51 protein-coding genes and 1 riboswitch (1 of these 52 running past the window's edge) are annotated in these 57671 nt (G+C 45.2%); of the genes, 27 read left to right on the top strand and 24 right to left on the bottom strand.

Translation table 11 applies throughout. The features are described 5' to 3' along the window. On the top strand, nucleotides 1–492 hold the end of the coding sequence (locus L990_RS08215) for a glycoside hydrolase family 5 protein (RefSeq protein WP_052180850.1). The gene continues 591 nt to the left of window position 1, outside the view; 492 of the gene's 1083 nt are visible here — the last part of the coding sequence; the start codon falls outside the window, past its left edge; its stop codon occupies nucleotides 490–492. 113 nt (nucleotides 493–605) lie between these two features. On the opposite strand, the gene L990_RS08210 is transcribed toward L990_RS08215, so the two are convergent. Then, complete coding sequence (locus tag L990_RS08210) at nucleotides 606–1148, bottom strand: YbhB/YbcL family Raf kinase inhibitor-like protein (protein ID WP_047447544.1); 543 nt, start codon at nucleotides 1146–1148, stop codon at nucleotides 606–608. A 77-nt stretch (nucleotides 1149–1225) separates the two neighbouring features. After that, nucleotides 1226–2053: a helix-turn-helix domain-containing protein gene (locus L990_RS08205; protein ID WP_047447542.1), complete on the bottom strand. Its 828-nt coding sequence runs from the start codon at nucleotides 2051–2053 to the stop codon at nucleotides 1226–1228. A gap of 390 nt (nucleotides 2054–2443) precedes the next feature. On the opposite strand from L990_RS08205, the gene L990_RS08200 reads away from it, so the two are divergent. The 3 genes from L990_RS08200 to proC all read left to right on the top strand — a co-directional run bounded on the left by L990_RS08200 (nucleotide 2444) and on the right by proC (nucleotide 5247). After that, the gene (locus L990_RS08200; protein ID WP_047447540.1) at nucleotides 2444–3121 is read left to right on the top strand and encodes a YggS family pyridoxal phosphate-dependent enzyme; all 678 of its coding nucleotides are present in this window, start codon (nucleotides 2444–2446) and stop codon (nucleotides 3119–3121) included. Between the two features lie 129 nt (nucleotides 3122–3250). After that, nucleotides 3251–4228 (top strand): dihydroorotate dehydrogenase-like protein, encoded by a 978-nt coding sequence (locus L990_RS08195; protein WP_047447538.1) that lies wholly within the window; start codon nucleotides 3251–3253, stop codon nucleotides 4226–4228. 218 nt (nucleotides 4229–4446) lie between these two features. Continuing rightward, nucleotides 4447–5247 carry a pyrroline-5-carboxylate reductase gene (gene proC, locus L990_RS08190; protein ID WP_047447536.1) on the top strand — a complete coding sequence of 267 codons (801 nt, stop codon included), beginning with the start codon at nucleotides 4447–4449 and terminating at the stop codon, nucleotides 5245–5247. A gap of 95 nt (nucleotides 5248–5342) precedes the next feature. Here proC and yiaA read toward each other — a convergent pair whose 3' ends face one another. The 8 genes from yiaA to L990_RS08150 all read right to left on the bottom strand — a co-directional run bounded on the left by yiaA (nucleotide 5343) and on the right by L990_RS08150 (nucleotide 12383). Continuing rightward, on the bottom strand, nucleotides 5343–5747 hold the full coding sequence (gene yiaA, locus L990_RS08185) for an inner membrane protein YiaA (protein WP_047447534.1): 405 nt from the start codon (nucleotides 5745–5747) through the stop codon (nucleotides 5343–5345). A 106-nt stretch (nucleotides 5748–5853) separates the two neighbouring features. Then, a complete protein-coding gene (locus L990_RS08180; RefSeq protein ID WP_231562264.1) occupies nucleotides 5854–7446 on the bottom strand; it encodes a sulfatase in 1593 nt (530 codons plus the stop codon). A 306-nt stretch (nucleotides 7447–7752) separates the two neighbouring features. Next, nucleotides 7753–8331: a type 1 glutamine amidotransferase family protein gene (locus tag L990_RS08175; RefSeq protein ID WP_047447532.1), complete on the bottom strand. Its 579-nt coding sequence runs from the start codon at nucleotides 8329–8331 to the stop codon at nucleotides 7753–7755. Between the two features lie 93 nt (nucleotides 8332–8424). Further along, nucleotides 8425–9162, bottom strand: coding sequence for a CPBP family intramembrane glutamic endopeptidase (locus L990_RS08170; RefSeq protein ID WP_047447530.1), 738 nt, complete (start codon nucleotides 9160–9162; stop codon nucleotides 8425–8427). A 155-nt stretch (nucleotides 9163–9317) separates the two neighbouring features. Next, nucleotides 9318–10172, bottom strand: a complete 855-nt coding sequence (locus L990_RS08165; protein ID WP_047447528.1) for a GNAT family N-acetyltransferase — start codon at nucleotides 10170–10172, stop codon at nucleotides 9318–9320. Nucleotides 10173–10223: 51 nt separating this feature from the next. After that, a complete protein-coding gene (locus L990_RS08160; protein WP_047447526.1) occupies nucleotides 10224–11096 on the bottom strand; it encodes a hypothetical protein in 873 nt (290 codons plus the stop codon). Between the two features lie 33 nt (nucleotides 11097–11129). Beyond that, nucleotides 11130–11672: a DUF2867 domain-containing protein gene (locus L990_RS08155; protein WP_047447564.1), complete on the bottom strand. Its 543-nt coding sequence runs from the start codon at nucleotides 11670–11672 to the stop codon at nucleotides 11130–11132. A 270-nt stretch (nucleotides 11673–11942) separates the two neighbouring features. Next, nucleotides 11943–12383 carry an OsmC family protein gene (locus tag L990_RS08150; RefSeq protein WP_047447525.1) on the bottom strand — a complete coding sequence of 147 codons (441 nt, stop codon included), beginning with the start codon at nucleotides 12381–12383 and terminating at the stop codon, nucleotides 11943–11945. 141 nt (nucleotides 12384–12524) lie between these two features. Here L990_RS08150 and L990_RS08145 point away from each other — a divergent pair, with 141 nt between their 5' ends. Then, nucleotides 12525–13190, top strand: coding sequence for a Crp/Fnr family transcriptional regulator (locus L990_RS08145; RefSeq protein ID WP_047447522.1), 666 nt, complete (start codon nucleotides 12525–12527; stop codon nucleotides 13188–13190). Nucleotides 13191–13258: 68 nt separating this feature from the next. On the opposite strand, the gene L990_RS08140 is transcribed toward L990_RS08145, so the two are convergent. Then, nucleotides 13259–14647: an alpha-amylase gene (locus L990_RS08140; protein ID WP_047447521.1), complete on the bottom strand. Its 1389-nt coding sequence runs from the start codon at nucleotides 14645–14647 to the stop codon at nucleotides 13259–13261. A gap of 359 nt (nucleotides 14648–15006) precedes the next feature. Here L990_RS08140 and L990_RS08135 point away from each other — a divergent pair, with 359 nt between their 5' ends. Then, nucleotides 15007–15546: a hypothetical protein gene (locus L990_RS08135; protein WP_052180848.1), complete on the top strand. Its 540-nt coding sequence runs from the start codon at nucleotides 15007–15009 to the stop codon at nucleotides 15544–15546. 514 nt (nucleotides 15547–16060) lie between these two features. Here the strand turns inward: L990_RS08135 and L990_RS08125 are convergent. From L990_RS08125 to L990_RS08100, 6 genes are all read right to left on the bottom strand, one after another. Beyond that, nucleotides 16061–16633 carry a hypothetical protein gene (locus L990_RS08125; RefSeq protein WP_047447516.1) on the bottom strand — a complete coding sequence of 191 codons (573 nt, stop codon included), beginning with the start codon at nucleotides 16631–16633 and terminating at the stop codon, nucleotides 16061–16063. A 375-nt stretch (nucleotides 16634–17008) separates the two neighbouring features. Next, nucleotides 17009–18613, bottom strand: coding sequence for a dipeptidase (locus tag L990_RS08120; RefSeq protein ID WP_047447514.1), 1605 nt, complete (start codon nucleotides 18611–18613; stop codon nucleotides 17009–17011). Between the two features lie 393 nt (nucleotides 18614–19006). Then, complete coding sequence (locus L990_RS08115; protein WP_052180847.1) at nucleotides 19007–19360, bottom strand: hypothetical protein; 354 nt, start codon at nucleotides 19358–19360, stop codon at nucleotides 19007–19009. A gap of 390 nt (nucleotides 19361–19750) precedes the next feature. Further along, nucleotides 19751–20563 (bottom strand): hypothetical protein, encoded by an 813-nt coding sequence (locus L990_RS08110; RefSeq protein ID WP_156121442.1) that lies wholly within the window; start codon nucleotides 20561–20563, stop codon nucleotides 19751–19753. Nucleotides 20564–20625: 62 nt separating this feature from the next. Beyond that, nucleotides 20626–23091, bottom strand: coding sequence for a TonB-dependent receptor (locus tag L990_RS08105; RefSeq protein ID WP_047447558.1), 2466 nt, complete (start codon nucleotides 23089–23091; stop codon nucleotides 20626–20628). A gap of 198 nt (nucleotides 23092–23289) precedes the next feature. After that, nucleotides 23290–23745, bottom strand: coding sequence for a hypothetical protein (locus L990_RS08100; RefSeq protein WP_156121440.1), 456 nt, complete (start codon nucleotides 23743–23745; stop codon nucleotides 23290–23292). 216 nt (nucleotides 23746–23961) lie between these two features. Beyond that, a riboswitch (SAM riboswitch) is annotated at nucleotides 23962–24065 on the top strand. Between the two features lie 277 nt (nucleotides 24066–24342). Here L990_RS08100 and L990_RS08095 point away from each other — a divergent pair. From L990_RS08095 to L990_RS08070, 6 genes are all read left to right on the top strand, one after another. Beyond that, nucleotides 24343–25674 (top strand): O-acetylhomoserine aminocarboxypropyltransferase/cysteine synthase family protein, encoded by a 1332-nt coding sequence (locus L990_RS08095; RefSeq protein ID WP_047447508.1) that lies wholly within the window; start codon nucleotides 24343–24345, stop codon nucleotides 25672–25674. 3 nt (nucleotides 25675–25677) lie between these two features. Then, nucleotides 25678–26721 carry a homoserine O-acetyltransferase MetX gene (metX, locus tag L990_RS08090; RefSeq protein ID WP_047447506.1) on the top strand — a complete coding sequence of 348 codons (1044 nt, stop codon included), beginning with the start codon at nucleotides 25678–25680 and terminating at the stop codon, nucleotides 26719–26721. Nucleotides 26722–26733: 12 nt separating this feature from the next. Then, on the top strand, nucleotides 26734–27963 hold the full coding sequence (locus tag L990_RS08085) for a homoserine dehydrogenase (RefSeq protein WP_052180845.1): 1230 nt from the start codon (nucleotides 26734–26736) through the stop codon (nucleotides 27961–27963). Between the two features lie 237 nt (nucleotides 27964–28200). Beyond that, nucleotides 28201–28404 carry a DUF1858 domain-containing protein gene (locus tag L990_RS08080; protein ID WP_047447504.1) on the top strand — a complete coding sequence of 68 codons (204 nt, stop codon included), beginning with the start codon at nucleotides 28201–28203 and terminating at the stop codon, nucleotides 28402–28404. 115 nt (nucleotides 28405–28519) lie between these two features. Further along, nucleotides 28520–29866: a phosphomannomutase/phosphoglucomutase gene (locus tag L990_RS08075; protein ID WP_047447501.1), complete on the top strand. Its 1347-nt coding sequence runs from the start codon at nucleotides 28520–28522 to the stop codon at nucleotides 29864–29866. Nucleotides 29867–30026: 160 nt separating this feature from the next. Beyond that, the gene (locus L990_RS08070) at nucleotides 30027–31181 is read left to right on the top strand and encodes a membrane protein (protein ID WP_047447498.1); all 1155 of its coding nucleotides are present in this window, start codon (nucleotides 30027–30029) and stop codon (nucleotides 31179–31181) included. Between the two features lie 32 nt (nucleotides 31182–31213). Here the strand turns inward: L990_RS08070 and L990_RS08065 are convergent, their stop codons facing one another. Then, nucleotides 31214–31948, bottom strand: a complete 735-nt coding sequence (locus tag L990_RS08065) for a GIN domain-containing protein (RefSeq protein WP_081981650.1) — start codon at nucleotides 31946–31948, stop codon at nucleotides 31214–31216. Next, the gene (locus L990_RS08060) at nucleotides 31945–32895 is read right to left on the bottom strand and encodes an acyloxyacyl hydrolase (RefSeq protein WP_231562263.1); all 951 of its coding nucleotides are present in this window, start codon (nucleotides 32893–32895) and stop codon (nucleotides 31945–31947) included. The genes L990_RS08065 and L990_RS08060 overlap by 4 nt, the downstream gene beginning before the upstream one ends. A gap of 414 nt (nucleotides 32896–33309) precedes the next feature. On the opposite strand from L990_RS08060, the gene fbaA reads away from it, so the two are divergent. The 3 genes from fbaA (at nucleotide 33310) to L990_RS08045 (ending at nucleotide 38593) form a co-directional block, all read left to right on the top strand. Then, the gene (gene fbaA / locus L990_RS08055; RefSeq protein ID WP_047447491.1) at nucleotides 33310–34383 is read left to right on the top strand and encodes a class II fructose-bisphosphate aldolase; all 1074 of its coding nucleotides are present in this window, start codon (nucleotides 33310–33312) and stop codon (nucleotides 34381–34383) included. A gap of 201 nt (nucleotides 34384–34584) precedes the next feature. Continuing rightward, nucleotides 34585–36423, top strand: a complete 1839-nt coding sequence (gene glmS, locus L990_RS08050; RefSeq protein ID WP_047447488.1) for a glutamine--fructose-6-phosphate transaminase (isomerizing) — start codon at nucleotides 34585–34587, stop codon at nucleotides 36421–36423. Nucleotide 36424: 1 nt separating this feature from the next. Then, a complete protein-coding gene (locus tag L990_RS08045) occupies nucleotides 36425–38593 on the top strand; it encodes a DUF4954 family protein (RefSeq protein ID WP_047447486.1) in 2169 nt (722 codons plus the stop codon). A gap of 97 nt (nucleotides 38594–38690) precedes the next feature. Here L990_RS08045 and L990_RS08040 read toward each other — a convergent pair whose 3' ends face one another. Further along, nucleotides 38691–39785 (bottom strand): 6-phosphofructokinase, encoded by a 1095-nt coding sequence (locus L990_RS08040; RefSeq protein ID WP_197057258.1) that lies wholly within the window; start codon nucleotides 39783–39785, stop codon nucleotides 38691–38693. A gap of 347 nt (nucleotides 39786–40132) precedes the next feature. Between L990_RS08040 and L990_RS08035 the strand changes: the two genes are divergently transcribed. From L990_RS08035 to L990_RS08025, 3 genes are all read left to right on the top strand, one after another. After that, the gene (locus L990_RS08035; RefSeq protein ID WP_047447484.1) at nucleotides 40133–41320 is read left to right on the top strand and encodes an FprA family A-type flavoprotein; all 1188 of its coding nucleotides are present in this window, start codon (nucleotides 40133–40135) and stop codon (nucleotides 41318–41320) included. Nucleotides 41321–41399: 79 nt separating this feature from the next. Beyond that, complete coding sequence (locus L990_RS08030; RefSeq protein ID WP_047447482.1) at nucleotides 41400–41789, top strand: thioesterase family protein; 390 nt, start codon at nucleotides 41400–41402, stop codon at nucleotides 41787–41789. A gap of 4 nt (nucleotides 41790–41793) precedes the next feature. Then, nucleotides 41794–43305 (top strand): DUF4301 family protein, encoded by a 1512-nt coding sequence (locus tag L990_RS08025; protein ID WP_047447479.1) that lies wholly within the window; start codon nucleotides 41794–41796, stop codon nucleotides 43303–43305. 198 nt (nucleotides 43306–43503) lie between these two features. Here the strand turns inward: L990_RS08025 and L990_RS08020 are convergent, their stop codons facing one another. Both L990_RS08020 and L990_RS08015 read right to left on the bottom strand, forming a co-directional pair. Further along, on the bottom strand, nucleotides 43504–43971 hold the full coding sequence (locus L990_RS08020) for a MaoC family dehydratase (protein ID WP_047447477.1): 468 nt from the start codon (nucleotides 43969–43971) through the stop codon (nucleotides 43504–43506). A gap of 108 nt (nucleotides 43972–44079) precedes the next feature. After that, the gene (locus L990_RS08015; RefSeq protein ID WP_052180844.1) at nucleotides 44080–47001 is read right to left on the bottom strand and encodes an FAD-binding and (Fe-S)-binding domain-containing protein; all 2922 of its coding nucleotides are present in this window, start codon (nucleotides 46999–47001) and stop codon (nucleotides 44080–44082) included. A gap of 244 nt (nucleotides 47002–47245) precedes the next feature. Here L990_RS08015 and pta point away from each other — a divergent pair, with 244 nt between their 5' ends. The 9 genes from pta to rnk all read left to right on the top strand — a co-directional run bounded on the left by pta (nucleotide 47246) and on the right by rnk (nucleotide 55322). After that, the gene (pta, locus tag L990_RS08010) at nucleotides 47246–48247 is read left to right on the top strand and encodes a phosphate acetyltransferase (RefSeq protein ID WP_047447475.1); all 1002 of its coding nucleotides are present in this window, start codon (nucleotides 47246–47248) and stop codon (nucleotides 48245–48247) included. 30 nt (nucleotides 48248–48277) lie between these two features. After that, nucleotides 48278–49489 carry an acetate kinase gene (locus tag L990_RS08005; RefSeq protein WP_047447473.1) on the top strand — a complete coding sequence of 404 codons (1212 nt, stop codon included), beginning with the start codon at nucleotides 48278–48280 and terminating at the stop codon, nucleotides 49487–49489. Between the two features lie 229 nt (nucleotides 49490–49718). Then, a complete protein-coding gene (locus L990_RS08000) occupies nucleotides 49719–50624 on the top strand; it encodes a phosphate acyltransferase (RefSeq protein WP_047447471.1) in 906 nt (301 codons plus the stop codon). 17 nt (nucleotides 50625–50641) lie between these two features. Further along, complete coding sequence (locus L990_RS07995) at nucleotides 50642–51562, top strand: phosphate acyltransferase (RefSeq protein ID WP_047447469.1); 921 nt, start codon at nucleotides 50642–50644, stop codon at nucleotides 51560–51562. Nucleotides 51563–51608: 46 nt separating this feature from the next. Next, nucleotides 51609–52682 (top strand): butyrate kinase, encoded by a 1074-nt coding sequence (gene buk, locus L990_RS07990; RefSeq protein ID WP_047447468.1) that lies wholly within the window; start codon nucleotides 51609–51611, stop codon nucleotides 52680–52682. Between the two features lie 173 nt (nucleotides 52683–52855). Continuing rightward, nucleotides 52856–53650 (top strand): energy transducer TonB, encoded by a 795-nt coding sequence (locus L990_RS07985; RefSeq protein ID WP_047447466.1) that lies wholly within the window; start codon nucleotides 52856–52858, stop codon nucleotides 53648–53650. Nucleotides 53651–53701: 51 nt separating this feature from the next. Further along, nucleotides 53702–54070 (top strand): hypothetical protein, encoded by a 369-nt coding sequence (locus tag L990_RS07980; protein ID WP_047447463.1) that lies wholly within the window; start codon nucleotides 53702–53704, stop codon nucleotides 54068–54070. Between the two features lie 266 nt (nucleotides 54071–54336). Beyond that, the gene (locus L990_RS07975; RefSeq protein ID WP_047447460.1) at nucleotides 54337–54810 is read left to right on the top strand and encodes a hypothetical protein; all 474 of its coding nucleotides are present in this window, start codon (nucleotides 54337–54339) and stop codon (nucleotides 54808–54810) included. Between the two features lie 101 nt (nucleotides 54811–54911). Then, entirely contained in the window at nucleotides 54912–55322 is a 411-nt protein-coding gene (gene rnk, locus L990_RS07970; RefSeq protein ID WP_047447456.1) for a nucleoside diphosphate kinase regulator, read from the top strand. Nucleotides 55323–56358: 1036 nt separating this feature from the next. On the opposite strand, the gene L990_RS07965 is transcribed toward rnk, so the two are convergent. Further along, nucleotides 56359–57099 carry a DUF6261 family protein gene (locus tag L990_RS07965; RefSeq protein ID WP_047447453.1) on the bottom strand — a complete coding sequence of 247 codons (741 nt, stop codon included), beginning with the start codon at nucleotides 57097–57099 and terminating at the stop codon, nucleotides 56359–56361. Between the two features lie 367 nt (nucleotides 57100–57466). Next, nucleotides 57467–57671 (bottom strand): hypothetical protein (locus tag L990_RS20205; protein WP_047447450.1); only part of this gene is annotated, 205 nt, incomplete at its 5' end.

The raw sequence follows: 57671 nt of genomic DNA, 5'->3' as shown, positions 1-57671 counted from the left end.
TTGAATAGGCTATATGAAAAGGCTGTTGCCGAGATTCGTGTTGCTAATCCATACCGCATAATATTCATATCGCCCATTGTACGCTCCGATCCCGAAAACTTAAATGCCCTTGTGATTCCCTCTAAAGCCAACGGCTACCTAATGGCGGAGTGGCATTTTTACGCGTCGGGTCCGTCCAAAAGCAATCCTAAGAAGCTGTGGACAACGGGCACCGAGGAGGAAAAGGAACTTATTCGGCAGAAAATTCGTTATGCGGTTGCCTGGCAGCAGAAAACGGGAATTCCCACATGGGTTGGGGCTTGGATGGCCGGAAACTATAACGATGGCAATGAGTATACGGTATTGGAGCAGGTTGCTTTTGCTACATTCGTAAAGGACGAGCTGGATAGGAGTAAGATACCGTTTGCCATAAACTCTGATACCCATTTTTACAATAGATCAACAGGTAGCTGGATCGAGGAGATGCTTCCTATCTTAAAGGCATTATTTTAGTAGCCATCATTCTTATAGAGCATACTAGCAGGCAGCCCGATCTTGATATAGATCGGGCTGCCCTATTTAAGCTGTGCGCTTTGTATTCGTATTTGGTAGATAGCTGTTACTCCCTAGCGCTTAAAGTAGGCAATAATGGATGCTTTAGCAATGGCGTTAGCGTTAAGGTTAAAGCCAACCATTGCAGGGCTAGCCTTCTCGTCGAGACCTAGGTTGTCTGTCTTTAGCGCATAAACGGTAATGATGTACTGGTGAAATCCATCTCCAACTGGTGGACAAGGGCCGCCATATCCGGGTTGTCCGAAGTCGGTACGGCTCTGAATGGAGCCTGCTGGCATCAGCTGTAGGCTGGGGGTGCCGGCACCCGTCTTTAGCTCCGTTACGTTTGCAGGGATGTTGAAAACCACCCAGTGCCACCATCCGCTGCCGGTTGGCGCATCCGGATCGTACATGGTTATGGCAAAGCTCTTGGTTCCTTCTGGCACGTTAACCCACGCTAGGTGCGGAGAGGTGTTGCTGCCCGTACATCCAAAGCCATTAAAGGTTTGATTTTTGGTAACCTGTCCGCCTAGGTCGTTACTTTTTAGGGTGAATGTTTGGGCGTAGCTGCCTGTCAATGCGAGGCAGAGCATAAGTAGGAGTGTTAATCTTTTCATGATATTGGTATTTTGTTTCTGCTGCAAATTAATGGCGAAAAGCGTTTAGGAAAAGGTCAAATAGCGCTCCTAAAAGGTCAATCTTGCGCCTGATGGGGCTGGATGCCAAAGTAGGATTTATAGGCCTTTGCAAAGCTGGAGAGGGTTTGGTAGCCAACTTTCCCGTAGATGGACGCGGGTCGCTCTCCATGCTCCATAAGCTGCTTGGCCAGCAGCATCCTCTTGGATAGGATGTATCTCTTGGGGCTGGTTCCGTAGTGGTGCTGAAAGTACCTTTTGAACGTGGATAGGCTCATGTTGCATAGGAACGCCAGCTCTTCGAGGGTAACTTGGTGGAAGAGGTTATTCTCGACGGTAGCCCTAAGCTTTATCTCCGATTCGATATGGAGGTTGTTGAATAGGCTAACCACCCTTTCGGGGTAGCGCTTTAGCAGGTATAGCATTATTTCGTTAAACTTGACACCAACAAGCTCCGTATCGGTTGCCCCACCGCTATCGATAAGCAGCATTAATGACCGCCGAAAGGTATTGCTATAGGTATCGTAGGGGAAGGTTTGCACGTCGAAGGTGCCTTCTCCTTCTGCTTTGATCTTTGATATTAGGTCGTGATAGCGAAGCTGAAATGCCTTGAGCGCTTCGTTGCTAAAGAAGAGCAGCACGCTGTTATATGCCCTTTCCTCCAGCCTTCTTTTCTCCGTCATTAGGCAGCACGACGAGGTTACTAGGGCAAATTCGTTTCCCGTTATGAATTTGGGTGTTTGCGCGTATATCTCCTTGTAGCCTTCCACCAAAAAGCTGAAGACATTTTGCGTAAAGCTGATCCGGCTCTTTATTGTTTCGGCTGGGTTTTCGTAAAAAACTAGCGAGAAATCGGTGGGGGTATCTTGCTGTGGTAGCGTTATCATTTTATTTGTAGCTATAGTATTTGGGGGATATCGGTAGCCTTAAAGGAAGGCCGCTTGCAACCAAATGTAGTAAAAAATTGGTACTGTTAGGCTGTGTTGTCGCTTGAAGCACACCCATCAGCAGTTTTTTTCATTTTCAGGAGTTCTGAAGCCGACACCCATCAGCTGTTTTCTATTTCTAGGAGTTCGGAGGTGAACACCCATCAGCTGTTTTCTATTTTTAGGAGCTCGGAGGTGGACACCCATCAGCTGTCGTCCATTTTTAGGGCCTCATAAGGCGGGCATCAACCCATTGTTGGCAATAAATAGGAGCCAGATATAACGTATATCGAATAATATTTTACTTTTTTCGATGGCTTTGATACCTTTGGGTTCAGAAATTGTAGAGTGATGAGCATCATAGAAAATTTAAACCTAGTACGTAAGGGAATTCCCAACGAGGTTAAGCTGGTAGCCGTATCGAAGACCAAGCCCAACGAGGCCATCGAGGAGGCTTACCGTGCCGGACAGCGCGTGTTTGGCGAGAATAAGCCGCAGGAGCTGACTCAGAAGTGGAACGATCTGCCCAAGGATATCGAGTGGCATATGATTGGCCACCTGCAAACCAACAAGGTGAAGTATATTGCCCCCTTTGTGTCGCTAATCCATTCGGTAGACTCGCCTAAGCTGCTGGCGGTAATCGACAAGGAGGCGGCCAAAAACGGACGGGTAGTAGACTGCCTCTTCCAAATGCACATTGCCGAGGAGGAGACTAAGTTTGGCTTTGACTATGCTGATTTGTCGGAGTTCTTGGAATCGGGAGCGCTAGCCGAGTTGCGTAACGTACGCATGGTGGGGGTAATGGGCATGGCCACCTTTACCGATAATCAGGAGCAGGTAAGCTACGAGTTCCGCCATCTGAAGGAAATATTTACCAAGATTAAGCAGCGCTACTTTGCCGGTGATGCGCACTTTAAGGAGATATCGATGGGTATGTCCGACGACTATTCGCTGGCTATTGCCGAAGGAAGTACCATTGTGCGCGTTGGTTCTGCAATATTTGGAGGCAGGGTTTACTCTTCCAAATGATTTGGCTATATTGCCTAGTATATTTTGAAATGTCGACTTAAACCATGAAACCCGCAAGACTAGCAGTCGCAAACAGGTCTGAATATAGCCTTACATGCGGGTTCCATCTAACCCAAAAATTATATTCGAATGAGATCATTAGAAGTAAAGTATCTTGGACTAACGCTTAAGAATCCCATAGTGGTAAGCAGCTCGGGGCTTACTGCCTCGGTTGATAAGGTAAAGAAGATGGAGGAGGCTGGTGCCGGTGCCGTTGTTCTTAAGTCGCTTTTTCAGGAGCAGATAATGCACGAGGCGCAGGCGTACGAGCAGGTAGGCGACTACCCCGAGGCGCACGACTACATCATGAGCTACGCCGTAGATAACTCCGTAGAGGAGTATCTGACCCTTATTCGCGAATCGAAAAAGGCGGTTGCCATACCCGTTATTGCAAGCATCAACTGTGCCAGCGCTGGCCAGTGGGTAAGCTTTGCCAAGAAGATAGAGGCTGCCGGTGCCGATGCGTTGGAGCTAAACATCTTCTTCCTAGCTACCGATAAGCATCAAAATGCGGCGCACTGCGAGGCGCAGTACCTCGAGGTGGCTGCTAAGGTACGCGAGGTTGTTACCATTCCTGTTTCTGTTAAGATGGCTAAGGGATTTACCAACGTGCCCTACATGGTAGATCAGCTCTACTTCCGTAAAGTAAACGGGGTGGTGCTTTTTAACCGCTTGTACGAGCCAGATATCAATATCGAAACCATGAAAATGGGCGCTGCCGACGTGTTTAGCAGCGGTTCTGATCTTCGCGATACGCTACGTTGGGTAGGCATCGTGTCTTCGTCGGTGCCACAGGTTGATGTTGCAGCATCGACCGGGGTGCATAGCGGCGAGGCTGCCATTAAGCTGCTGCTGGCCGGAGCTTCGGTGGTGGAGGTATGCTCGCTTATCTACCAAAAAGGGGCTGATGCCATACCCGAGATGCTTGGTGCTATCACCGCTTGGATGGATAGGCATGGCTACAACTCTATCGACGAGTTTAGGGGGAAAATGAGCTTTAAGAACTTTGCCAACCCCGAGGTGTACGAGCGCTCGCAGTTTATGCGCTACTTTAGCAATCACGACTAGTATTGTTTTACTCTATATAAAAAAGGATGGCGGGAAAGGCCATCCTTTTTTATTGGTAGGTTGCGGTAGGCTGCCGCTTGGGTTTTTACTATCTTTCGCCCTTAATTGGATATAGCTGCGCTGGCTCCCCTAGCGCTGCTTGCCTATCTGACGAACGGACACTTGTTGATTTGCGCGAGCAAAGAGATGGTGAAATTGACGATTAAAATATATAATTGATGAGTTGCAACAGGGTTGCCATTATTGGCGGCGGAAATTTAGGCGCGGCAGTTGCCGAAGGTATTTTGAAGATGCAGGTTTTGGAGGCAGATAAGCTCTACATCACCCGACGACGAACGCATCAGCTGAATCATTTAAAGGAAAGAGGTGTTAACGTGCTCCCAAGCAACGTTGATGCTGCTGCTGCCTGCGATTTAATAATCCTTGCCATTAAGCCGTATCAGGTGGTCGATGTTATTAAGGAGATAAAGCCAGCGCTAACGGCGCAAAAGACGTTGGTGTCGCTGGTGTCGGGTGTTAGTTCGGAGGTGCTACAGAAGGCGGCTGGCTCTGACATCCCTGTATTTAGGGCGATGCCCAACACTGCCATTGGTTTAGGCCAATCAATGACCTGTATCTCGTTTGATAAACCTTGGGCGGATAGGCTTCCTGTGGTGGAGGAGCTGTTTAACCAGCTGGGCGAAACCGCCGTTATTAATGAGGAGCTGATGGCTGCTGCAACTGTTTTAGGCTCGTGTGGAATTGCCTTTGCGCTGCGCTTTATGCGTGCGGCCATGCAGGGGGGCATCGAGATTGGCTTTAGCGCGGAGATGGCGCAGCTCATTACCGCTCAAACTATGAAGGGAGCTAGCGAGCTAATTCTAAGCTCTAAGGCGCACCCCGAACGCGAAATTGATAGGGTGACAACGCCAATGGGTATTACCATATCCGGATTAAATGAAATGGAGCACCAAGGTTTTAGCTCTTCGTTAATTCAGGGGCTGATTACTTCGTATAGGAAGATCGAAAAGAGTAAGTAGCCAACTTTTTTATGTATATGGCTTGTCCTCTTGGAGAGTATGGATACAAAAAAAGCAACCTAATTGGGTTGCTTTTTGTATTTGAAGGATGTTGTTTATTTTTCAACTTCAGAGGCTTCAGTTTGTGCATCACGCGTGTTTTTTTGAACGGCGATAGCACCAAACAAAGATAGTAGGAACGAAAACGCATAGAAACCTTTTTCGCTAGGCCATATTGTGGCATTCCATAACCCTACAGATAGTAGAATAATAGCCGCAAGTGTAGAGAACCAACTTAAACCATAGTAAATGTCTGTAACTTTAACTCCCTCTAACCTGTCTCTTACACACTTTTGAACTGAAACAGCAGAAAACAACCCTAAAATAAGAACGGTAAGGTAGTATCCCTTTTCATTTAGCAGCATTTCTGCTCTAGCTAAGCCTGTAAGATAACCTGCAACTCCAACACCAAGCGCGATCCACGATGCGCCAATAAATGCATTCGATGGTTTTTGACTCATAAAACACCTGTTTGATTTGTGATATGTTTATTCTTTAATATGGGCGTTAAATTACTTTATTTTTCTGTTTGAACAATAAAGGTTCTGCTTTGGCTTGTCGATTACATTACCAGTAGTATCTGTCCATGATTCTCCTCATGGTGGAATCGTTGGCATCAACATCGCCACACAGCTGGCGTTGCTTTAGCAGCTCCTGCTTCATGCGCTTAATTTGCTTGGTATATTTAGGATTGCTGTAGGAGTTGCTGTTTTCGTGCGGATCCATTTTTAAATCGTAGAATTCCCAAGTTGGGGTAGTAGGGATGCTGCTTGAACCAGTCGTGCTTAGCCTATTACCATAGAAAAAGATAAGCTTGTAGCGGTCGTTGCGAATCCCCATGTGTGCTGGACGAATATCGTGGTGCGTCCAGTAGCGGTAGTAGGCACTTTTGCGCCATCCCTTAGGCGTTTTCCCTTTTAAGTTTTCGCGGAAGCTTCTTCCGTTACTTCCTGTCGGAACTTTTGCTTGGGCGTAGTCGGCCAGTAGCGCTGCAAAGTCGGTATTTAAGATGATATCGTGGTTGCGCGTTCCGGCAGGAATTTCTTTTGGATATCGAATAACGAACGGCATTCGAAGCGCCTCTTCGTACATGATACGCTTGTCGTAGAAACCGTGCTCGCCTAAAAAGAAGCCTTGGTCAGATACGTAGATAACAATGGTATTACGGCTTAAACCTTCGGCATCGAGGAAGCGAAGGAGCTTGCCGATGTTGTCGTCTACCGTAGCACCGCAGCGAAGGTAGTCCTTAATGTACTTCTGGTATATTCTCTTACGGGCGGTAATGCTATCCATGCCTTGAGTGCTAAAGGGCAACCCTGGATATTTGCACCACCATTTGTCGGGATCTTTAGAGGCATACTCCCAGTTTCGGCCAATAGTTTCTAAGGTTTGTCCCTTAAAGGTTCTACTTGTTGATGAAGGGAAAAACTCCATAAGGTTGGCTGGTTCTGGAATCTCAACATCGTCGTATAGATGGGCAAAGCGTTCGGGATAGTCCCAAGGCTCGTGAGTAGCCTTAAAGTGGCAGAACATAAGGAAGGGCTTGCTTTGATCGCGATGCTTAATCCAGCAGATGGTGCTATCTGTAACCAAATCCGTAGAGAAACCAATGGCTCTTTTCCCGTTATTCCCCTTGTCATCGTCAATCCAGCTGTCGGCCGTTTTAAATACGGGGTTGCGGTATTCGCCTTGATCGTGAAATACCGCGTAGTGGTCGAATCCGCTAGGTTCGCGCTTAAGATGCCACTTACCAAATAGAGCCGTTTGGTAGCCGCTTTCGCGGATGGTTTTGGCAATATTGCTGCTATCTGGCGATAGGGCATCGTCGAGGGAGTAAACGCCATTTTGGTGGCTATACTTCCCTGTTAGGATGGAGGCACGGCTAGGAACCGAGATGGAGTTGGTGCAAAAGCTATTCTCTAGCACACAACCCTCGTTGGCTAGACGCTTAATGTTGTCGTTTTTTACGTAGCGACTGAGAATTCCTCCGTAAATACCCCACGATTGGGAGGTATGATCGTCGGATAGGATGAATAGAATGTTTGGGCGGCTGCCATTACCGTTGTTGGCGGATGGAGCATGCAGGCTTGGCTTAGTACCGCATACTCCCGAAGCGGTGATGCTCCCTACGGCGGTAAGCATGGCCAACTCTTTTCTCATGGTGGTTTGTTTAATTTTCAAATGGCGTAGCCAGCCGACTGCACGGTGTTGTGGTAACCTTCTGTTAGGAGATTACTTACTTCTGTGCGCTATGTGGCTATGCGACGCTGGTGTTTAGGCTTGCAATGTATAAAAGAAGTGCGCTTGCGCCAAGCCATATAAAACAAAAAGAGGTAGCCTGATATATGTTGTATGGAGGTATTCACAAAAACAGAAGCGCAGCTACGAAAGCTGCGCTTAAAATATTGCTCTGTGGGCTACTCTAATTCTATAGTAAACTAGGGCTAGCCGTTGAGGTGGTCGGGTTTATTCGCTCCAAACTCCATTTTTAAAAAGTTGGAACCACTTCTCGATATCCTGTTCTGGGTATAACCCTAAGATGGTAAATACCTCTCTTGCAAATTCGATGGGGGCTATGCCGTTGGCTGTAATTATATTTTTATCGGAGGTGGCTAAAGCATTTGTGTAAAAGGAGTCGCCGGAATATGCGGGGGCAACTGCTTTTAGGTAGTACAGATCGTTGCTGGTATGCTTTAGGTTATCTAGCAGCTGCTGCTGGGCCAGATAGGCCGTTGCTGCACAAATGGCAGCTACAGGCTTGCCTAAATCTACAATCAACTTCACAAGAGGAGTTACTCCTTCATTATCGCCCTTTTCCCAAGCGGTTCCTCCAGGAAGAATTAGCATATCTACATCGTGAGGGACAATTTCGGTTAGCGCTAGGCTTGGTACTACCTGTAGCCCTCCCATCGAAATTACGGGCATGCCATCTTTCGAAAAGTAGATTAGCTCGAAGGTGCTGCTCTTTCTAATTTCGGGTGTAAGGTAGGCTATCTCCCAGTCAGAAAAGCCATCAAAAAGGAATATAAATATCTTTTTCTTCATGTTGAAGTGTGTTATTAATGGCTGCAAAGGTACTGCAGACGGCATAATTTGGTGCTCTCCAATTGCGATGGTTCCTCTAATTTTAGGAAGATCTTAGAATATAAACTTAAAGAGCAATGGCGTACACCCAATTACGTTGGCAATAAAGTGAACCCAGAATGCTGGAATTATGCTTTCCGATTTTTCTCTATAGTAGGCTGCTACCATACCCATCACTATTGTATCAAAAACAATGAATGCGGCAAACCAGCAGCTCATAAATAGAAATAGAAATGCATGCAAGCTTCCAAAAAACAGGCCCGACACAACTACAGGGAGGCTTAGCTTGAATATTTTGATATGGCGAAGATGCTGAATAAAGCCCTGTACGACACCTCGCACCAAAACCTCCTCGCATAAGCTCGACCATATCCATACGGTGAAGATCGTGACAACAATGTTTTCGTTTTCGAATGTTTGATGGTTTGCGGTTGGAAATAGGTTGGATAGGACAACCATAAATACTAGGAAGGAAAAGATAAAAGAAGCGGCGCTGATGGCTGATACTTTTAGTACAAACGGAATGTATCGGATGTTTTTAGATCGTTGAAATCCGTAGCTTTTAAGATTTCCTTTGTTTAGCAGCAGAATGGTTCCGATGGAGAGAACAAGCATGAAGAACTTGAGAACAACGTTTCCCCAGTAGGGAGGTAGGTGTAGGTGCTGATCGAGTAGGCTAAAAACGGGATCTTTCAGTACCCCGCTCATAAAAAAGATGGCAAAGCCAATAGCTACTGCTGTGATTACCGAGAGTGTTGCGTTTTGCTTAATTCGTTGTTGTAATTGTTTCATGAGAATTTATGTTGTAGTTTATGTTATTTGCTGAAATATTCATCCAAGAAGCGCTACCAGCTTGGCAGCATACGCTTGTATTTATGCTAGTAGGTACTTTGGTAGTATGCCAAGCGCAGCATACCATCTGTTAATGCCTACGTGTTATCTTGAGGTTACAGCTCCCTTATCATCTCGAACTGCGTTCCTTTTACAGGTATTCCAAACGAGCCGAGGAATGCGGTGATGCTTGTGCATGATATTTCGGTATTTATAACCTTTATGTTGCTATGCCTATTCGCTGTTAAGGCCTCGGTGAGTAGTGCAGACGCAATACCCTGCCTGCGGAAATCTTTATCCACTGCAATTTGCGTTATATCTCCAGAGTTGGGCTCATAGATGCAGTACCCAACCAGCTGCGCGTTTTTGTATGCTCCGATAATTGTAAAATCTTCGATTCTTCGTACTATAGCCTCGAATCCATTTTGCCACGAGGGGGTAAAGTCGTAAAAGGTGCTAAAGATCTCCTTTTGCTCTAGGCTGGCTTTTCCAATATGGTACTCCGAAGCGAGCGTTTTGGAGGGAATATTGACCATTGAGGTAGCCTGTACGAAGTAGTTGAACTCCCTGCTTACCTTAAACCCCAACTTTTGATATACCGAAACAGCTCCTGTGTTATGCTGCAACACCTCTAGCAGGTATTGGGCAACTCCTGCTTTTTTGAGAAAGGGAATAGAGTCGGTAAAGACCTTGGACGCTAATCCTTGCCCTCTATATTCCTTTAAGGTGCCGGTACCAGTATCGTAGGCGGTTTTCTTTCCGTTAAATTGGCCTATCCCATTTAGGGTGAATGCAACGAGCTCCTCATTATCGAAGAGCCCAAACGAAAGGGAGGGGACAAAACCCCGTCGGCTTAGCATAATGCGCAGCTCCTGCTCGGAAACTTGTATTTCGTAGTCGCTAAAAGCTTTGCTGAACGAGCTGTAAAGAGTATCAAAGCTCAGGTTTTCAAGAGATGTTAGTTCTTTCATGTTGCTATTTTGTGGTAGTTAGTGTCGGCTGAGGCTACAGTCAAAATATGGCTATAGCGATTTCTGAATTGCCTCCTCAAGATTTTCTATGCGTCGGCTATCTATGACTTTTAGGTAGTTGTCGTACGATATCTCCATCTTTTTATCGCGGATAGAGATTAGGTTATCGCGATTGCGCTTCCATCTTTCCAGAACGGATTTGGGTAGCTTAGGGTTGAGGCTTGGGGTAAACATTCGCGGGGCTACTTGTGCATCAATACCGGCAGCCTTTAGCTGCCGCTGTAGCTGAGGTAGATGGTCGACTCCAAAGACAAATACAATTGTTTGGGCATTTGGGGCTGCCTTTAGGCCATTCTCTACCGCGCGACGGTTTCGTTCGTGCCAGCTCCCGCAAGCAATTTCGGCAAGGGCGTTTACTCCAATTATGTTTTCGTATAGTGAATCTAGTATAGACAAGGTTTCCTTACTATGTATTTTATCGTATAACGAAGGTGAGGGCTCTTTTAGTATTAACTGAACCTTGTTAAGAAGGGGATCGCTTTTTTCTTTTACGGATGATGGGTATTCCTTGTCGGCAATGCTTTGTGTGGCATAGTCGAGGCGCCAATCTACGGGTACGAAGCGGTATTTAAGCTCGGAGGCCATTTCTGCAAGGCATGCGGCCTCGGGTGGAAAGTACCCTTCTATTGGTTGATTAAAAGACTCGGGCGTTATCTCTCCACAAACAACATCTGGCTTTAACGCGCTTATCTGAGCCAAAAGGTCGTTTATCGAGTAGTGGTTGTTGGGGTTAAAGTGCATGTTGTGGATTGATCCTACTAAGTATACGGTTGGTTTTTTATCCGCCTTGTCTTGTTTTGATTCTTGAGAGAAGGCGGTTGCGGTACAGATTGTTAGGATAGAGAGTAGAACTTTGCTAATCATTACTTACCTCTTTTCTTCATGGTTATTTGCGGGCTATATTCCCGATTCTATTTGCTTAATAATATTCTTTAGCGAGATCTTTACGATCATACCGTGTACCGGTTTAACTGGGAAGAAGTACGCTTTCCCAAAAAAGTTGTTGAATTTTACGGCTGTGGTTATGGATATTTGTTTGGTGTTGGGGGCTTGTGCGACGGTTTCGAGCAGTAGGGATACCTTAAAGTTTAAATGCTTGTCCTCTTCGCCGAGTATGATTTCATTTTCAGTTTTCTCTACCACCTTAAAGATGCCCATCTGTTGCCCTACCTCGTACTGAACTACTTTTGTCTGGTTTTGCCCGTCGCCCATTTGCTTGGAGGTTTTTAGTCCAAACAAGCCAGCTACTTTATCTCTAATATTCATTAGCGTATCAGCCCATTTGGGACCTGCTGTTAGAAATAGGTTGGCAACGTTGTCTACGCTTACTGGTTGCTGCCCTATTTGTGCTACTCCTCTAAAGCTGTCGATGTAGGAGTATTGAGGTTCTTCGTGCTTTAGAACCGATTGCTCGGGGATTGAGGTGTGCTTGGTTACCATCTTGCTTATTTTATCTGTTTTAAAATCGAATTTGCGCAATGTAGCAACAGATGGAGCATTTTGTTACCATGGTAGCGGTACTTTTTTGTGGCTGTAGCCATATTTACTTTACAAGAAGCTTGAGGTGTTTAGGCTATACTCCGATTTGGGATTGTATATCGACAGTCTTGTGTGGGTTAGGATATGTGCGCTTTCCGTTTGCTATATTACACGCAAAAGGCCGCAAGTTGTATTGCGGCCTTTTGCGTGTTTCAAGGTTAATAGTGCTTCTTAGCATTTGCCCAATGCCAGCTTAACGGGTGTTGGGTTTTTTAGGTTATCGCAAACCGGACAGCGTTCGCCAATTGCCTCAAGCCATTTTTGTAGGGTTTCTGGATCGGCATCGCAATCTGGCTTCATCTTTACTGTTATTTCCTTATATCCGGCACGGTCTTCGGTAGGTTGTCCAAACAGCTTTTCGGGGTTAAGCGTGCCTGCAATGTCGATGGTTACGTTGCGAAGCGTAAAGCCCAGCTCGCGGGCAACCACGTGCGCCATAACGTTGAGGCAGCCAGCAAAGGCGGCTAGCACATACTCTACGGGGTTGGCTGCCGAGTCGCTGCCTCCTAAATCGGCGGGTTCGTCGATGGTAATTTGGAAGTTGCGAGCCTTTACTACCGTTTTGGTTGGTGTTTCGCTATTTGCGCTTATTCTAAATCTAAGATCGGCCATAACTTTAGTGTTTTAGTTGTAGGCAAACCTAGCATCTTGCGCTTGGCTTTAAAAGAAATCGGTCAACCAGTTTTATACCCATAAAGGTGTAGTATTACCTCTTTAAATGTGTAATTTTACGTTGTTCTATAAACTATGCCTATGAATCCATGCAAGTGCGATGCCCAATACTGCTTTGATGCGCTCAGCGATAGCCAGCGTGCGGAGCTGTTTGGCAGCATCACCACCGTAAGGTATACCAAAGGGGAGACAATTGTAAAGCAGGGGTTTGCTATGTCCAGCATTCTATTCCTCGAGAAGGGGATAGTGAAGCTCGATGTGGCTACCGACAACCAAAATACAACCATTAGCATTGTATCTGCAAAGGCCTTTGTGGGACTAATGTGCTCGTTTGTGGAGCGGCAGGTCGATTTTTCGGTGGTTGCGCTGGTCGATTCGGAGGTTAGCTTAATAGATAAGCATGTGGTGGATGGGCTCATCCGCAGCAACGGCGAGTTTGCCAGCCGCATGGTTCACCTAATGTCGCTTATGACTAAGGAGATGGTGGGCGAGCTAACCCGTAAGAATACCAAAAACTCGCTGGGGGCAATTGCGCTTACCTTGCTCGAGTTTATGAAGCATTTTGGGAGCGCCAAGTATGCGCTACCCCTTACGCGGCTAGAGTTGGCCGAGGTGGTTGGATTCTCGAAGGAAAGCGTAAACCTCTCGCTGGCTTGGTTGGCGAAGGATGGCTTGATTGTACTATCGGGAAAGCAAGTTGAGATTGTAGATGAAGAACGGCTACGTATAATAGCCCTAAATGGGTAACTTTTTATTTTCAAAAGGCAATCCGCTATACTAACGCTGAAGTATAGCGGATTGCTTGTTTTATGGTGCTACTTTACCGACCAAACGGTGTAGCTTTTGGGCGGTGCTTGCACCTTTACCCATTTACCGCTTTGGGTTACAGGTTCCCAGTTCGAGTGTCCTGTGTAATCTTTTATGCGGGTATTCGACCAGTTTGTCTCAACCCAGCGTTCCTGCCAGGTATCTGCATTGTTGATGTACACCACCAACCCTGCATTGTTGTATCCGTTACGACGGGCAACATACTCATCGTTGTCGGCGTAAAGAATATTGGTAGAACCGCCTGCCAAATTGTTGTGAATCCAAATCAGGTTGTTCATTTGATCCTTATTTAACCACTCCTCGTAGTCGCGGTAGAAGATACAGGGGTAGCCTTCGTGGGTAAGGATGTAGGCATAGGCAAGTAGCTTGTTCCATATCTCGTCGGTATCGTGGTTGGTGACAAAGGTTACCGCACGGAATGGGTTTCTTTTCCACATCATGTCTCTATTGAGTTTGGTGAGGTCGTTCCCATCAAAGGCATCGTTCATGGCGTAGTAGCATGCAAAGTCGAAAACTGACGAGTTGGCTTCGTTGGCCCACCAGTTTAGGTAGTCGACGTTGCTATCCCAAAGTTCGCCAACAGAAAATCCTCCTGCAGCATTGTTCCATTCGCGCACAACCCATGGCTCGTATCCTTTCACATAGTCGAATCGCCAGCCGTCGAAACCCATTACATTTTTGTAGTATTTGGCAACGGAGTTGGGTAGCTTCCACAGCCAATCTTGTACGTGAGGGTTGTTGTGGCATAAATCGGGATAGCCTCCAAATGCCCCAAGGTCGCTTTGGTCGAAGCTGTTTGGATGGAAGTCGCTGGCGGTGCGGGTAAAGAGTCCGGAGGCAGGGGTAAAGCTGGTCCATGTGCTGGTATTGGTGTATGGATTTGCCTCCGATGCACCGCCGCTGTTGTGGTTAATAACAATATCGGCGTAAACCTTTAGCCCATACTGATGCGCAGTGCTAATTAGGTTTTGCAGCTCGGTTTTTGATCCAAAGCGCGTTTCGGTTGATCCCATCTGGAAGTACTGTCCAAAGTCGTAGTAGTCGAAGGGATCGTAACCCATGGAGTAAGCGCCATTTTGCGCTTTCGATGCAGGTGGAAGCCATATGGCGTTAATGCCGACAGCGCTCCAATCGTCAACTTTTGTGCTTAGGGCATCCCACCAGGTTCCGCCAGCAGGAACATCCCAGTAGAAGGCCTGCATCATTACGCTCGCATTGGTGGTTGTTTTGAGGTAATTCCCATTTTTGACGATGGCGGTGGCGCTGCTCTGCTTAGCATCGTTGATGGGCTGCTCTTTGTTGCATCCTCCAAGTAGCAGAACCGTTAGGCTCAATGCTACTACTAGCCGGAAAAAGCGATTCTGATTTCTTTTCATGTTTACGAGGTTTAACTAGCAAAACGGTTGGCTTGATAGCCGCACGCTGTGCTATACTTGGTTATAAGATACTATATTTGAAGTCTTGGAATTAATGTAAGTTAAAATTATGTCGTTTTCTTGTTAATGTCAATTGATGTCTATGTGTTTGCTGCCATTTCTTAGAAAGAATCGTAGCTAACGTTTGCGGATTCGATTGCGGTAACGTTTGCGTTTGCATTGTGTGTTGTTAAACATGTAAATGGCTATTTGCCAAAAGGCTTAAGGTAGCGGCTGGTAGGGCAATACCGTAAGCTTATTGATATTAGAAGTACGAATATTTTAGCTCTACTTGCTGTTTTACTTAACCATTAAGCATAATGAATAGGCATTTTATCGAAACGTTGGTAGCAAAGGCTCCTCATCCCGAAATCTATCCTTTACTAAAGGCGTATGAACCGCTTATTGGTGCATGGGATTTCGATTGGGTGGGACATAAGGAGGATGGTAGCACCTGGAATGTTCCTGGCGAGTGGCACTTTGCATGGGTATTAGAAGGAAAAGCCGTACAGGATAGCTGGATTTGCCCTAGCGTGGTTCACCGAGGAACGGGTGAGTATCCGTTAGGGCAGTATGGAACCACCATCCGCTTTTATGACAAAGGGGAAGATTGCGTTAAGGCTGCTTGGATAGGTGCCGTTAACCCGCAATTCAATATTTTGAGGATGATGGTTGAGGGTAGCCAGATAGTTCATTTGGAGATTCCCCTAGGCGAGAAACCTTTAATCTCAAAATGGCTATTTAGGGATATTACCGAGAGTACGTTTAAGTGGGAGGCTTATGTTTCTGCCGATGGAGGTAAAAGCTGGCAGCTGACACAGGAGGTGTTTGCTCAGCGAAGAGAGGATGCTAAAGCGTAAGCGGAGACCCTACTAGCGATAGTAGGGCCCTATTTTATGTTTTGTAGCAGAAGTTGGAGATTATGGATGGATCGCTGATTTTAATGCCAAAACCTTAATAGTAAAATTAGAACTATAGCACCCAAAGCAACAATTTTATTCACAAAGCAGTGCCCTGTTAGATCGTACCAGTCGTCCGAATTTTCAGGACCATATAAATACTCGCGAAATTTGAATTTTGGTTTTTGGGCAATAGTTCTCCATAAGGTTCCATATATCCATCTTACTACTGCTCCTATAAAATTCAGTATTGGTCCTCCTATTCCCATGTGTAGATAGCTTATTTGTTATTTCTGTTTTTAATCTTTTCGATAAGTAGTAGCAGCCTGTAAGAAAGAAAGGATAAAATTGAATAAAAATTGATCTAGCAAAAAGGCTAAAGCTCTACCTGTATCATTTATTCGTATTGAGATAGCTTTAAAGCATTCGGGAGTATCTACATACTCCCGAATGATATTCTACTTATTTTACCTAGCTAGTTTAACTTTTCGCGGGGAATGGCATATTCCGAGTTGAGCTTTTTGGTACACTCGTCGTGCTTCCATTTTTCTTCGTACAGCTTCATGATATTCTCCACAAACCCTCTTTCGGTTAGCTTTTCTTGTGTCGATTTGATTTTATCCTCGGAAGTTTCTATTGGTGCTTGTTTAAGTACCAGCGCCTTTGCCCGTTCAAAATCTTTATTGTCAACGGTAAGAGGCTCTAATTCAACTCTTGCCTTCCACATTCCCATTTCGATGTTTACAAGAACAAGGTAGATTTCTCCAGCCTTTAGGTCGCAGTCTAAAAACTCCTTATTCTCCGACGATGCCCAAAGCAGGTGTTTCCCAGCAGGGCATTCATATCTCATGTAGTTTTTCCCTTTGAAAATACCTACAAACTTTTCGTTGTCGAAGTATTCGAAAGATATAGCCCCTCCAAAATTGGAGACTCTAACGAAATAGACAACCGCATTGGAGTCGGCTGGTGGGGTAAAACCTTGTGAAAAGGAGGGGAGTTTTATCCCTAAAAAGGCTATCACAAGAAGGAGTAACTTAAAATGTTTCATGTGTAATTTTTATGCTATTTAGTGCGTAAATATAGAAAAACAACGATAGAACTATTCGTATGATTAAATATTTGAATGACCTTTTAAAAAGGTTCTGGAATAGCCGCTTGTAAGCTATCCATATTTAGGGATGAGCAGCGGGAAGCGACCCTTTTTGTAACGCTATCTTGTTGAAATCAAAGAATGGAGGAAACCCTCATTTGGGGATTAGGGTAGTTCGGCGTGGGGTGGCGCTGCTGAATAACAGATCCCAGTGCCTACTTTTTGAGAAGCTGCCTTTACTTGCTGAATCAAACGCATTAACAACCATGCTAACGAAAAGCGGAGCACCCCATATGGGATGCTCCGCCGTATGCTTTTGTGGGGGTGTCAGGACTAGAATCCTCGTCCAAACTGGCCCCAGAACGATCTTTCGAGCTCGGTCCAGCGCTGCATGGCGCTGCGGGCAAAGTCGTTGGAGTAGCGGGTAACCAGCTCGCGGGCCTCCTTGTTTTTCCCCTTTTTCACCAGCTCCTTTACCTGCTCCTCTAGGGCGGGTTGTTCGGCTAGCGCCTTGGTTTCGAGGGTGGCCACCTCGGTTTCTATTGTCTTGCGGCTCTTTTGCCATTTAACGGTAGCCAGCTTGTTGGCCTTGCGGAAGCTCCATAGCGCGGCATCCTCGCGGTAGCGCTGCTGCCCGCAGATGCTGTAGCTGTCGGGGAGCGATAGGTTGCCCGAGTAGATGGGCAAACGGGGGCTTTGGCCGGGGTTATCAAACGAGAACCACGCCACGCCGCCAACCTCGTCGGGTAGCCAGTCGCGCAGCTGTATGATTTCGGAGTAGGAGCACCATGCTACAGATACTGTTCGCTGAAACTCTACCGATCCGGGCTTAAGGGCGTTGTAAATGGCTATTTCATCCTTACCCATCCAAGGGTTGGCGCCTTCGTACAGCACGGTATCCACCTTTTCTACCGATCCATCCTTCTTGTAGGTGGTTTTTACCACCTTTAGGTTCTTGGTCATGTCGTAGAAGGTGCCTTCGTAGGTGGTGCGGTATAGGGCAAACACATCCTGCACGGCTACCTTCTTCTCTGGCTTTACGGAGAAGGGGATTTCGTCGGCATCGTACTTAAGGTTGAGCGATGGGGCAAAGCTGCTAAGGATAAAGAACTCGCGGATGGTGAACGGCTTTTTGATGTGGCTAAAAGCCTTCCAGAATTTAAAAGGCGCGGTGCCGTCCCACAGCTTAAGGCGTTGCGCCACCTCCTTAACGTTGTCCGATGCCATAAAGTAGTCGGGCTGGGAGAGGTCTATCTCGCCGATGCGCGAGAAGTTGGCCGATACGCCCACATGATCGTCTGGTATGCGCTGTGCGGCCCATACGCCACCGATGTGGTCGGGACCTTCGCCGAACACCTCGAATAGCCAAACCTCCTTTTTGTCGGCAATGGTAAGGCTTTCGCCCCAGTCGCCGTAGCCGTACTGCTTAACGAGCGATCCCATAAGCTTAATGGCCTCGCGGGCGGTGGTGCATCTCTGAAGGGCTACGCGCTGCAGCTCCTCGATGTTGAACATCCCCTTTTCGTTAACCAGCTCCTTGCGTCCCACGATGGTGGTTTCGCCCATGCCCAGCTGCTTTTCGTTGAGGCAGGGGTAGGCGGTGTTTAGGTAGCCGTAGGTTTGGGCAACCTGAGGGATGGAGCCTACCAGGGTAAGCCCGTTTTTGTCGTTTACGCTTTCGGTTTTGAGCGTTCCCTTGTACACCAAGTGCCTGGCGGTGTCGGCAAAGGTGGCAGCAGGCACCACGTTTAGCCAGGTGCGGTAGCTGCCGTCGCAGGTGTGGCTGGTAATAACCGACTTGTCGATGGTGGCCTTTTTGCCCACCATGATGCTGGTGCAGGTCTCCCCAAAGTAGGGATCGCTGGGCTGCGAGTAGGCGCTTAAGCCTGCCATCATCCCCAGCCATAGGAGTACAACTCCCTTTATTCTTTTATTCATCCCGGTAAGATGTTTAATGGTTAGAAGCATCCGCATGGATAGGCGTAGCGCTAGCCATGTGGCCTTTTAGGTTGCAATGTATGCGATTTCCTGTTAACGCTGCAATGCTAGCCATAATCTGCCATATACCGAAAACAACGGCCGACTATTTTTAGGAAAAAGGGGGAACGAGAAGGGGACGAGGCTTAGCTCCGAATGGGCGGCTTTGATGCGCAAGGAATGGTAGCGTTACACCCTTTTACCAATGGCTGCTACCTAAGAATCACGCGCTGGGAGGTAGCCTAGCGGCAGCGCTGTAGGATGGAGGGGCATTTAAACCGAAAGAGGCCACCTCAAGCCGAAGTAGCCTCCTTAAAATCACAAAAAGTCCGATTAGGCTTTATAAAAAGCAAGCTACTTGTCAGAACCCGGTTTTTTGTTACGCTTAATGTCGCTGATGCGCGTGCCTCCAACCTTTTCGTACTCGATGCTGTCTTTACCAAACTTAACTGCTGCAGATGATAGAATGTTTGCGCAGAAGGTGTCAATCTTCTTTTCGATTTTCTCAAGTGCAAACTGCTGCTCGTCGATATCGGAGAGTAGCGTGTTGTAGTTTTGAAGCATCGTGTCGCATGTCTTTACCAAGCTTTCGGCCTCTGCTGCTGTAATCTCGTTACCAAGATCGAGCTTAGGATCGATAGATGTCATTCCCGAAAGTCGTAGCTTTAGATTATCTAGCGAGGTAGATGTTCTTTTTGCTCGTGCCATAAATACCTCCTTTCCGCTTTAAGTTATAAAATCATTTTACTTTCGTCATAAACAGGTAGGCTCTGCTCTTTTGACCGTTAGTATAAGGCAAACGCCCTTTTCTAAGCTGCATGACCTACAGTCTATTCCGGATGTTAATAATTTAGGAACGTGCTTCTAAAAAAATGGTTCAAAAAAGTGGCGGGTTTTTTGTTGCCACGTAGGCTGCCAGGTAGCCACCTCGTTAGCAGGCGTTGTTAGCAGCAGCAGGGAGCCTCCGCCAAGCGTTTATGCAGCCGCTTCCCGTTGGTGGGGTGTGGCTACGTCCTAACCGAACTTGCTTAGCGCATTTCCGTTGGTACAGCGCTCCTCTTATTAAACCGATAGCCCCAACGGTAAAGACCGTTGCTCTTAGCCATTGATGGGTTGGCGATAACCATTGATTGCTTCGAGCAAACCATCGACGGTTTGGAGCAAACGTTGCGTGGTTAGGAGCAAACCATCGACAGTTTGGAGCAAACGTTGCGTGGTTAGGAGCAAACCATCGACGATTTGGAGCAAACGTTGCGTGGTTAGGAGCAAACCATCGACAGTTTGGAGCAAACGTTGCGTGGTTAGGAGCAAACCATCGACGATTTGGAGCAAACGTTGCGTGGTTAGGAGCAAACCATCGACGGTTTGGAGCAAACGTTGCATGGTTAGGAGCAAACCATCGACGATTTGGAGCAAACGTTGCATGGTTAGGAGCAAACCATCGACGATTTGGAGCAAACGTTGCGTGGTTTGGAGCAAACCATCGACGGTTTGGAGCAAACGTTGCGTGGTTAGGAGCAAACCATCGACGGTTTGGAGCAAACGTTGCGTGGTTTGGAGCAAATCATCGAAGGTTTGGAACTCGCTTACCTGCTTATTGCCAGTATATTGTAGGTGATTTTTCCTGCTAAGAGGGCGATGGGTTTTGTGAGAAGCAGGTGTTCGGACCGTTGTTTCTCGAAGTCGAAATTTAGGCCTGCTGCCATAGAAGGAGGGGTGGAGCCCTTCATTTCGATTACGGTGTGCTTGTAGTTGAGGGTGGTGAAGGATAAAGCAGTAGGCGTACTGTAGGAGTTGAGGCTGGGGCGGAATAGTTGGATCGTTTAGCTGAGTTCCGAATACGGCTGCTGTCGCTTTTCTAGCCGCTGCGCGAAGCGGCATTGAAGCAGCTAGGCCGATGCTCGTAAACAAAAGGAGGGGCAATGATTTGCCCCTCCTGTAGGTTGTTCCAAAATCTACCTTGTATGCAACGGCTATAGCGTAAAGCGCATACCAATGTATGCCTTACGTCCCATAAGCGGTCCCCACACCGACGACGAGTTGAACGACGATGAGAAGGGAGAGTCAGCAGATATGATAGGGTTCTTTTGGGTGTAGTCGCCAATGTTTTCGCAGCCTACGTAAACGTCAAACTTCTTGAATTTGCGGGTTACCTGCCCAAAGAACATGGGGTAAACGGGCGAATACTCGTAGTCGGCATTCACGTTGTCGCCAAGGTTGGGAAGGCGAACCTGTCCGTTTAGCTGAGCGGTAAAGTCGAAGGTCCACTTGTTCATGCGGGTTGCGTACTGCAGGTTGATAAGCGCCTTAAACTTGTCGACAAGCGGCTTGGTTACAAAACCTTGATTCTTTAAGTCGACTTTGGCTTGGGTGTAGCGGTAGGTCATAAAGATGCTGAATCGTTCGATAGGCGCCACGTTCAAATCGGCCTGGATGCTGTTGGTGTACGAGCGTCCGTCGAGGTTATATAGGCTAACTACGGCCGAGTTGAACTCCTGATCGACAATGAGCTGGTTCTTGAAGTGAGTACGGAAGGCGTCGAGGCTTATTGATGCGCGCTCGTCGTTGAATAGCTTAAAGTACTTCACTAGGCTGGCTCCGTAGGTCCAAGCGTCCTCAATCTTTAGGTCGTTATCTACCGCAATTTGGCGGCCTGTAGCCAAGATTCCGAGGTTGTCGGAGATGGGGTTGGGAGAGCGGTATCCGCGTCCGCCCGAAGCACGGAAGGTTAGCTTGTCGGTAATATCCCACTTAACGTTGGCACGGGGAGTAAACAGCCATCCGTAAATGCTGTTATGGTCGGCACGCGCGCCAGCAATAAAGGTAAACTTGTCGTTAAGCGATAGGGTGTACTCGCCAAAAGCACCGGCTACGGTTTCGGTTTTATCGAGGTTGCTGATGGCTGTTTTCATATCGTTGATGCTGGTAGCACCTTTCGCAAAGTACTTGTCGGTAAGCAGCTCCTTGTAAATGTCGTGGCGGATGCTGGCCCCTACGGTGTACTTGTTGCTCGGATTAAACCCGCCTTGGAACAGCACGTTGGCAAACGCCGAATGCATCTTGGCGTCGTAGCTCTTAATTCCGAAAATCGAGTTTTGATCGTGAAAGGTGTAGTCGGCAACAAATGCTAGGCTCTTTTCTACGTGGTTGCACTTTTCGGTATGTCCTTCCTCGGCATGCTCATGCTCGTGGTCGTGATCTTCGGTGCACGCCTCTCCGTTATGCTCGTGCTTGTGCTCTTCGGCGCTGGCACCTCCCTTGTGGTCGTGGTCGGCCTCAGCCTTTTCGTGATCGTGATCCTCGGTACAACCTTCGTCGGTACACTCATCATCCTCGTGATTGTGCTTTGGACCGATAGGAATGCCGAACTTAAAGTAGGTATTCACCTGCTTGTTGTTAATCTTCGAGGTGTATCGTCCCAAACCAAAGTTATTTACCGTTGATGCGCTATTCATTTGACCTCCGTCGCGTTCTTCGGCCAGCAGCTTAAAGCCGGCACGCAGCTGTGCGCCGTTATCGGCCATGTATAGCCAGCGGTTGGCAACGTTTACCTGCTTTGCAATGGGTAAATCGGTAAATCCATCCTTGTTGTGGTCTAGCTTCTGAGGGTCGATGGAGGCGTGCAGCAAGGTAACGGTGCTAAGCTTGTTGTTGAGCTGCAGCGAGGAGGCTACGTTGGCCTCGGTACGTCCTTCGCTCCCTAAAAAGAGGTTCACAAAAAGAGGCTCCTTGGCGGTTGGCTTGCGGTGCTCTACGTTTATTTGGCCGGTAATTGCTTCATAGCCGTTAACAACCGATCCGGGACCTTTGGATACCTGAATACTCTCCAGCCATTGGCCAGGAGTGTAGGTAAGCCCGTAGGGCGAGGCGATACCGCGCATCACGGGGCGGTTTTCGTCGAGCATTTGGGTGTAGGTACCTGCAAGTCCAAGCATCTTGATTTGGCGGGCACCCGAAACGGCATCGCTAAAGCCGACGCTTACGCTGGCGGTGTTCTCGAAGCTTTCGGCTAGGTTACAGCAGGCCATCTTGCATAGTCCCGATGCGGTGATAACCTCCGTTTTAAGCGAGGTTAGGGCAAGTATGGTGCTTCCTTTCTGCCTTCCGGCTACCACCACCTCGTCGAGGCGTACGTTTTCGGGCGAGAGCACAAATTCTACCTCGGCCATACCCGGCTTAATGGCTAGGGTGTCGGCCTTAAATCCCATGGTTTTGGCCACTAGGTGCTTTGCTCCCTTGGGGTGGTTAATGCTAAATGTCCCGTCGATGTTCGATTGAACGCCGATGGTTGTTCCTGCCCAGTATATGTTGGCAAATGCAAGCAGCTCTTGCTTGCTGTTGGTTAATCCTTTTACTTTGCCCCTTACATTTCCTTGGGCAAAGGTGGTTACTGCAGCCATGCATAGTATAAGCACGACAAGTAGTGTACGTAATTTCATCTGAATAAAAATATTTTCCCAATTGGATGTAGTTTGCATGGTAGCTGTTAGCCGCAGCTCGTAGCTAGCCATGCGAAATACATGCTGATTAATGATGAGCTAGAACGCATGTGGTAGGCATGCAAAGCCACCGATAGCCGTCGCTAGCTGGTTGATGTGCTGAAATATCAGCTTGTATGGATGTGAGTTTACATCTCCCTAGCAGAATGCAGGGGGAGCACGAAGCGATAAGCCGCCTGTTAGGAGCAGCTCCTTGATGGGCGTTGCTTGGGTATTGTAAGCTATCTTGGAATGTACCTCAAGTACATTTGACGATTCCTCGTTGTAGGTTTCGTGAAGAAGTATAAAGGGAAGATCTACGGCTGGTGCCTCTGCCAAGCTGGTGCTTTTCCCGTTGCTAATGTGGTTGGTGTAGACATTTTTTGCAATGCAGCCGGAGTCGGTACAGCCCTTAGACTCTTTAGGAGCGCAACCATCCTTGTCGTGATTCTTGCAGCAGTCTACCAGAATGTCCGAAACATTGTGGTTATGCTGGCTGATGGTGTCGGTACAAAAGTCTTTTAGATGGTGATGATGATGGGGGACAAAAGAGGCTGCTAGCACAAATAGGTAGGCCAGCAAAAGCATTGTTGATATTCTTTTCCTCTTTTCCATATCGCGGGTAAAAGTATTCTTTCCAAGGGGAAGTTCCAAATTCTTTTACCTGTAAAGCGCTACTTTATTAGAAAAGGATGGTTAACAGGTGGGGTGCTGTTGGTAAAATAACCTAATTTTTAGGTGGGATGGAGCAAATATTTTGCAGAATGTTTGGAATCAAAAAAAATAGCCTATATTTGCATCAGTTCAATAATCCTTTCCAAAGGGTTGTTTGAGTTATAAAGAAGAGTGGAGAGAATAGGCTCGTCGAAACTCTAGCAACCTTCCCTCACGGGGAGATGGTGCTAAAACCTACCCAATATTGGGGTTTATAATTTAAAAACAACAGCATGAAATCAGAAATTTACTTCCTACAAGTTTTCTCTGCTGTGGCAACAGGTAGCGCTGCTACAATGCCACGAATGCGCTAGCCGCGCGAAATCTCATCCCTATATGCTTGGCGATGTTTAGAATGTTGCCGCATGTCTTTTCGTAATCCTTAGCCGTTCGCTAGGGCTAATCCGTTACAAGTTTTTTATTGCCTCCTCTTCTGGAGCTAATTTGTTTTGTCGCAAAAAGTTGCGACCCGGGAAACCTATATAAAAAATTGAGATCATGTCAACAAACAAGCTACATTTCGATACACTACAAGTACACGCAGGGCAGGAAGTCGATCCAACCACCAATTCTCGTGCTGTGCCCATCTATCAAACAACGTCGTATACGTTTAACAGCTCCGAGCATGCGGCTAACCTTTTTGGTCTTAAAGAATTTGGAAATATATATACGCGCTTGATGAATCCAACTACCGATGTGTTCGAGAAGCGAATCGCAGCACTGGAGGGTGGCGTTGCTGCCCTGGCTGTCGCTTCCGGGCACTCGGCTCAGTTCATCGCCATTAACAACATCCTAAAGATTGGAGACAACTTCGTCTCTTCTCCTTTCCTTTATGGAGGGAGCTACAACCAGTTTAAGATCTCTTTTGCCCGTATCGGCGTGGAGGCTCGCTTTGCTGCGAGCGAAAAGGTCGAAGATTTTGAGGCACTAATTGATGAGAATACCAAAGCTTTATATGTCGAGTCGATCGGAAACCCTTCTTTTGTGGTGCCCGATTTTGAGAAGCTAGGCAAGCTGGCCGCCAAGCATGGAATCCCGCTTATTGTGGATAATACCTTTGGTGCTGGAGGCTATATCGTTCGTCCGTTGGAGCACGGTGCCAACATTGTGGTCGAATCGGCTACCAAGTGGATTGGCGGACACGGCACATCGATGGGCGGCGTGATTGTCGATGGCGGTACCTTTAACTGGAACAATGGCAAATTTCCTGAGATCGCGGAACCACAAGATGCTTACCACGGCCATTCGTTGTGGGAGCTGTTTGGAAACGCCTCCTTTATATTAAAGGCTCGGTTGGAAGGCCTTCGCGATTGGGGCGCTACGATTAGCCCATTTAACTCATTCCAGCTGCTGCAGGGCCTCGAAACGCTTTCGCTGCGTGTTGATAGGCACAACAGCAACGCCCTAAAGATTGCCAACTGGCTCGATGCGCACGCTAAGGTTAGGAACGTTATCTACCCCGGATTGGCCTCGCATCCAAGCCATCAGGTTGCCAACCGATACCTCCTGAATGGTTACGGCTCGGTGCTTTCGTTCGAGGTTAATGGAAGTAAGGAGCAAACCATAAAGTTTGTCGATAGCCTTAAGCTGATAAGCCACCTAGCCAACGTGGGCGATGCAAAAACGCTGATTATTCAGCCATCGGCAACCACCCATGCGCAGCTAAACGAGGAGGCTCAGCGTGGTGCGGGCGTTACGCCATCGTTGCTACGACTATCGGTTGGGATAGAGTATGTCGATGATATCATCAACGATCTGGAGCAAGCTTTTAATGCCATCGAGCATTCGCAGTCGCCAGCAGGCGAGAAGCAGGTCGCTAATCTACTATAGTAAATGAATAAGCATCAGTTTAACCTAGGGAGAACCTTTCCGCTCGAGAGCGGAGAGGTTTTACCTGACCTTACCATTGTTTACCACACCGCTGGCGCAGTAAACTCCAGCGCCGATAATGTGGTTTGGGTTTGCCATGCGCTTACCGCCAACTCCGACGTGGAGGATTGGTGGGAGGTGATGGTAGGCGAGGGGAAGTTCTACGATACGCGTCGGTACTTTGTGGTGTGCGCCAACGTGGTTGGATCGTGCTATGGTACTACTGGTCCGCTATCGGTAAACCCAATAACGGGGAAGCCCTACTACTTAAGCTTCCCGCAGATTACGGTGCGCGATTTGGCCAACGCGCACGAGGTGCTCCGTGAGCATCTGGGCATATTAAGAATACACACCCTTGTTGGTGGATCTATTGGCGGCTTTCAGGCGTTGGAATGGGCCATTTCCAATCCCGATGTTTGCAAAAATCTGGTGTTTATTGCCAGCAACGCGCGTGTTACACCGTGGGCTACCGCATTTAACGAAAGCCAGCGGCTGGCCATTAGAGCCGACAAAACCTTCTTTGACGAAACGCCAGAAGGCGGACGTGACGGCTTGAAGGCGGCGCGTACGATGGCCTTGGTAAGCTACCGCAGCTACGAAGGGTACAACCAAACGCAACCCGAACAGGACGATAACGCGCTAGAGGCATCGCGCGCATCATCCTACCAGCAGTATCAGGGCGAGAAGCTGGTTAACCGATTTGATGCCTACTCGTACTATACCCTAACTCGAATTATCGACACTCACAATGTGGGTAGGGGGAGAGGTGGCGTTCCAGCCGCACTTGCCCGCATAAAAGCCAATACGCTGCTTGTGGGCATCGACTCCGACTTCCTTTTCCCTATTCAGGAGCAGCGTGAGATGCAACAGCATATTCCCAACGCCCACTTTGTGGGCATCTCGTCGGCCTTTGGGCACGACGGCTTTTTGCTCGAGTACAAGCAGCTGGCTGCTGTAATCGATACGTTTTATGAAAAGGCTAATGTAACAACTTGTGTAAACGATTAAATCTGTTCGGCTATGGAAACTTTGACAATCGAATCTGATAAGAAATGCGGCAGTAAGCTCAGAGCGAAGCTTACCATCGGCCTCTTTGGCTTTGGCGTGGTAGGCGAAGGGCTCTACCATGTGCTAAAAAACAGCCGTACCGTCGATGCTACTATTAAAAAGGTATGCATTAAGCATCCCGAAAAGGAGCGTAACGTAGCGGAGAACTTCTATACCGTAGATGCCAACGATATTATAAACGACGACGAGATAAACCTGGTGGTAGAGCTGATTGACAACGCCGACGAGGCGTACCAAATTGTGAAATCGTCGCTGCTAAAGGGGAAAAGCGTTGTTTCGGGCAACAAGAAAATGCTAGCCGAGCATCTCCCCGAGCTGATAGAGATTCAGCGTACCCACAACGTGTCGCTGCTATACGATGCCAGCGCATGCGGAAGCATTCCCGTAATCCGCAACCTAGAGGAATACTACGACAACGACCTCCTCAAGTCGATTACTGGCATTTTGAACGGCTCGTCCAACTTTATTCTTACCAAGATATTCCTCGAAAATGGCGATTACGATACAGCGCTTAAGCAGGCGCAGGACTTGGGCTTTGCCGAGAGCAACCCCGCCTTCGACGTGGAGGGCTACGACTCGATGTTTAAGCTAATCATTATTACGCTGCATGCATTCGGAACGCTTGTAAAGCCCGAGGAGATCTTCAACTGCGGCATTCCTAACCTCGCCCCATGCGATATTCAGTACGCCAAAGAAAAGGGGTTGAAGATTAAGCTGGTGGCTCAGGTGAAAAAAATCACCGAGGATTCGTTCACCATGTACGTAATGCCCAAGCTGGTGGCCCCCGACGACTACATCTACTCTGTAGAGAACGAGTACAACGGGGTGATTATCGAGGGCGAGTACTACGAGAAGCAGTTTATGTTTGGCAAGGGCGCCGGCGCATTCCCAACGGCATCTTCGGTACTTTCGGACATTACCGCACGCGCGCACAGCTACAAGTACGAGTATAAGAAGCACACCTTCTTTACGCCGCCGGCCTACACCACCGATACCGAGGTGCAAATCTATCTTCGCTACCGCGAGAGCCTCGCGTTTAGCCATTTCGACTTCGAAAACATAACCGAGAAGTACTCGTCGAGGGAGTACAGCTATGTGATCGGAACCATAAAGCTCTCCTCGCTGCAAAAAATAAAGAACCTGCTTCCCAAGCTGGATGTCTTTATTGCAGCCATCGACTAAAACAAACTGCTAGATTCTATACAGCGCTTGGGGTTACCACGGGAGTGGTGCCCCTTGCTTTTTTACTGCCAAGTTGTCGTGCCGCCTTTTGGGCCAAGACCGAACAAAGACCGAAGGAAGACCGAACCTACACCGAACCTATACCAAAGTTTTGTTGCTGACAATTTGTCATAAAAAGAGAGCGGCGAACATCCATCCGCTCTCTTTTGTTTGATTTAAACCCAAACAGAAGGCGCTATGATTGATAAGACAATTCAAATAGACGAGCTGGTGGAGCGGTATCCCGCAGCCGTAAAGTATTTAATGGATAGGGGGATTAAGTGCGTCGTATGCGGCGAGCCCATTTGGGGATCCCTCGAGGAGGTTTGTCTTGCAAAAGGATTCGACCAGGCCGATATTCAGCAGTTCGTAAGCGAGTTACGCCAGCTTGCTTTGGAGTAGCAAATAAAAGATGGCAATCTCGGCGCAAATGTTTGCAAATATAGTTGTAATGTGTAACTTGTGTCCCCCAATTTTGAAGGGCCGACTTAATTATTAATCGTTAAAAATTAGGAATATGGGTGCTTTTCACGCTTACGACATAAGAGGTGTTTACAACAAAGATTTCAACAAGAACGACGTATACCGCATGGGATACTTCCTTCCTCGCCTGCTTAATACCAACAAAATTTTGGTAGGAAGAGATGCTCGCGAATCTTCGCCCGAAGTTTACGAGTACCTTGTTAAAGGAATCAACGATGCTGGTGCAGATGTTTTTGATATCGGATTGGCTACCACTCCGCTTGTTTACTATACCACCGCAAAGCTGGGCTTTAAGGCTTCGGTTCAGATTACCGCTTCGCATAACCCTAGGGAGTATAACGGCTTAAAGATATCGCGCGAGAATGCGCTTCCTGTGGGCTACGACGCTGGCTTAAAGGAACTCGAGCAGCTGGTTAAGTCGGGCGAGGTGGTTGTTGCCGAAAAACGTGGAGTTGTAACGCCGGTTAAGGTAAAGGAGGAGTATCTCGAGTTTCTTCGCGGAAAGCTGCAGGATATTTCCAACCTTAAAATAGCCGTAGACTGCTCCAATGGTATGGCTGGGCTATTCATTCACCAAATTCTTGGCGATGCGCCCGCCTACATCTATGACGATGTGGACGGAACCTTCCCAAACCACGAGGCCAACCCGCTGGTACAGGAAAACGTGGCTGACTTAAAGGCTCTGGTTGCCGAAACCGGCAGCGATATCGGGGTTATCTTCGATGGAGATGCCGACCGCGTAATGTTTGTTGATGAAAAGGGCCGTTTCGTTTCGCCCGATTTAATAATAGCGCTTCTAGGCCACTACTTCTTAAAGGATATGCCTGCAGGACAGAAGGTGCTACAGGACATCCGCTCCTCGAAGGCCGTAGGAGAGTACCTCGTAAAACATTTTGGTGTAGAGATGCATACCTGGCGTGTAGGGCGTGCCTACGCAGCGATAAAGTTACGCGAGATTGATGGCGTATTTGGCGGCGAGCTCGCTGGCCACTACTACTTCAGAGACTTCTTCTACTCCGATTCAGGAATTCTAGCCTCCATTCTTACGCTCAACGTTGTGGCCGATTTTAAGCGCAAGGGCGTTGCATTCAGCCAGCTCGTCGACGAAATTGGTACTTATCATAATTCTGGTGAGATAAATTTCAAGATACAGCAGAAGCAGGAGGCCATGGATGCCATTAAGAAGCATTTTGAGGAAACGGAGACTCCGACCGCCTTCTACGACTTTGATGGGTACCGAATTGAGTTTGCCGACTGGTGGTTAAACGTTCGCCCTTCAAACACTGAGCCTTACTTGAGATTTCTAGCCGAGGCCACCTCGGAGGATAAGCTCAATAAGATTGTAGAGCAAGCAAGACAGATAATTGCAAGTTATAAGTAAAACAAAAGGAGATGCTAACAGTATCTCCTTTTTTTATGCAATAACTATTTCAATTGTTATAAAAGTATGTTTTTAAACCTTAATTTATTTGTTTTTCTAAATATGAAAAGTGGCCGCTATCCAATACATTTGCTTCAAAATAACTAAAGGTCTCGCATCGATGAAAAAATATCTGCGTTTACAGTTTCTTACTCGGCGGAGAATTGAAGCAGGAGCGTTTTTGTTGGTTTTCTTTATCTTCTTTGGCTTTTTGGGAGGCCGAATGGGAACGGCAAACCTTATAAATACGATAATGGCAACGGCGTATGATTTGCTGCTTAAAACGGTGCTCTACATCATGGCAATTACCGTACTATCGGGTGCATTAAGTCGTTTGCTCATAGAGTTTGGGGTAATACGTCTTCTGGAGTATATCTTCAAACCTTTAATGGGACCAATCTACCGGCTTCCAGGTGTTGCCGCTCTAGGTGGTATTATGACTTTCTTTTCTGATAATCCTGCAATTATTGGCCTGCTAAAGGATAAAAACTTCAACCAATATTTTAAACCTCACCAGCTGGTATCCCTTACAAATTTTGGTACCGCATTTGGAATGGGATTGGTTGTGGTAACATTCATGGCTAGCTTGGGGTATTTTACGTCGGCAGTTGTTGGAATTATTGGAGCAGGCTTTGGAGGGATGATCTCCACTCGGTTAATGCAGCGGAGCATAAAGAATAGCCCCTACCTACGCGAGGCCAAACCAAGCGGCGGAAGCGCCGAGAAAATATCTTTTAAAACGGAAGGTAGCCTTTTCCTTCGCTTCTTAAACTCGATTTTGGATGGAGGAAAAACAGGTGTTGAGCTAGGTTTGGCTATTATCCCAGGTGTACTAATTATCTCTACCTTGGTGATGATTCTTACCTTTGGACCTGCAAATCCCGCAGCAGGCTATCAGGGGTTGGCCTACGAAGGGGTGAGGGTATTGCCTTGGTTAGCTGGACAAGTTAGCTGGTTTTTCGATTTCTTCTTTGGCTTTAAGCATCCCGAGTTAATAGCATTCCCGATCACCTCACTAGGTGCTGTTGGTGCCGCTCTTGGTCTTATGAAGCAGTTTATTTCGGCTGGATTTATAGACGGAGGTGTGGTTGCTGTTTTTACTGCGATGGGTATGTGCTGGAGCGGATTTCTAAGTACCTATACGGCCATGTACGACTCTATCGGTTATCGAGGACTGCTCTCTAAGGGTTTGGTGGCTCAAACGATAGGCGGCCTTTGTGCTGGGGTATTTGCTCACTGGCTGCATGTCCTTTTATCTATGTTTATCACATTCTAAAAATAGGAACAAGAGCCCTCGATTGAGGGCTCTTACATTTTTATAAGCTTCCCTTTTCCCGTTATTTTACTTTTTATCAGAGGATTTCCTCTGTAGTATACATTTCCCATTCCGCTAATGCTAACGTTTAGAGAATCGGTTACGTAGATCTCTAAGTTGTTACTTCCACTTTGAACGATTGTACCTTTTTTTACCTCTAGTTGTGATAGCAGTATGGGGCCAAACGATTGGCCTGCATTGTAGTAAAGGGTGTCGGCTCTCCCAACAATTTCCACCTTGCTGGTCGATTCGCGAAGTATGAGGTTAAGTTTATTTGTACTGATCGACGCAGACATATCTCCAGAGCATTGTGGCAGCAAAATGCTTAACGAGTCGGATATGTGGCTGCTTAATATGTAAAAGTTGCGGCCTGTTGATGTTTCTAGCTTGTTTAGCTGCTTTGTGTAGATCTCCATTCTGGTTACTCGCGAAGAACTTCTTACAAAATCATATCCGTTTTTGTCTTTTACTGTAAGTGTCCCATTGTAAACATCCGTTTTAATTTTGGGGAGGATGTTTTTTCCTGCCGAAACAATAGCTCTCGAAGCGGTATCTTGAACTACTATTTTAAATTCAACGTTTTCGAGTATCCTTATCTCTTTGAAATCGTTAAGCTCTCGCGAAACGGTTTTCGTGTGTCCTACAGGCTTAAGGATGTCCCATGCATCAGGACTGTTACAGCTACAGAGGAGCACAATTACTGGTAATATGTAAATTCTTTTCATCATTGAATAAATTTGTATCCAACTCCAAATTCAATACAATCTGCATTAAACCAGTTGGTTCTTAACGCAACTTGTAGATTTGTTCTCGGAAATACTTCGTATCTTAATCCCAGACGCTGGTAGATAGTTCCTGCTGTTTTATAGTACGAGTAAAGGTTGGTCCCCATTTGGATGCTTGTGCTAAACTTGCTGTACCTCATAAGGTAGCCAACGGTTACTCCCGTTTTTATCATTTCAAATTTTGAAACATTGTCTCCATTTATTCTTGCAAGTTTCCAATGCGACTCGTCAAGTATTATATCCCAGTTTGCAGTAATCCCAGTATGTAGGTTTAGCGGCTTGTACAGCTCATTGCTAAGAGTATAAACCGGATAATGTCCAACGCCATCAGGAAAAACATCTTTTGAACTAAAGCTAAAAAAAGTGGAGAATGATATTTTATGGCTGTAGTTTAATTTTTTGTAAGGCAAGAAGCTCCGCCCTTTAGAGAAGTTGTAGGTAGTTCCAACGTTTATATTTGGCATGTTTATTCCTGCATTTGGGTTATTGGTGGATCCATTAGACATGTGGGAAAAGGCTAATCCTAAGTTGATTAAGGTGTGTCTACTCACTTTTATGCTAGAACGGAGTTCAAATTTGGCCGCTGCATTAAAGTGCGAACCAATGCCTACATTTTTATAGTTGGATAGCCTATCCCAAGGCTTTGTTACATACGCAGCACCTATTGCAGCTTTGAGGTAGATATTTCCCCATTTCTGAGGTGATAATAGGGGGAAGGCAATGTAAGGCTGAAGCGCATATGCTTTACCCATGTAGTTGGGGCTACCTAAATCGTAGAAGCTAAATGCTATTCCATACTCTGGATAGTTGTAGTAGCCTTCCCAGTTTTTTTGTCCGTCTGTTTTTATGGCGTAGGCAGCTTCAAGTCCCCAAAGTTTACGTTCGTACATGGCTTCCATTTTAGTATGATGAGCCCATAAGTATCCTGAGAATAGGGTGATATTTAATCTCGCTCTATTTACCTTTAACGAATCTACAGGTAGTGCTGTAAATGGAAAAATAGATATAAAGCTTGCTATAAGTAAAATATATATTACCGGTTTTCTTCTTTTATCGGACATTGGCTGGGTGATTTGTTTTGTATATAGTATTTAACAAACTAGGTTCAGGAAAAGTTAGTAAAAAAGGGCTAATTTTATTGCTTATTTATGCGCATTTTAGCAGAAGGCTTAAATTTGTGGTAATAGATTTGTTTACATAGTTGTAGAGTTATACCTTTGGAAATTGAAGCGTAGTGTGTAAAAAAGCAAGTATTGCGCTGGTTAAGTTGAACGCAATTTTTATTACATCAAAATAATTCCATTATGGCTAATTTCAAACCTCAGCCCGGTGTTATCTGGGGCGATGCAGTTCAAGAGCTTTATGCTTACGCAAAGGAAAAAGGATTCGCTATTCCTGCTGTTAACGTAACTGGAACTGATACTGTTAACGCTGTTCTTGAGGCAGCTCGTGAGGTAAATTCTCCTGTGATTGTACAAGTTTCAAACGGAGGTGCTTCTTTCTTTGCAGGTAAAGGTCTTAGCAACGATGGACAGAAGTCCGCTATTGCAGGGGCTATTTCTGCCGCACTTCACGTTCATAACGTGGCTGAATCTTATGGAATTCCTGTAATTCTGCACACCGATCATGCTGCCGTTAAGCTTCTTCCTTGGATTGATGGCCTTTTGGATGCAGGTGAAAAATTCTTTGCTGAAAAGGGTAAACCTTTGTTTAGCTCTCACATGCTAGACTTTTCAGAAGAGTCGCTAACCGAAAACATTGAACTATCTAAGAAGTACCTTGCTCGTATGGCTAAGATGGGGATGACGCTAGAAATTGAACTTGGCGTAACTGGTGGTGAAGAGGATGGTGTTGACAATTCTCATGTAGACGTTTCTAAGCTTTACACTCAGCCAGAAGAAGTTGCTTATGCCTACGAAGAGTTAAGCAAAATTAGCCCTCGTTTCACAATAGCAGCCTCATTTGGTAACGTACACGGTGTTTATAAGCCTGGTAACGTAGTTCTTAGCCCAGAAATATTGAAGGCTTCTCAAGAGTACATTCAGGCAAAGTACAATACCGCAGCAAAGCCTGTCGATTTTGTATTCCACGGAGGATCAGGATCTGAAAAGTCTAAAATTCATGAGGCAATAGGATATGGTGTTATCAAGATGAACCTTGATACTGATATCCAATGGGCATTCTGGGATGGAATTCGTAAGTACTATGTTGCTAAGGAAGCTTACCTACAGGGACAACTTGGCAATCCAGAAGGCGAAGATGCTCCAAATAAGAAATACTACGATCCTCGCGTTTGGTTACGTAAAGGCGAAGAATCTGTAATTGCGCGTTTGAAAGAATCTTTTGCTGATCTTAATGCAATCAACGTTTTAGGCTAGTTATAGCTTTATTTATATTCAAAAGGTTACCTTCGGGTAGCCTTTTTTGTTTATATATTGTTGATTCATAGGATATGTATTAATTGAATGCAATTTATTGCACAAAAAATCATGAATTATCCTTGTTTTAACTTTGAATGTCCTATTTTTGTCTTGTAAAATACAGAAAACACAGTTAAACAAACCAAGAGGATAAGTATTATGTGTGGAATCGTTGCATATGTAGGTCATCAGGAGGCATATCCTGTCATCATAAAGGGTTTGAAGAGATTAGAGTATAGAGGTTATGATAGTGCTGGAATTGCTCTTATTAATGGAGGTCTAAATGTTGTAAAAAAGAAGGGAAAGGTTGTTAATCTTGAGGAGTATGCCGAGAATACAAATTTGAATGGCCATGTTGGAATCGGTCATACAAGATGGGCTACACATGGAATTCCCAGCGATGCTAACTCTCACCCTCACACTTCAGGTGATGGAACTATTGCTCTTGTTCACAATGGAATTATTGAAAATTATTTGACTTTAAAGTCTGATTTAGAAGCAAAAGGGCATATTTTTAAAAGCGAAACAGATACAGAGGTTCTGGTTCATTTTATCGAAGATATTAGAAATCAGCTAAAGTGCGACTTGGAGGAGGCTGTTAGAGTTGCGCTTACTCGTGTAGTTGGTGCCTTTGCAATTGCCGTAATCACAACAAACGAACCAACAGTTCTAGTTGCTGCACGCCGAGGTAGCCCTCTGGCTGTAGGTATTGGAGAGGGCGAATTTATTCTAGCATCTGACATTACTCCAATAGTAGAGTATACATCAAAAGTTATCTACCCTAAAGATAATGAGATGGTTGTTGTTAATGGCGTGGACTATAAGTTAGTTGATCTAAATAATAATGTGTTAGAGCCTTATGTGAAAGAACTCGATTTTGAGCTTGCTAGCATTGAGAAAGGTGGTTTTGAGCATTTTATGTTGAAAGAGATCATGGAGCAACCTCGAACTTTTCATGATTGCTTACGTGGTAGGGTAAAGGCTGATGAATCTATTATTAAGTTAGGTGGAATTAGAGATTATATTGACGATATTCGATCGGCAAGGCGAATAATGATTATTGCATGTGGTACCTCTTACCATGCTGCTCTTGTTGCTAAGTACCTGTTTGAAGATTTGGCAGGTATCCCTACGGATGTTGATTTTGCTTCTGAATTTCGTTACCGTAAGGTTGTAATTGATGATCAAACGGTTGTTTTGGGAATCTCGCAATCGGGTGAAACTGCAGATACAATTGTGGCGCTCGAAAAGGCGAAAGCAAAGGGTGCTAAAGTTTTAGGTATTTGTAATGTTGTTGGATCATCAATTGCTCGCATGACAGATGCTGGCATTTACACGCATGTTGGTGTAGAAATTGGGGTGGCAAGTACGAAAGCTTTTACGGGGCAGCTTGCAATAATTTATATGTTAGCACTGCTTATTGCAAAAGAGAAAGGCAATATTGATTATACAAAGTATAAGTACTTAGTTCACGAGTTAACACAAATTTCCTCTAAAATAGAGGAAGCTTTGAAGAGTTCTTATTCCGCTGTTGAACGAGTTTCTGCAGCTTGCAAGAATGCATCTAGCATGATCTACCTTGGACGAGGATTAAACTATCCTATCGCATTAGAAGGAGCTCTTAAGTTAAAGGAAATTACTTATATACATGCAGAAGGGTATCCTGCTGCCGAGATGAAGCACGGTCCGATAGCTCTTATTGATGAAAATATGTTTGTTGTTTTTATAGCTCCAAAAGATAAAACTTATGAAAAAATAGTTTCGAATATTCAAGAAGTTAAATCTCGGTCAGGGAAGGTTATCGCAATTGTAACCAAGGGAGATAGAACCATTTCTGAAATGGCGGATTATACTATTGAAATTCCTGAAACGGATAAGCTGTTTACTCCAATACTCAACATTATACCTCTTCAACTTTTAGCCTATCAGGTTGCTAAATTACGTGATTGCAATATTGATCAGCCACGAAATCTCGCAAAATCTGTAACTGTAGAGTAAAATGGGATTCATTAAGAGATTTGATGCGCAGCTTTTGGGCTACGACTTTATAGAGAGAGAACATCTCCCAGAAGGGAAGGATGAATACTATATACGCTATCAGCAAAAGCCAAAGAATGGTTTCCGAAAGCTTACGGGGCAGGAAGTAGATATGTTAGTTCGAAACGGAAACATGTCTGATAATTGGGATACGGTGCTTGTTGATGCTCCTTTTAATCCTGGTCTGGTTAGGAACTGCATCTTTTTTGGGCTTGTTCGAATTGGAAAATTGGAGCCTCAGTGCCTAGAGTATCACGATTTGAGGCTTCCTGTAGGGCTTTACAACTCCATGATAATATCGAGCGATATTGGGAATAATGTTGCTATTCACAATGTCGGTTATCTTTCTCATTATATTATTGACGACGAAACGATGCTGTTTAATATCAATGAGATGGAGGTTTCTCCGAAGGCTAAGTTTGGCAATGGAATTATTAAAGATGGAGAAACAGAAGATAAGCGGTTGTGGATGGAAATCTGCAATGAAAATGGAGGTCGTAAAGTATTACCTTTTGATGGTATGCTAACAAGTGATGCTTACCTTTGGTCTAAATATCGTGATGATAAGGAGTTGATGAGTTGTTTTAAGGAGATTACAGAAAACTCTTACTCTTCATTACGCGGATTTTACGGTAAGGTAGGAAAAGGTTGTATTATTAAGAGCACAAAAAGCATTAAAGATGTAAATATTGGGGATTCAACTTATATCAAAGGGGCTAATAAACTGAAGAATTTAACAATTAACTCTTCCGATGATAGTCCAACTCAGATAGGTGAAGGAGTTGAACTTGTTAATGGAATAATTGGCTACGGATGTAAAGTCTTTTATGGAGCCAAAGCTGTTCGTTTTGTAATGGGAGTTAACTCATCACTTAAGTATGGAGCTCGATTGATAAACTCTTTTTTGGGAGAAAACTCTACAATTTCGTGCTGCGAAGTGCTTAACTCTTTAATTTTTCCAAGCCACGAGCAGCATCATAATAACTCGTTCCTAATTGCCGCATCGATATTTGGACAAACTAATATTGCAGCGGGTGCAACCATTGGCTCTAATCATACATCAAGGGCAAACGATGGTGAAATCACAGCGAAAAGGGGATTTTGGGCTGGTTTATCAACGACATTAAAGCACAATAGCCGTTTTGCTTCCTTTACAATTTTGGCAAAAGCCAACTACCTACACTCTTTGGATATTCGCTATCCTTTTGCTCTTGTTGCTAATAATGAAGCCGAAAATAGGTTGGAGATAATTCCTGCTTACTGGTGGAGATATAACATGTATGCCATAGAGCGAAATACATGGAAGTTTGTAAAGCGAGATAATCGAAAGGTTGTAGAACAAAAGTTTGAATACAACTACTTAGCTCCCGACTCTGTTTCGGAAATTCTAGATGCCATTTCCAGTTTAAAGCAGCTAGTTGCAATCGAGTTTAAGGGTAATGATGCTAATGCATCTAATTTTGAAAAATTGGCAGATGCTGCCATTGCAGATGGCTACAATCCTACCTCCATTACAGTAAACAACTTGGGCTTTGAAGCGTCAAGACGTAATGTCTTGATAAAAAAACCAGTGCTCGCAATTGCAGCTTATCAGGATATGGTAAGATACTATGCCTTAAATGTATTTTTAGAATATCTAAAAACGAATAGGTTAAATATTCGTACTATTTTAAATCTTTCTTCAGATAAGGCTGAAAAATGTTGGGTTAATCTAGGTGGGCAGATTGTAAAATGCTCTTTTGTCGAAGATTTAAAACGTCGAATAAAGAAGCGAGAGTTTGATAGTTGGACTCAAATTCATCAAGAGTATAGATCTCAGGATGCAAGTTACTTATACGATAAAGTTTTACATGCCGTATATGCTTTGGAGGTGATTTCAGGTAAAGGAGTTGATGAAGAAATACTTAAAAATTTAGCGGTTGCCGGTAAAGGGCTTGCTGAATATGTAAAAAAACAAATTTATGCATCGAGGCTAAAGGACTATCAAGATCCATTCCGTAAGATGTTGTATGATAACGATGAAGAAATGGATCAGGTTCTTGGTGGAATGCATGAAAACGAATTTATTGATTACTCAATAAAGCAGTATGACGAGTTGCTTTCTGATATTGACAGGATATTTGTCTTTTAAATTTTCATTTTAAGATAATGCCTGTGTCCAATTTTTGGGATATAGACATAAAAAAAGAGGAACTGTAATGTCCCTCTTTTTTATTAAAGCGATTAAATTAATCTCCGAATGATATTCCAATTCCCTTTGCTGCAGAAACCAAAGCGCTATCTGGTTGAACGAAGTTAGGACGATCTACCGCCTCTAAGAATGGAACGCCAATAATTTCAGGGTGACGGTAAGCTACCATTTCACCAAACTTGCCTTCAAGAACAAGCTCAAATGCTTTTACTCCGAATTGAGTTGCAAGAATACGATCATAGGCAACAGGGCTACCTCCGCGTTGAAGGTGTCCAAGAACTGTTTCTCTCATGTCCGCTTCAACTCCAGCAGCCTTTAGTTCTTTCATTATTTTTGAGGCAATGCCACCTAAACGAAGGTTTTCGTAGCCAACTTCATCTGGCTTTTCGTAAACCATTGTACCATCCTTGGCAAGAGCACCTTCAGCAACTACTGCAATGGCAAATCCTCTGCCCTTATTGTAGCGAGAGTTGATTTTCTCTGCAACTTTGGTAATATCGTATGGAATTTCAGGAATCAAGCACACGTCTGCTCCTCCTGCAATTGCTGCGTGAAGTGCAATCCAACCTGCATTGCGTCCCATAACCTCCATGATAAGAACACGGTTGTGAGATGCCGCAGTGGTTACAAGACGATCGATGCCATCTGATGCAATTTGAACGGCAGTTTGAAAACCAAAAGTGTAGTCAGTCGACGATAGGTCGTTATCTATTGTTTTTGGAACACCAACTACATTCAGCCCTTTTTCAAATAGGGATTGAGAAATTTTCTGAGATCCATCACCACCGATAGATATAACAGCATCAATTCCAAGGTACTGAATCTTTCTGATCATTTCATCTGATCTGTCGATGAACGAGTAAGTTCCATCAGCATTCTTTACAGGCCAAGCAAAGGGGCCTCCCTTATTGGTTGTGCCAATAATAGTACCTCCTTGAACGTGAATTCCTGCAACAGATTTTTCGTCAAGGACTTTTATTTCAGTTGGCTCTCTTAAAATTCCGTCGTAAGCTTGGATGCAACCTACAACTTCCCAATCTTTCTCTTGTGCTGCTCTTTTAACGATTCCGCGGATTACCGCATTTAAACCAGGACAGTCGCCTCCCCCGGTTACTACCATAACTCTCTTCATTTCGATGCATGCTTTATGTTCTCAAACGTCATTTATTGGCAAATCCAATAGGCGCGTAAGAGAATTCTTGATTTTCTTTTTCTCCAAATTTTGCCGCTCCAAAAATAAAAAATATCTGAATAGTAAAGGGGCTTTTTTATTTCAGATTATATTTTTTACAGTATTATGACTATTTGGAATTAATTTTGAAGATAGGTTTTAGCAAGTTAGAAATTAGATAACTTGACTTATTTCTTCTTAAAAAGTTGAAAAGACAGGGATGAATATGCCCATTTTGTTGCCGAAATATTCTTAGAATGAGTCCAAATAAGGTATATTTGCGGTGAAAACATGAAAAACGAGTTGTAATGCTGAAACCACAAAAAGTTACAGGTAAAATATATTGGCTTGGTGCCAACGATCGTAAAAAGCATCTTTTTGAGAATATGTGGCCACTTCCTAATGGTGTTGCCTATAGCTGCTATCTGATTAAAGATGAAAAAACGGCGCTAGTTGATACTATAGAATCAGGTGTATCAACCGAATTTGTAGATAAAGTAGAAGAGCTGCTGGAGGGACGTACGCTAGATTATCTTATCATTAATCACATGGAGTTGGATCATTCTGGTGAAATCAAGGCGATCATCCAGCGTTATCCGAATGTTAAAATAGTTGGTAATTCGAAGACTTTTAAGGTTGTAGAGGCATACTGGGGCGTTACGGAGAATCTTAAGCAAGTCGAGGACGGAGAGGAGCTATCTCTTGGATATCATCATTTGAAATTTGTTATGACGCCTTGGGTGCATTGGCCGGAGACGATGATGACCTATGATGTGACTGAGCAAGTTTTATTCTCGGGAGATGCCTTTGGCAGTTTCGGGACTCTTGATGGCGGAGTATTTGATGATGAGATTGAGTTTGCCTACTACGAGGAAGAAATGCGTCGTTACTTTTCGAATATTGTTGGGAAGTATGCGAATATGGTACAGAAGGCTTTCAAAAAGTTGGATGGAGTGCCTGTTAAGGCTGTTTGTCCGGTGCATGGTCCCGTTTGGCGATCAAATCCAGAAGTTGTTCTTGGTTTGTATGATAGATGGAGTAAAATGGAGGCCGAAAATGGGGTTGTGATTATATATGCCTCAATGTATGGTAACACGGAGCAAATTGCGGATCATATTGCTCGAAAAATTGCGGAGCAGGGCATCAAAAAAATAAGAATTCATGATGTTTCTAAAACCCATATATCTACGTTAATAAACGAAATTTGGAGGTATAAGGGAGTAATTCTGGGAAGCTGTGCATACAATAGCGAAATGTTTCCATTGATGGAAAATTTGACTCGAGAACTTGAACATATGGGTGTAAAAGGAAGAGAGTTAGGTTTATTTGGTTCATTTAGTTGGAACGGAGGAGGTGTGAAAAATCTCAAAAAATTCCACGAAAGTATTGGCTGGAATCTTGTTGCAGAGCCTGTTGATATTTATGGAATTCCAACGGCAGATAAGTATGCGCAATGCGATGAGTTGGCATTGGCAATGGCCGAAAAACTGAAATAAATGATTTTTTGATATAATAGAAGGAGGCGAAAGCCTCCTTTTTGTTTAAATTTGTTCTGAATCTTTAATAGTTGAAAATATGGAGTTTAGCCTACCAGTCGGTTTAGTGTTTACATCAGAGAAAAGAGTAGAATTTACCGATTCTGCAGCACATTATGGTTCTGGTTTAGTTGAAGTATTTGCTACGCCAGCGATGATTGCCCTTATGGAAAACGCGGCATTAAATGCTGTTGGTTCTTATTTGCCAGAAGGTTTTAATACTGTCGGTACAGAAATTTCTTCTACGCACATTAAAGCAACTCCAATTGGAATGTTAGTTAAGGCTACAGCAACGCTTACTGCGGTTGATGGTAAAAAACTGACATTTGACATTGTAGCAGAGGATGAAGAGGGGATTATTGGAAAAGGAACCCACTCGAGATTTATTATTGATACCGAAAAGTTTATGTCTAAGTTGACAAAAAAGTAGCATTATGGTTTTAGAACGGGATAGAAGCGATATTGTAGCATTAGGACTAGACCTTGGTGTGATTGAGGATCAGCTAAAGATGTTTAACGAAGGTTTTCCCTTTCTGTTTCTTCAAGCCCCAGCAATAATTGGAAATGGAATAATAAAGGTAGAAGAATATCTGCATGCTTATTATATTTCTAAATACGAGGCTTATAGTGGAAAAATTGTGAAGTTTGTTCCAGCTTCGGGTGCAGCAACCCGAATGTTTAAATCGCTATATGAAGCGATTGGACATTTTGATAAAGGGACGGATTGTTCATTCGTTTTCCGCGAATACCCTGATGTGAAACAGTTTTTCGATCGTATCGAAAACTTTGCATTCTATCCCGAACTTAAAAAACTGATGGATGTCAATGGTATTGACCTAGATGTGTTAAACTCTCAATCTTGTCAAGCTATACTTTCGTTGGTTTTAGAAGAGGTTGGTCTAAGCTATGGGAGTTTACCCAAGGGATTGATAAAATTTCATTCTTACGACAATGGAGGTAGAACTGCTGCTGCGGAGCATCTCTCAGAGGGAATGGCTTATGCCCAAACAAAGGACGGTAAAGTATTTGTTCATTTCACGGTTTCTCCTCAGCATTTAAATCTATTCAAGGATGAGGTGGGTAAAGCTACTTCTGCTTTATCAGAAAGTAATGTGAAATTTGTTGTTGACTATTCTATTCAAAAGCCAGAAACAGATACTATTGCAGTGAATTTGGACAACACCCCCTTTAGAGATCGCGACGGGAAACTTGTTTTTAGGCCTGCAGGTCATGGGGCGCTAATCGAAAACTTGAATGATATTGATGGTGATCTTATTTTTATAAAAAACATTGACAATGTTGTTCCTGATTCCTTGAAAGGAGAGACTATTCGTTACAAAAAATTGCTGGCTGGAATTTTGTTAGATGTTCAATCAAAACTTTTTAAGGTTTTGAAGTCTTTGACTGATGGTGAAATTATTGATGAAGACATCATAAGCTTACTGTCCCTCATTAATGAGGATAGTACGACCTATAAGTCGATGGAAAATGCCGCAAAGATAGATTATGTAAAAAAAATGCTCGACCGCCCAATTCGGGTTTGTGGAATGGTGAAGAATACAGGGGAACCTGGTGGTGGCCCTTTTATTGCCATCAATTCAGAAGGACATTCTTCCCTGCAGGTTGTCGAAAGTTCGCAAATTGACTTAAAATCTCCTGAGCAAAAGGCTATATTTGATAGTTCCACCCATTTTAATCCTGTAGATCTGGTGTGTGGTGTTAAACGTTATGACGGAAGTAAGTTTGATTTGCGAAACTTTAGGGATCCTAAGACTGGATTTATTTCTGTCAAAAGTAAGGATGGAAGGGAGTTGAAGGCGATGGAGTTGCCCGGTCTTTGGAATGGAGCAATGAGCAACTGGATTACGCTATTTGTGGAGGTTCCAATTGTAACATTTAATCCTGTAAAAACGGTAAATGACCTGCTAAGAAATGAGCATCAATAAAACCGTAGCTTACATAATCAAGACTGTATATTTAGCGCAAACGTTTGCATTATTGATGTATGTTTGTATTACTTAAAGCATACATTGTTATTTTTGCTGTTGTTTTATAATTTATTGGTGTAATGTTCTTATTTGTAGGTGTGTAAAATAAAAGCCATCCCAGATTTGGAATGGCTTTCTATTTTATGTTGAGATGAATTAGCCGTTAAAGTGGTATAGGAATACAATTTCACCGTCGTAGGCACTCTTCTTATTTCCGTCAATTTCTAGCTTTACACCAATTGTTGCCTTGGTTACGCCTCTTAAATTTACTGCGCTAACAACCTTTGCTACCAAACGAACTTTACTATCAACAAGTACTGGCTGGTTGAACTTTAACTTTTCAATGCCATAGTTTACTTGCAGCTTAAGATTGGAAACCTCCACTATCTGATCCCAAAGAAAGGGAAGTAGTGATAGGGTTAGGTAACCGTGAGCAATCGTATTCCCAAATGGAGATTCTTTTTGAGCCTTTTCTGGATCAGTGTGAATCCATTGATGGTCGATTGTTGCATCAGCAAATTGGTTAATTTGTGCTTGAGAGATTTGATGCCAGTTCGAAATGCCAAGTTCTTGGCCTACTAACTTTTCTAATTCCTCAAAACTTTTGATCGTAACTTTACTCATAGCAATTGCTTTTCCAAATTTTTTGCAATATAGCGTTTTTTGAGGTAAAAAGTTTACCTCCTGTAACGCCCCTAGTATGATGAAGTGCCCACGGTAAAAATCGTTTTATTAAATTAGAGCATGGTATAGAACTTCAATTGGATGTACTGCTTTTTTTCCTGTTCCATCCATTATATGGTGCCTACAGCTTGTTCCTGGAGCTGCAATTACTGTAGTATCAGAAGTATTTCTTACAGCTGGAAATAAAACCAGCTCTCCGATGGCCATGGAAAGATCGTAATGCTCTTTCTCGTATCCAAATGATCCTGCCATTCCGCAGCATCCCGATTTAATTTCTTGGACGCTATAGTTTTCCGGAAAATCTAAAATGTACTGGGTTGCTGCCGTTGTAGCAATAGACTTTTGTTGGCAGTGTCCGTGAAAATGAATATTCAGAGGTTCTTTCGTAAACTGGCTTTGGGTTATTGCTCCTTTTTGCATCTCCTTCATCAAAAATTCATCAATTAAAAATGAATTTTTGGATAGATGTGCTGCTTTTTCCTTGTTCTCTGAGGTTGCTAGATCTGGATATTCATCCCTAAAAGATAGAATAGCAGAAGGTTCTATTCCTATTAGAGGGATATTATCTTTTATTATGGGGAACAGCATTTCGATATTCTTGTTGGCTATTCTTTTGGCTGTACGAACAAAGCCTTTGGATATGTAGGTTCTTCCACTTTCTAAATGCTCTGGGAAGATAACCTGATAGCCTAACTTTTGAAGAAGCAAAATAGCTTTCATTCCAACCTCTACATCATTATAGTTGGTGAATTCGTCGTTGAAGAAGGCTACTTTTTTTGTTTGAGAAAGGGACTTATTGGCTTTTTTATGCCAACTTTTTAGCGTGTGCTTATGGAGTAAGGGAAGGTTTCTTTTTTCACTAAAGCCAAGTAATTTTTGAATTGGATTGGCAATTACTTTAGTTCCCATAAAGAAGTTCGTAATTCGTGGTGCTACACTACCAACCTTATAGATGTAGGTGATGTATGCAATAAGCCTAGCTCTAAGAGGAATGCCTTTAGCATCGTAGTAATGCTGCAAAAACTCAGCTTTTAATTTGGCCATGTCAACATTCGACGGACATTCTGACTTACATCCTTTGCATGATAGGCAGAGGCTTAGTATATCATATAACTCTTGGCTTTCAAATGGTTTGGCGCTATTTGTTAGCACGTCTCGCAGCATATTGGCCCTCGCTCTGGTGGTCTTATTTTCATCTTTGGTGGCCATATAGCTGGGGCACATTGTACCTCCTGCAAGGATTGTCTTTCTGCAATCTCCAGAGCCGTTGCATCGCTCGATTGCCCTTAAAAAGCCTTCAGACTCCGAGTAGTCAAAAATGGTGCTATATTCTTTGTTCGCTGAATTTTGCTGATATCGAAGGAAGGTGTTCATTGCTGGTGTATCAACAATCTTATTTGGATTGAAGATGTTGTGAGGATCAAAAGCCTGCTTGACTTCTCTCATCATTTGGTAGCAGCGTTCCCCAACCATTAATGGAATAAATTCGCCTCTAAGCCTACCATCACCATGCTCTCCGCTTAGCGAACCGCGATGTTTTTTTACCAGAATAGCCACATCGGTAGCTATTTCTTTAAAAAGAATTACATCATTGGGGTTTTTTAAGTTGAGAATAGGACGAAGGTGAAGTTCTCCGCTCCCAATATGGGCATGGTATACACAGTCTAGCCCGTATTTTTTTAGTATTTCCTGAAAATCATTCATGTATGCAGGAAGCCTTTCTGGAATTACTGCGGTGTCTTCAATAACCGAAACTGGCTTTGCATCGCCTTTCATATTTGAAAGAACTCCCAGTCCAGCTTTCCTTAAGCTCCACACCTTGGATGTGTCAGATCCCCAAACGATGGGGTAGTGGTATCCAAAGCCGTTGGCCTTCATTTCAGATACAATTGCGTCATACTTGGAGGTAATTGCCTCTTTCGTATCTTCTGCTAGCTCAATTATAAGAATGGCAGCAGGCTCTCCCTCTACAAAAAAACGGTTACGACTTTGCTCTATGTTACCTTTTGTGAGGTCGAGAATGTTCTTATCCATCAGCTCAACTGCAGTAGGCTTGCTTTTTAAGGCAACTAAGTTTGCCTTAAACGCTTCCTCTAACGTACTTAAATGGATGCAAATTAAGGCTTTCTCTTTAGGTGGGAGTGGAACCAAGTTTAGCTTGGCCTCTGTTATCAACCCTAAGGTACCTTCCGATCCTGCAATTAGTGAGCATAGGTTTATTTTTTCTTCTGATGTTCCAAAAATGCTGTTGTCAATAAGAAGATCTAGCGCATATCCTGTATTTCGTCTTTTGAGCGCTGGTTCCGGGAATTGTGCTTTTATTTCCTCTACATTTTCGGGTTGGGATAGGAGCGTATTGATTTTGCGATAAATGCAACCTTCAACACCATCTGCATCTAACTTTTCCTTGAACTCTGATTTTGTAATTGGCTTAAATAGAATTTCTTTTCCATCCGATAGAAGCATTTTTACCTCCAATAGGTGGTCGCGAGTGCTTCCGTATACCACCGAATGCGAACCGCACGAGTTGTTTCCAATCATTCCTCCAATCATACACCGGTTGGCGGTAGATGTTTCTGGACCAAAGAATAGTCCATACTTTTTGGTTGCAAGGTTTAGCTCATCCAAAATGACTGCTGGCTGTACTCGCACCCAATGCTCCTTTTCGTTGATTTCCAGAATTGAAGTAAAATTCTTCGAAATATCAACCACAATTCCTTGTCCTACAACTTGTCCTGCAAGCGAAGTCCCTGCTGCTCGTGGTATGATGGGAACCTTATGCTTATTTGAAAAATCGATTATCGCTCGAAGGTCATCGTTATCTTTTGGAAAAGCAACGGCAATAGGTCGTTCGCTATAAGCCGAAGCATCAGTGGAGTATATGGTTAAATGAGTGTAGTCGTAACGGAGATCGCCTTTAATGGAGCTGGCCAACTCGGCCAGTAGGGATGGGTAATTTAAGGAGTTCATTGATCGCTATTTTGTGCGCTAAAGATATTAAAAAATAGAGGGAGGGGGAGCTAGGGGTAGAAGCCTTTTTGTAACATATTTATTGTTAATAAAATAACAAATATGATTTTTTTGATGATGGTTGTATATTGCTGGGAATTATATATTTATAGGTGTGAGAAATAATGTTAAATATTAGAGGGTCGGGAAAATTTCACCTACCTTTGAAGCACAATTTTTAACCAGTTTAATTATCAGAAATACAATGGATTTACTCCGTAATATTAAGGAAAATGCCAAAAAGCACGGGAAAAAGATCGTGCTGCCTGAAGGGACTGAAATCAGAACACTAAAAGCGGCTGATATTATTCTTCAGGAAGGAATTGCGAACCTAGTATTAATTGGCAATCCTGAGGAGATTTCTAGACTTGCTACCGAAAATGGCCTGACAAATATCTCGAAGGCTGAGGTGGTAGATCCAAATAACAACCCCAAAAAGGATATTTACGTTAACAAGATGCTCGAGCTTCGTCAGAGCAAAGGGTTAACGCCAGAGGCTGCAGAAAAGTTAATCGTAGATCCGCTTTACTTGGCCACTCTTATGATTAAATGTGGTGATGTAGACGGAGAGGTTGCTGGTGCAGCAAACACTACTGGAGATGTGCTTCGTCCTGCATTCCAATATGTAAAAACGCTTCCTGGTATTAGCGTTGTTTCTGGCGCTTTTATTATGATTTTGAAGGATAAGGAGTATGGAAATGATGGTTTGATGGTATTTGCAGATTGTGCAGTACATCCCAATCCAACAGCACAGGAACTTGCAGAAATAGCCGTGGCTACAGGAAAGACAACACGTGCGATTGCTGGCTTTGAACCTAAAATAGCCATGCTAAGCTTCTCCTCTAAGGGTAGCGCAAAGCACGAAATGGTTGACAAGGTGGTAGAGGCTACACGTTTGGCCAAGGAGATGGCTCCTGATATGCAAATTGATGGGGAACTTCAGTCGGATGCAGCTATTGTTCCAGCCATTGGTCGAAGTAAGGCTCCGGGTAGCGAAATTGCCGGACAGGCAAACGTTCTTGTATTCCCAACGCTTGAAACGGGTAACATTACCTATAAGTTAGTGCAACGACTAGCTCATGCTGAGGCTATTGGTCCAGTACTACAAGGTATGGCGGCTCCGATAAACGATCTTTCTAGAGGTTGCTCTGTTGAAGATATCGTTAACCTAGTGGCAATAACTGCTAATCAAGCGGCCGGAAAATAGAGTTTTGAGTTGACTAAAACTACACATATAATGAATATATTAGTTCTGAACTGCGGTAGCTCGTCTGTTAAGTACCAGCTGCTTGTAATGAAAAGTGAAACAGAGAACGATGTTCTTGCACAAGGTTTGGTGGAGCGTATTGGTCTTCCAGACGGAATTCTAACCCACAAGCCAACAGGTAAGGATAAGTATAAGGTTACCCAACCAATTCCTGATCATACCGTAGGTATTAACCTAATCATTAATGCCCTTACAGATAAGGAGCATGGTGTGATTAGCAGCGTAAACGAAATTGATGCAGTAGGACACCGTGTTGCCCATGGTGGCGAGCACTTTAAGGAAAGCGTGCTTATTGATGCAGATGTAAAGGCTGGTATCACCAAACTTTTTGAGCTGGCACCACTTCACAATCCTGCACACATGAAGGGTATTGAGGCTATGGAAGCAATTCTTCCAAACGTACCTCAAACAGCCGTGTTTGACACCTCTTTCCACCAAACAATGCCTGCAAAGGCGTTCCTATACGCAATACCATATAAGTTTTACCAAAAGTATGGTATCCGTCGCTACGGATTCCATGGAACTAGCCATAAGTTTGTTGCCGAAAAGGCATGCCAAATTACAGGCTTAAAGTTCGAAGAGAGTAAGATTGTAACCTGCCACCTTGGTAATGGTGCATCTATCACTGCTATTGATAAGGGACAATCTATCGATACCTCAATGGGCTTTACCCCTGTTGATGGATTGATGATGGGTACCCGTAGCGGTAGCGTTGATCCAGGGGTACTTCTTTTCTTGGCCGATAAGGAAAACTTGGACATCAAGGGCGTTAGCGACTTGATTAACAAGGAGAGCGGTGTTAAGGGTGTTACCGAACTTTCATCTGATATGCGTGACGTAGAGTCGGCAGCAGAAGAGGGTAACGACCGCGCACAGCTGGCTTTGAATATGTACTTCTACCGCATCCTTAAATTCATAGGATCGTATGCTGCCGCAATGGGTGGGGTTGATCTTATTGTATTTACCGGTGGTGTTGGCGAGAATGATCCAAACCTTCGCGAGTTTATGGGCGAAAAGCTGGCATTCTTAGGTGTTGACTTTGACTTTGAAGGCAACAAGGGTGTACGCGGTAAGGATAAGGTACTTACCAAGCCAGCATCGAAGGTTAAGATGATGGTTTGTACAACTAACGAGGAGCTGGTTATTGCAACCGACACCATGCATATTCTATCTAAGAAGTAATCGTTACGACGATATAACGAGAAGGGGGAGCGGTTGCTCCCCCTTTTTATTTGGGTAGCCTTGGCACCATTGCTAAAAAGAGGAGCAGGGCCTTTTTACATAAAATTTAAAACTGGTTTCTAAATTATTTTGGGTGTGTGCTTTTTGATTATTATAAAAAGTGTTACTTTTAGTGCGAAATTGAAAGCAAATAAAGCGAAACGGTAATAATTGTAAATTAAAACGCATTATGGCAATTAGCAAACTAGATCAAATGTTTGATCTTCTTAAGACAAGGAGTAAGAAACGTATTGTTGCTGCCTATGCCAATGACTCCCATACCATTGGAGCCGTTAGTATGGCAATCGATAAGGGATTGGTTGACGGAACCCTGGTTGGCGATAAGGATACCATTCATAAGGTTTGTGCCGAAGAGGGCATTGATGTTGCTAAGTTTGTAGTTGTTCACGAGCCTAACGAGATTAAAGCGGCACGTAAGGCTGTAGAGCTGATCAATGCAGGTGAGGGCGATATTCTAATGAAGGGTTTGGTGAGCACCGATAACTACATGCGTGCTATTCTGAATAAGGAGAATGGTTTGCTTCCTCCTAAAGGTGTTTTAAGCCATGTTGCTGTAATGCAAATTCCAACCTACCACAAGCTGCTATTTGTAAGCGACGTGGCGGTTATTCCATATCCAGATTTGAACCAAAAAACGGCCATCGCCAACTACCTTATAGAGTGTGCCATGATGCTTGGCATCGAAAAGCCAAAGGTGGCTGCCATTACCGCATCTGAAAAGGTTTTACCAAGCATGCCATCGTGCGTGGAGGCCTCTATCTTGGCAAAAATGTCGGAGCGTAAGCAGCTTCGCGGCGGTGTTTTGGATGGACCTATTTCGTTGGATGTGGCCATTGATGCCGAAGTTGCCCAAATTAAGGGTGTAGGTGGCGAGGTTGCAGGTGATGCAGACTGCCTTCTTTTCCCCAATATCGAGGCTGGAAACGTGTTCTACAAGACCGTTACCAAGCTTTGTGGCGCCGAACTTGGTGCTATTGTATGCGGAACTAAGGCTCCTGCGGTGCTTTCGTCGCGTGGAGACTCTTCCCAATCGAAGCTATACTCTATTGCGCTTGCTGCGCTTGTTGCGAAATAACCTAAAACTTCAATTATATGACCCCTATCAAAAGTCTTGATGAGCTTATTGAAAGGTTAAAAGGCAACGGCATAAAAAGCCGTGTTGCCGTAGTGCTTGCCCAGGACGAAAACACCCTAGGTGCCATCTCCGAAGCAGTTGATAATGGTCTCGTCGAGGCTTTTATGATAGGTGATGAGAAAAAGATAGTTGACAAGTCGAAGGCTGAAGGTATTGATCCCTCAAAGTTTACCATCATCAACATTTCGAATGACATTGCTGCGGCGCAGGAAGCCGTGCGCATGGCTCGAAATAACGAGGTGGATATGGTAATGAAGGGGCTGATTAACACCGATAAGTTCCTGAAGGCTGTGCTGGATAAGGAAAAGGGCCTAATGCTGCCAGGTGCGGTTATGAGCTACGTTTGTGCGCTGCAAATCCCCGCCTATAGGAAGCTCCTTTTCATCTCAGATCCAGCCGTAATACCATTTCCAACGCTTCAGCAGAAGGTGGCAATGGTTGGCTACTCGGTAAAGATGGCCAACCGTTTTGGGATTGAGAATCCCAAGGTGGCCCTTATTAGCGCTGTAGAGAAGCCAACCGAGTCGATGCCTAACACGCTGGTTGACGCTACCATTTGCCAGATGGCAAAGCGCGGGCAGCTGCCAGCTTGTACCATAGATGGGCCGTTGGACGTATTTTTAGCTTGCGATCCTAAGAGCGTAGAGATAAAGGGCATTCCAACACCTGTTGATGGCGATGCCGATGTGCTCATATTCCCAAGTATCGAAGCTTGCAACTCGTTTTACAAGGGGCTTATGCTCTTTGCCGGTGCCGAGCTGGGTGGTTTCATCCAGGGAACGTCGAAGCCGGTAATCGTAATGTCCAGAAGCGAGAGTGCCAAATCTAAGCTTTACTGCATTGCAACAGCCTCGCTGATGGCGCAGTCGAATCTTTAGTAGGCATCAAGTAAAAAGAATCGTAGAATAAAGAAACCAAAATAAGATGGATAGCTACATAATATTGGCAATCAATCCTGGCTCAACATCAACCAAAATTGCTGTTTACGCCAACGATAAGAACGTATTTCTAAAAAATATCAAGCACTCGACCGAAGAGCTGCAGCCATTCGAAAAGATCACCGACCAGTTCGAGTTCCGCAAGGAGGTAATCCTAAAGGAGCTGAAGGAGGCTGGTATCGACTTGACCTCTATTAAGGCGGTTGTAGGCCGTGGTGGCTTGGTTAAGCCAATAGAGTCGGGTGTTTACGGCGTAAATGATGCCCTAAAGGCCGACCTACGTAAAGGGGTGATGGGCGAGCATGCCAGCAACCTTGGTGGTCTGATTGCAGACGATATTGCCAAGGCTATTGGTGCAGCTGCTTACATTGCCGATCCAGTGGTTGTAGACGAAATGGAGGAGGTTGCCCGTTTTGCTGGACATCCACTTTTCTCTCGCCTTTCAATCTTCCATGCCCTAAACCAGAAGGCTATTGCCCGTATTTACGCCACTCAGGTTGGCAAGAAGTACGAGGAGATGAACCTAGTTGTAGCCCACCTTGGTGGTGGTATCTCGGTAGGTGCTCACCGTCAAGGGCGCGTGGTTGATGTAAACAACGCGTTGGATGGCGAAGGTCCATTCTCGCCCGAGCGCGCTGGTACGCTACCTGCTGGTCAGCTGGCTAAGCTATGCTTTAGCGGAGAGTATACCCACGAGCAGATTAAGAAAATCATCTGCGGTAAGGGTGGTCTTGTTGGCTACACCTGCAGCAACGACGCCTACCAGCTACAGCTTAAGATGGAGGCTGGCGATGCCGAAGCGAAGCTTATTCAGGATGCCATGTCGTACAATATCTGTAAGTGGATTGGTATGATGGCTGCCGTGCTTAAGGGCAAGGTGGATGCTGTTATCCTTACTGGCGGAATGGCGCACAACCCACACATCGTAGAGTACGTTAAGGATATGGTATCGTTTGTAGCACCAGTGGTTGTTTACCCTGGCGAAGACGAGATGGCAGCCCTAGCCATGAACGGGCTACTTGTACTTAGAGGCGAAGTATCGCCTAGAGTGTACGCCTAGTGCCGAAAACTGATAGAGCAAATATACTTCGAAGCCCTCTTTTGGCATTTGCCATGGGGGGCTTCCTTTTTGGCTACACTCAATATTTGCAAAATGGGGTATCGCCATTGCCATATTCGGTTATCTTTACCATGTTTTATGCAATTGTTTACTAATTGGGCTTTCTGCAACAGATGTTTTCAAAGCAAGATATATTTTCGAAGGAGTGGTGCGACATTGTTTTCAAGGGACGTAACAAAAAGTATGGTGCTTACGAACTTAGAAGAGATGCCAATAAGCGCCTAGGAAGAGCCTTGCTTGTGGTTGCTGGTAGTGCCATACTGCTGGGAGCCATCCCCGCCATTGTTGTAAACGTGATGAACGAGGAGCGGGAGACCAACGTGGAGGTAAACATGCTCTCCAAGATCAAGATCGAGGACGAGCCCATTCCCGATTTACCCAAAGAACCCCTAACCTTCGACGATCTTCCCAACAACCCCATTAAGGCCGAGAAGAAGAACGAGCTGGCCGGCAGCATCACCATTGTGCAGGATGGCACCGCCACCGAGCTCGGTAACGGTAAGGCCACCGAAGCCGCTAAGGACTCTATCGATGCCGACGCCTCGCTCTTCCTAAAGCAGCAGGAGGCGGCCACCGAAGACGAGGAGGTGATTGAGAATACCCCCGACGATATGGCCCAGTTTGAGGGGAAGGATGCCGTGTCGGCCTTTAGAAGCTACATTGCACGCAATCTGAAATATCCTGAACAGGCCATGGATTCGAAGATTCAAGGCACGGTTTATGTACAGTTTGTGGTGGAGAAGGATGGAAGCCTGTCGCACATTACCATACTTAGGGGCGTGGTGCCGCTCATAGATCAGGAGGTGGTGAAGGTGGTAAAGGCATCGCCCGCTTGGACGCCTGCCAAAAAGAAGGGCGTGGCGGTTCGTGTTTCCTACACCATTCCAATTGTTTTCCAAATAAACTAGCCAAAGGCCCTATAGTTGGGTTTTGTGGTTTATGTTGCTACCTTTGCCGCAATGAATAGACTTGCCAAATACATAGCCGTTGCATTTATTCTGCTATTTACCTACGTAAATGCCGAGCGCTATAGCTATGTAGCCGAGCAAGGTCGTATCGTTGCATCGAGCACGGCATCTGCCGAGATGACCTTCGATGTAAATCCCTACTTCGGATCGTACGATGCCCGTAATCAGCAGTCGTCCTACTCGGCCAAGCAGGTAATCAGCGAGCGTAGCTCCTGCTTCTCCTCTGGCATTTGGGGCTTTATTCCCCGATCCGAGATGAGGATGGCCTCCGTTACCGGCATCTTTATTCATATCTCGAGGCATATTTACCCGAGCCTCCCCATTTCGGAGCTGATCTTTCCCTTTAACTACTTTTGGTAGTAGCGTACTTGCCCTTTAGTTTTTTTACAAGCAGAGGTAAGCGGCTATAAGATGGTGCGCTTCTTTTGACTTTGTAGCTACTTAGCGCGAGCTTATCCGAACGACCAAAAAAACTGACGCTGTTGTACCCCCAAGCGGATATCTGCTGATTGTACATGCACGATTGCTGCCGTTTCAGCAGCAACAGGCCGTTAGCGTCTTGTAAGGATAACCGCTACTTAACGTCCGTATAGGACATTTACATCATTACAAAAAAAGAAGTTGATATGGGATCGGTACTAATAGGTATTGCGGCTATTGCTGCTTTTGTTATACCCGTTGTGTTTATACACAAGCATAGCCAAAAAAAGGGAGAAAAAAGAATTCAGCAGCTGCTTAACGCCGCTAAGGAGAAGAACGTAAACGTATCGGAGTACGACTTCTGCAACGAGACCTACTTTTTGGGCCTCGATGCGGCCAGCAAAACGCTGTACTATAATAAGAATATCGGAGGCGTAGAAAGCAGCCTGGTGGTGCCGCTAACGGCCTTTAACGCCATTCGGGTAAGCAACGTCTCGCGCTCGTCGGGCTCGGTATCTATTGTCGATAGGGTTTGCCTGGCGGCTACCCCCATCAAGAAGGGGGAGAGCGACGTGCTTATCGAGCTGTACGACTCGGGCTACAGCCCTTCGGTTTTCGAAAGCATCGAGATGGCCAAGAAATGGGCCGCAAAGCTTAACGCGATGGTAGCCCCATCGTAGAGTTGCTACTTGCAGATTGTACTATACAACGTCCTGCGGTAGTTTCCGCAGGACGTTTTTGTATCAGCATACCCACTATTATTAATTAAAAAGAAAAAGTTATGAGACAAATTACCATGAATTCGCAGGATATAGAACGAATTCAGGCGGCGCTTAAAGAGGCGATCGCACAAAGCAAGATTAACCCATCCGAGGCCAGCGCCCTTATTCAGGAGCTGCGAAAGGCCAAGGCGGTGGAGCCCAAAAAGGTTCCGGCCACGGTGGTGACCATGAACTCCATTGTCGAAATATTCATAGCCTCGACGGGCAAAACCATGACCATACAGGTGGTTTACCCCGAGCATGCCGATCTGAAGCAGAACAAGATCTCCATTCTATCGCCCATTGCCGCCGCCATTATTGGCTACCGGGTGGGCGACGAGGTGAGCTGGACCGTACCCGCGGGACAAACCACCATCCGCATCGAGAAGCTGGTGTACCAGCCCGAGGCCGCTGGCGACTACTCGCTGTAGCGCCCAACCATTGCGCGCAGCCTCGCAGAGACACGATGCCCGTGTCTCTTTTTTATTGTTGTCGCCTAACGGCGTAATGCGCCAATACGGTGCCGTTGATGATATCTGAAAGATGCCAATAAACGTGGTAAGGGTTATTCGTAGCGCCGTTCGGGAGAGGCTGCGCCTCTGCCGAATCTATTCTGCAGGCTATAGCCTGCCATGATAGGACCGACGAAGGCAGGAGCCTTCGCCGAACGACGGACACGGTGCCCATGTCTCTTTTTTTATTGTTGCTGCCTAACGGCGTAATGCGCCAATACGGTGCCGTTGATGATATCTGAAAAATGCCAATAAACGTGGTAGGGGTTGTTCGTAGCGCCGTTCGGGAGAGGCTGTGCCACTGCCGAATCTATTCTGCAGGCTGTAGCCTGCCATGATAGGACCGACGAAGGCAGGAGCCTTCGCCGAACGACGGACACGGTGCCGTGTCTCTTTTTTATTGTTGTCGCCTAACGGCGTAATGCGCCAATATGGTGCCGTTGATGATATCTGGATGATGCCCATAAACGCGGTAAGGGTTATTCGTAGCGCGGTTCGGGAGAGGCTGCGCCTCTGCCGAATCTATTCTGCAGGCTGTAGCCTGCCATGATAGGACCGACGAAGGCAGGAGCCTTCGCCGAACGGAGGATACGGTGCCGTGTCTCTTTTTTATTGTTGCTGCCTAACGATGCAATGCGCCAATACGGTGCCGTTGATGATATCTGAAAAATGCCAATAAACGCGGTAAGGATTGTTCGTAGCGCGGTTCGGGAGAGGCTGCGCCTCTGCCGAATCTATTCTGCAGGCTGCAGCCTGCCATGATAGGGCCGACGAAGGCAGGAGCCTTCGCCGAACGACGGATACGGTGCCGTGTCTCTTTTTTTATTGTTGCTGCCTAACGATGCAATACGCCAAAACGGTGCCATTGATGGTTATCGGAACGATGCAAAAAAAGGCGCAGCTCTTATTGAGCTACGCCTTCAGCCACAAAAATAACTCCAAAAGCTATCACAGACTATTTGGAAATCTTTTTATCATCATCTTTTTTGTTTTCGCGGATGGTTGCCCGGCTCTTAAGCGTGGTAGCAAACGGTGCGATGGCGCCGTTAATCTGCTCGATGGCTGCAGCTACCTCGGGCTCGTAGTCCGATACCGAATCGAGGTACTTAAACACCTGCACCACCGAGGCGCGCAGCCTGCGTGTAGCCTCTATGCTGGTAAGGCTGTCGGCCGATTTACCTTCCTGTATATGCTGCCAGGTGTCGCCCAAATCGGTTACCTCCGTTTTTAGCCTTGCCACTACCTCGGTAGCGTCTATGGTGGCCACATCTATTTTGAGCGTTGCAGGCTCGGCAAGATCACCAAGCAGCTGGTTCATGGCATCCACCTGAACCGGAATACGGAACTTCTGCATGTTGAACCCACGGTGACGGATGGCGGTAAGCACCCGTTCGCCTGCGCTGCTGATGCTCTCGTCGCGGCGCAGCGAGGCGGCGGTGGCCAGCCCCTTCAGCTCCTGGAACGAGGCGTCGCACAGGGCGTCCTTCGCATGCAGCTCCTTGGTCTGCTCCGGGTTGGCGCTCGATCCAACGGCCCCATCAAAATCAGCCTTAATTTCCGTGATGGTGTCCACCATCTTTTGAGGAACATGCTTGCCTGTTACCAACACCGTCAGCTTGGCAATTAAAAATGCCGCCAGCGAGCCTAGCTCCTTAACCTGTAGCCTACTTAAGTTAACCTGTAAAATTCTAGTCATAGCATTTTATTTTTTTAGTTACTGTTAATGCACAGGTGAAGTATGGCTGTTGGTTAATCCACCTATGCGGGTTTTTGAGTATGGGTTTTGAGAACCTGCCATAAATTTCGAAAATTGTATTTAATTAACAAAATGTTTTGTCAAATATTTTTTCGACACCCTGCATACAAGCGTTATAGTTCGTTTTGGTAATTACCAACAATACAACTAGTGTGAAACTACGACCAGCCAATTGAGCTTTTATTAAGCGTTTCGGTAGGCTATTGGCATCTCCGATAGCCTAAAAAATGGACATCAGCTGATGGATTAGCATTTTTCCGAGCGTCGAAATGGTGATCAGCTGATGGATTAGCATTTTCCCGAACGTCTAAATGGTGATCAGCTGATGGATTAGCATTTTTCCAAGCGTCGAAGTGGTGATCAGCTGATGGATTAGCATTTTTCCGAGCGTCGAAGTGGTGATCAGCTGATGGATTAGCATTTTTCCGAGCGTCGGAGTGGTGATCAGCTGATGGATTAGCATTTTTCCGAGCGTCGAAGTGGTGATCAGCTGATGGATTAGCATTTTTCCG

The sequence above is a fragment of the Alistipes sp. ZOR0009 genome (assembly GCF_000798815.1).
Lineage (GTDB): Bacteria > Bacteroidota > Bacteroidia > Bacteroidales > ZOR0009 > Acetobacteroides.
The sequence above is the reverse complement of the archived record's forward strand: the minus strand, read 5'-3'. Positions and strand labels throughout refer to the sequence as shown.

Coding starts and splice junctions, on each gene's coding strand:
- L990_RS08210 (WP_047447544.1), bottom strand. CDS start 1,148: ATGAAAAGATTAACACTCCTACTTATGCTCTGCCTCGCATTGACAGGC.
- L990_RS08205 (WP_047447542.1), bottom strand. CDS start 2,053: ATGATAACGCTACCACAGCAAGATACCCCCACCGATTTCTCGCTAGTT.
- L990_RS08200 (WP_047447540.1), top strand. CDS start 2,444: ATGAGCATCATAGAAAATTTAAACCTAGTACGTAAGGGAATTCCCAAC.
- L990_RS08195 (WP_047447538.1), top strand. CDS start 3,251: ATGAGATCATTAGAAGTAAAGTATCTTGGACTAACGCTTAAGAATCCC.
- proC (WP_047447536.1), top strand. CDS start 4,447: ATGAGTTGCAACAGGGTTGCCATTATTGGCGGCGGAAATTTAGGCGCG.
- yiaA (WP_047447534.1), bottom strand. CDS start 5,747: ATGAGTCAAAAACCATCGAATGCATTTATTGGCGCATCGTGGATCGCG.
- L990_RS08180 (WP_231562264.1), bottom strand. CDS start 7,446: ATGAGAAAAGAGTTGGCCATGCTTACCGCCGTAGGGAGCATCACCGCT.
- L990_RS08175 (WP_047447532.1), bottom strand. CDS start 8,331: ATGAAGAAAAAGATATTTATATTCCTTTTTGATGGCTTTTCTGACTGG.
- L990_RS08170 (WP_047447530.1), bottom strand. CDS start 9,162: ATGAAACAATTACAACAACGAATTAAGCAAAACGCAACACTCTCGGTA.
- L990_RS08165 (WP_047447528.1), bottom strand. CDS start 10,172: ATGAAAGAACTAACATCTCTTGAAAACCTGAGCTTTGATACTCTTTAC.
- L990_RS08160 (WP_047447526.1), bottom strand. CDS start 11,096: ATGATTAGCAAAGTTCTACTCTCTATCCTAACAATCTGTACCGCAACC.
- L990_RS08155 (WP_047447564.1), bottom strand. CDS start 11,672: ATGGTAACCAAGCACACCTCAATCCCCGAGCAATCGGTTCTAAAGCAC.
- L990_RS08150 (WP_047447525.1), bottom strand. CDS start 12,383: ATGGCCGATCTTAGATTTAGAATAAGCGCAAATAGCGAAACACCAACC.
- L990_RS08145 (WP_047447522.1), top strand. CDS start 12,525: ATGAATCCATGCAAGTGCGATGCCCAATACTGCTTTGATGCGCTCAGC.
- L990_RS08140 (WP_047447521.1), bottom strand. CDS start 14,647: ATGAAAAGAAATCAGAATCGCTTTTTCCGGCTAGTAGTAGCATTGAGC.
- L990_RS08135 (WP_052180848.1), top strand. CDS start 15,007: ATGAATAGGCATTTTATCGAAACGTTGGTAGCAAAGGCTCCTCATCCC.
- L990_RS08125 (WP_047447516.1), bottom strand. CDS start 16,633: ATGAAACATTTTAAGTTACTCCTTCTTGTGATAGCCTTTTTAGGGATA.
- L990_RS08120 (WP_047447514.1), bottom strand. CDS start 18,613: ATGAATAAAAGAATAAAGGGAGTTGTACTCCTATGGCTGGGGATGATG.
- L990_RS08115 (WP_052180847.1), bottom strand. CDS start 19,360: ATGGCACGAGCAAAAAGAACATCTACCTCGCTAGATAATCTAAAGCTA.
- L990_RS08105 (WP_047447558.1), bottom strand. CDS start 23,091: ATGAAATTACGTACACTACTTGTCGTGCTTATACTATGCATGGCTGCA.
- L990_RS08100 (WP_156121440.1), bottom strand. CDS start 23,745: ATGGAAAAGAGGAAAAGAATATCAACAATGCTTTTGCTGGCCTACCTA.
- L990_RS08095 (WP_047447508.1), top strand. CDS start 24,343: ATGTCAACAAACAAGCTACATTTCGATACACTACAAGTACACGCAGGG.
- metX (WP_047447506.1), top strand. CDS start 25,678: ATGAATAAGCATCAGTTTAACCTAGGGAGAACCTTTCCGCTCGAGAGC.
- L990_RS08085 (WP_052180845.1), top strand. CDS start 26,734: ATGGAAACTTTGACAATCGAATCTGATAAGAAATGCGGCAGTAAGCTC.
- L990_RS08080 (WP_047447504.1), top strand. CDS start 28,201: ATGATTGATAAGACAATTCAAATAGACGAGCTGGTGGAGCGGTATCCC.
- L990_RS08075 (WP_047447501.1), top strand. CDS start 28,520: ATGGGTGCTTTTCACGCTTACGACATAAGAGGTGTTTACAACAAAGAT.
- L990_RS08070 (WP_047447498.1), top strand. CDS start 30,027: ATGAAAAAATATCTGCGTTTACAGTTTCTTACTCGGCGGAGAATTGAA.
- L990_RS08065 (WP_081981650.1), bottom strand. CDS start 31,948: ATGATGAAAAGAATTTACATATTACCAGTAATTGTGCTCCTCTGTAGC.
- L990_RS08060 (WP_231562263.1), bottom strand. CDS start 32,895: ATGTACGAACGTAAACTTTGGGGACTTGAAGCTGCCTACGCCATAAAA.
- fbaA (WP_047447491.1), top strand. CDS start 33,310: ATGGCTAATTTCAAACCTCAGCCCGGTGTTATCTGGGGCGATGCAGTT.
- glmS (WP_047447488.1), top strand. CDS start 34,585: ATGTGTGGAATCGTTGCATATGTAGGTCATCAGGAGGCATATCCTGTC.
- L990_RS08045 (WP_047447486.1), top strand. CDS start 36,425: ATGGGATTCATTAAGAGATTTGATGCGCAGCTTTTGGGCTACGACTTT.
- L990_RS08040 (WP_197057258.1), bottom strand. CDS start 39,785: ATGAAGAGAGTTATGGTAGTAACCGGGGGAGGCGACTGTCCTGGTTTA.
- L990_RS08035 (WP_047447484.1), top strand. CDS start 40,133: ATGCTGAAACCACAAAAAGTTACAGGTAAAATATATTGGCTTGGTGCC.
- L990_RS08030 (WP_047447482.1), top strand. CDS start 41,400: ATGGAGTTTAGCCTACCAGTCGGTTTAGTGTTTACATCAGAGAAAAGA.
- L990_RS08025 (WP_047447479.1), top strand. CDS start 41,794: ATGGTTTTAGAACGGGATAGAAGCGATATTGTAGCATTAGGACTAGAC.
- L990_RS08020 (WP_047447477.1), bottom strand. CDS start 43,971: ATGAGTAAAGTTACGATCAAAAGTTTTGAGGAATTAGAAAAGTTAGTA.
- L990_RS08015 (WP_052180844.1), bottom strand. CDS start 47,001: ATGAACTCCTTAAATTACCCATCCCTACTGGCCGAGTTGGCCAGCTCC.
- pta (WP_047447475.1), top strand. CDS start 47,246: ATGGATTTACTCCGTAATATTAAGGAAAATGCCAAAAAGCACGGGAAA.
- L990_RS08005 (WP_047447473.1), top strand. CDS start 48,278: ATGAATATATTAGTTCTGAACTGCGGTAGCTCGTCTGTTAAGTACCAG.
- L990_RS08000 (WP_047447471.1), top strand. CDS start 49,719: ATGGCAATTAGCAAACTAGATCAAATGTTTGATCTTCTTAAGACAAGG.
- L990_RS07995 (WP_047447469.1), top strand. CDS start 50,642: ATGACCCCTATCAAAAGTCTTGATGAGCTTATTGAAAGGTTAAAAGGC.
- buk (WP_047447468.1), top strand. CDS start 51,609: ATGGATAGCTACATAATATTGGCAATCAATCCTGGCTCAACATCAACC.
- L990_RS07985 (WP_047447466.1), top strand. CDS start 52,856: ATGTTTTCAAAGCAAGATATATTTTCGAAGGAGTGGTGCGACATTGTT.
- L990_RS07980 (WP_047447463.1), top strand. CDS start 53,702: ATGAATAGACTTGCCAAATACATAGCCGTTGCATTTATTCTGCTATTT.
- L990_RS07975 (WP_047447460.1), top strand. CDS start 54,337: ATGGGATCGGTACTAATAGGTATTGCGGCTATTGCTGCTTTTGTTATA.
- rnk (WP_047447456.1), top strand. CDS start 54,912: ATGAGACAAATTACCATGAATTCGCAGGATATAGAACGAATTCAGGCG.
- L990_RS07965 (WP_047447453.1), bottom strand. CDS start 57,099: ATGACTAGAATTTTACAGGTTAACTTAAGTAGGCTACAGGTTAAGGAG.